Source organism: Paraburkholderia ginsengiterrae, assembly GCF_001645125.1.
Lineage (GTDB): Bacteria > Pseudomonadota > Gammaproteobacteria > Burkholderiales > Burkholderiaceae > Paraburkholderia > Paraburkholderia ginsengiterrae.
On record NZ_LXKA01000331.1, the window covers coordinates 1 to 57,671 of the forward strand.

General features: G+C 62.7%; 49 protein-coding genes and 1 pseudogene (1 of these 50 running past the window's edge). 25 read left to right on the plus strand and 25 right to left on the minus strand.

Features of this window, described 5'->3' with window-relative positions; genetic code table 11:
• The first annotated feature begins 613 nt into the window (after nucleotides 1-613).
• Nucleotides 614-1,402 (plus strand): DUF5677 domain-containing protein, encoded by a 789-nt coding sequence (locus tag A6V37_RS24790; RefSeq protein ID WP_064269332.1) that lies wholly within the window; start codon nucleotides 614-616, stop codon nucleotides 1,400-1,402.
• Nucleotides 1,403-1,938: 536 nt separating this feature from the next.
• Here A6V37_RS24790 and A6V37_RS24795 read toward each other — a convergent pair.
• Nucleotides 1,939-3,198 carry an MFS transporter gene (locus A6V37_RS24795; protein ID WP_064286429.1) on the minus strand — a complete coding sequence of 420 codons (1,260 nt, stop codon included), beginning with the start codon at nucleotides 3,196-3,198 and terminating at the stop codon, nucleotides 1,939-1,941.
• 98 nt (nucleotides 3,199-3,296) lie between these two features.
• On the opposite strand from A6V37_RS24795, the gene A6V37_RS24800 reads away from it, so the two are divergent.
• Nucleotides 3,297-4,223 carry a LysR family transcriptional regulator gene (locus A6V37_RS24800; protein WP_064269334.1) on the plus strand — a complete coding sequence of 309 codons (927 nt, stop codon included), beginning with the start codon at nucleotides 3,297-3,299 and terminating at the stop codon, nucleotides 4,221-4,223.
• A 78-nt stretch (nucleotides 4,224-4,301) separates the two neighbouring features.
• On the opposite strand, the gene A6V37_RS24805 is transcribed toward A6V37_RS24800, so the two are convergent.
• The 3 genes and pseudogenes from A6V37_RS24805 to A6V37_RS39460 all read right to left on the minus strand — a co-directional run.
• Entirely contained in the window at nucleotides 4,302-4,967 is a 666-nt protein-coding gene (locus A6V37_RS24805) for a hypothetical protein (RefSeq protein WP_064269335.1), read from the minus strand.
• A complete protein-coding gene (locus tag A6V37_RS24810; protein ID WP_064269336.1) occupies nucleotides 4,964-6,370 on the minus strand; it encodes a selenium-binding protein SBP56-related protein in 1,407 nt (468 codons plus the stop codon). Before A6V37_RS24810 ends, A6V37_RS24805 begins: the two co-directional genes overlap by 4 nt.
• Nucleotides 6,371-6,598: 228 nt before the next feature.
• Nucleotides 6,599-6,904, minus strand: a pseudogene (locus A6V37_RS39460) (hypothetical protein); the annotation flags it as partial.
• A 275-nt stretch (nucleotides 6,905-7,179) separates the two neighbouring features.
• Here A6V37_RS39460 and A6V37_RS24820 point away from each other — a divergent pair.
• The 3 genes from A6V37_RS24820 (at nucleotide 7,180) to A6V37_RS24830 (ending at nucleotide 12,976) form a co-directional block, all read left to right on the plus strand.
• Complete coding sequence (locus tag A6V37_RS24820; RefSeq protein WP_064269337.1) at nucleotides 7,180-8,685, plus strand: efflux transporter outer membrane subunit; 1,506 nt, start codon at nucleotides 7,180-7,182, stop codon at nucleotides 8,683-8,685.
• A 73-nt stretch (nucleotides 8,686-8,758) separates the two neighbouring features.
• Complete coding sequence (locus A6V37_RS24825; protein WP_064286436.1) at nucleotides 8,759-9,910, plus strand: efflux RND transporter periplasmic adaptor subunit; 1,152 nt, start codon at nucleotides 8,759-8,761, stop codon at nucleotides 9,908-9,910.
• A gap of 12 nt (nucleotides 9,911-9,922) precedes the next feature.
• A complete protein-coding gene (locus A6V37_RS24830; RefSeq protein WP_064269338.1) occupies nucleotides 9,923-12,976 on the plus strand; it encodes an efflux RND transporter permease subunit in 3,054 nt (1,017 codons plus the stop codon).
• A gap of 4 nt (nucleotides 12,977-12,980) precedes the next feature.
• Here the strand turns inward: A6V37_RS24830 and A6V37_RS24835 are convergent, their stop codons facing one another.
• Nucleotides 12,981-14,018: a LacI family DNA-binding transcriptional regulator gene (locus A6V37_RS24835; RefSeq protein WP_064269339.1), complete on the minus strand. Its 1,038-nt coding sequence runs from the start codon at nucleotides 14,016-14,018 to the stop codon at nucleotides 12,981-12,983.
• Between the two features lie 295 nt (nucleotides 14,019-14,313).
• On the opposite strand from A6V37_RS24835, the gene A6V37_RS24840 reads away from it, so the two are divergent.
• From A6V37_RS24840 to A6V37_RS24855, 4 genes are all read left to right on the plus strand, one after another.
• Nucleotides 14,314-15,690: a uracil-xanthine permease family protein gene (locus tag A6V37_RS24840; protein ID WP_064269340.1), complete on the plus strand. Its 1,377-nt coding sequence runs from the start codon at nucleotides 14,314-14,316 to the stop codon at nucleotides 15,688-15,690.
• A 69-nt stretch (nucleotides 15,691-15,759) separates the two neighbouring features.
• A complete protein-coding gene (locus A6V37_RS24845) occupies nucleotides 15,760-17,229 on the plus strand; it encodes an amidohydrolase family protein (RefSeq protein ID WP_082902756.1) in 1,470 nt (489 codons plus the stop codon).
• 60 nt (nucleotides 17,230-17,289) lie between these two features.
• On the plus strand, nucleotides 17,290-18,006 hold the full coding sequence (locus tag A6V37_RS24850; protein WP_064269341.1) for a sulfite exporter TauE/SafE family protein: 717 nt from the start codon (nucleotides 17,290-17,292) through the stop codon (nucleotides 18,004-18,006).
• 39 nt (nucleotides 18,007-18,045) lie between these two features.
• Nucleotides 18,046-19,134, plus strand: a complete 1,089-nt coding sequence (locus A6V37_RS24855; RefSeq protein ID WP_064269342.1) for a porin — start codon at nucleotides 18,046-18,048, stop codon at nucleotides 19,132-19,134.
• A gap of 146 nt (nucleotides 19,135-19,280) precedes the next feature.
• Here the strand turns inward: A6V37_RS24855 and A6V37_RS24860 are convergent, their stop codons facing one another.
• Nucleotides 19,281-21,080 (minus strand): tetratricopeptide repeat protein, encoded by a 1,800-nt coding sequence (locus tag A6V37_RS24860; protein WP_064269343.1) that lies wholly within the window; start codon nucleotides 21,078-21,080, stop codon nucleotides 19,281-19,283.
• An 83-nt stretch (nucleotides 21,081-21,163) separates the two neighbouring features.
• The gene (locus A6V37_RS24865) at nucleotides 21,164-23,293 is read right to left on the minus strand and encodes a S8 family serine peptidase (RefSeq protein WP_064269344.1); all 2,130 of its coding nucleotides are present in this window, start codon (nucleotides 23,291-23,293) and stop codon (nucleotides 21,164-21,166) included.
• Nucleotides 23,294-24,146: 853 nt separating this feature from the next.
• Between A6V37_RS24865 and A6V37_RS40940 the strand changes: the two genes are divergently transcribed.
• Both A6V37_RS40940 and A6V37_RS24870 read left to right on the plus strand, forming a co-directional pair.
• Nucleotides 24,147-24,401 (plus strand): hypothetical protein, encoded by a 255-nt coding sequence (locus tag A6V37_RS40940; RefSeq protein WP_131799894.1) that lies wholly within the window; start codon nucleotides 24,147-24,149, stop codon nucleotides 24,399-24,401.
• Nucleotides 24,402-24,652: 251 nt separating this feature from the next.
• Complete coding sequence (locus tag A6V37_RS24870; protein ID WP_242665838.1) at nucleotides 24,653-26,143, plus strand: tetratricopeptide repeat protein; 1,491 nt, start codon at nucleotides 24,653-24,655, stop codon at nucleotides 26,141-26,143.
• Between the two features lie 79 nt (nucleotides 26,144-26,222).
• On the opposite strand, the gene A6V37_RS24875 is transcribed toward A6V37_RS24870, so the two are convergent.
• On the minus strand, nucleotides 26,223-26,729 hold the full coding sequence (locus A6V37_RS24875) for a universal stress protein (protein ID WP_064269345.1): 507 nt from the start codon (nucleotides 26,727-26,729) through the stop codon (nucleotides 26,223-26,225).
• 417 nt (nucleotides 26,730-27,146) lie between these two features.
• On the opposite strand from A6V37_RS24875, the gene A6V37_RS24880 reads away from it, so the two are divergent.
• Both A6V37_RS24880 and A6V37_RS40945 read left to right on the plus strand, forming a co-directional pair.
• Nucleotides 27,147-27,596 carry a universal stress protein gene (locus tag A6V37_RS24880; RefSeq protein WP_064269346.1) on the plus strand — a complete coding sequence of 150 codons (450 nt, stop codon included), beginning with the start codon at nucleotides 27,147-27,149 and terminating at the stop codon, nucleotides 27,594-27,596.
• A 25-nt stretch (nucleotides 27,597-27,621) separates the two neighbouring features.
• The gene (locus tag A6V37_RS40945) at nucleotides 27,622-27,780 is read left to right on the plus strand and encodes a hypothetical protein (protein ID WP_157447901.1); all 159 of its coding nucleotides are present in this window, start codon (nucleotides 27,622-27,624) and stop codon (nucleotides 27,778-27,780) included.
• Between the two features lie 79 nt (nucleotides 27,781-27,859).
• Here A6V37_RS40945 and A6V37_RS24885 read toward each other — a convergent pair whose 3' ends face one another.
• On the minus strand, nucleotides 27,860-28,177 hold the full coding sequence (locus tag A6V37_RS24885) for a DUF1840 domain-containing protein (RefSeq protein ID WP_064269347.1): 318 nt from the start codon (nucleotides 28,175-28,177) through the stop codon (nucleotides 27,860-27,862).
• Nucleotides 28,178-28,530: 353 nt separating this feature from the next.
• Between A6V37_RS24885 and A6V37_RS24890 the strand changes: the two genes are divergently transcribed.
• The 3 genes from A6V37_RS24890 (at nucleotide 28,531) to A6V37_RS24900 (ending at nucleotide 32,008) form a co-directional block, all read left to right on the plus strand.
• Nucleotides 28,531-29,700, plus strand: coding sequence for an HPP family protein (locus A6V37_RS24890; RefSeq protein ID WP_064269348.1), 1,170 nt, complete (start codon nucleotides 28,531-28,533; stop codon nucleotides 29,698-29,700).
• Nucleotides 29,701-29,786: 86 nt separating this feature from the next.
• Nucleotides 29,787-30,203, plus strand: coding sequence for a MarR family winged helix-turn-helix transcriptional regulator (locus A6V37_RS24895; RefSeq protein WP_064269349.1), 417 nt, complete (start codon nucleotides 29,787-29,789; stop codon nucleotides 30,201-30,203).
• 2 nt (nucleotides 30,204-30,205) lie between these two features.
• Nucleotides 30,206-32,008: a chloride channel protein gene (locus A6V37_RS24900; RefSeq protein ID WP_064269350.1), complete on the plus strand. Its 1,803-nt coding sequence runs from the start codon at nucleotides 30,206-30,208 to the stop codon at nucleotides 32,006-32,008.
• Nucleotides 32,009-32,035: 27 nt separating this feature from the next.
• Here the strand turns inward: A6V37_RS24900 and A6V37_RS24905 are convergent, their stop codons facing one another.
• Entirely contained in the window at nucleotides 32,036-32,419 is a 384-nt protein-coding gene (locus A6V37_RS24905) for a DUF488 domain-containing protein (protein ID WP_064269351.1), read from the minus strand.
• A 265-nt stretch (nucleotides 32,420-32,684) separates the two neighbouring features.
• Here A6V37_RS24905 and A6V37_RS24910 point away from each other — a divergent pair, with 265 nt between their 5' ends.
• Both A6V37_RS24910 and A6V37_RS24915 read left to right on the plus strand, forming a co-directional pair.
• Nucleotides 32,685-33,128, plus strand: coding sequence for a hypothetical protein (locus tag A6V37_RS24910; protein WP_064269352.1), 444 nt, complete (start codon nucleotides 32,685-32,687; stop codon nucleotides 33,126-33,128).
• A gap of 105 nt (nucleotides 33,129-33,233) precedes the next feature.
• Nucleotides 33,234-33,620 carry a hypothetical protein gene (locus A6V37_RS24915; protein WP_064269353.1) on the plus strand — a complete coding sequence of 129 codons (387 nt, stop codon included), beginning with the start codon at nucleotides 33,234-33,236 and terminating at the stop codon, nucleotides 33,618-33,620.
• 35 nt (nucleotides 33,621-33,655) lie between these two features.
• Here A6V37_RS24915 and A6V37_RS24920 read toward each other — a convergent pair whose 3' ends face one another.
• The 7 genes from A6V37_RS24920 to A6V37_RS24950 all read right to left on the minus strand — a co-directional run bounded on the left by A6V37_RS24920 (nucleotide 33,656) and on the right by A6V37_RS24950 (nucleotide 42,681).
• Nucleotides 33,656-34,828: a glycosyltransferase family 9 protein gene (locus tag A6V37_RS24920; RefSeq protein WP_064269354.1), complete on the minus strand. Its 1,173-nt coding sequence runs from the start codon at nucleotides 34,826-34,828 to the stop codon at nucleotides 33,656-33,658.
• Nucleotides 34,829-35,046: 218 nt separating this feature from the next.
• Entirely contained in the window at nucleotides 35,047-36,114 is a 1,068-nt protein-coding gene (locus A6V37_RS24925; RefSeq protein WP_064269355.1) for a LacI family DNA-binding transcriptional regulator, read from the minus strand.
• Between the two features lie 55 nt (nucleotides 36,115-36,169).
• A complete protein-coding gene (locus tag A6V37_RS24930; RefSeq protein ID WP_157447902.1) occupies nucleotides 36,170-37,495 on the minus strand; it encodes an MFS transporter in 1,326 nt (441 codons plus the stop codon).
• Nucleotides 37,496-37,576: 81 nt separating this feature from the next.
• Nucleotides 37,577-38,311, minus strand: coding sequence for a ribonuclease activity regulator RraA (locus A6V37_RS24935; RefSeq protein WP_064286432.1), 735 nt, complete (start codon nucleotides 38,309-38,311; stop codon nucleotides 37,577-37,579).
• Between the two features lie 17 nt (nucleotides 38,312-38,328).
• Nucleotides 38,329-40,143 carry an L-arabinonate dehydratase gene (araD, locus tag A6V37_RS24940; protein ID WP_064269358.1) on the minus strand — a complete coding sequence of 605 codons (1,815 nt, stop codon included), beginning with the start codon at nucleotides 40,141-40,143 and terminating at the stop codon, nucleotides 38,329-38,331.
• A gap of 119 nt (nucleotides 40,144-40,262) precedes the next feature.
• On the minus strand, nucleotides 40,263-41,225 hold the full coding sequence (locus A6V37_RS24945; protein ID WP_064269359.1) for a substrate-binding domain-containing protein: 963 nt from the start codon (nucleotides 41,223-41,225) through the stop codon (nucleotides 40,263-40,265).
• Between the two features lie 124 nt (nucleotides 41,226-41,349).
• Entirely contained in the window at nucleotides 41,350-42,681 is a 1,332-nt protein-coding gene (locus tag A6V37_RS24950; protein WP_064269360.1) for a leucine-rich repeat-containing protein kinase family protein, read from the minus strand.
• Between the two features lie 82 nt (nucleotides 42,682-42,763).
• Here A6V37_RS24950 and A6V37_RS24955 point away from each other — a divergent pair, with 82 nt between their 5' ends.
• Nucleotides 42,764-43,396, plus strand: coding sequence for a methylated-DNA--[protein]-cysteine S-methyltransferase (locus tag A6V37_RS24955; RefSeq protein WP_064269361.1), 633 nt, complete (start codon nucleotides 42,764-42,766; stop codon nucleotides 43,394-43,396).
• Nucleotides 43,397-43,441: 45 nt separating this feature from the next.
• Here the strand turns inward: A6V37_RS24955 and A6V37_RS24960 are convergent, their stop codons facing one another.
• Together A6V37_RS24960 and A6V37_RS24965 are read right to left on the minus strand one after the other, a co-directional pair.
• Nucleotides 43,442-43,948, minus strand: coding sequence for a GNAT family N-acetyltransferase (locus tag A6V37_RS24960; protein ID WP_064269386.1), 507 nt, complete (start codon nucleotides 43,946-43,948; stop codon nucleotides 43,442-43,444).
• Nucleotides 43,949-44,033: 85 nt separating this feature from the next.
• Entirely contained in the window at nucleotides 44,034-44,891 is an 858-nt protein-coding gene (locus tag A6V37_RS24965) for a GNAT family N-acetyltransferase (RefSeq protein ID WP_064269387.1), read from the minus strand.
• Between the two features lie 218 nt (nucleotides 44,892-45,109).
• Between A6V37_RS24965 and A6V37_RS24970 the strand changes: the two genes are divergently transcribed.
• A complete protein-coding gene (locus A6V37_RS24970) occupies nucleotides 45,110-45,712 on the plus strand; it encodes a phosphatase PAP2 family protein (RefSeq protein WP_064269362.1) in 603 nt (200 codons plus the stop codon).
• 39 nt (nucleotides 45,713-45,751) lie between these two features.
• On the opposite strand, the gene A6V37_RS24975 is transcribed toward A6V37_RS24970, so the two are convergent.
• The gene (locus A6V37_RS24975) at nucleotides 45,752-47,338 is read right to left on the minus strand and encodes an alpha/beta hydrolase family protein (RefSeq protein WP_064286433.1); all 1,587 of its coding nucleotides are present in this window, start codon (nucleotides 47,336-47,338) and stop codon (nucleotides 45,752-45,754) included.
• 99 nt (nucleotides 47,339-47,437) lie between these two features.
• Entirely contained in the window at nucleotides 47,438-48,145 is a 708-nt protein-coding gene (locus A6V37_RS24980) for a dienelactone hydrolase family protein (protein ID WP_064269364.1), read from the minus strand.
• A gap of 239 nt (nucleotides 48,146-48,384) precedes the next feature.
• Between A6V37_RS24980 and A6V37_RS24985 the strand changes: the two genes are divergently transcribed.
• The gene (locus tag A6V37_RS24985; protein WP_064269365.1) at nucleotides 48,385-49,296 is read left to right on the plus strand and encodes a patatin-like phospholipase family protein; all 912 of its coding nucleotides are present in this window, start codon (nucleotides 48,385-48,387) and stop codon (nucleotides 49,294-49,296) included.
• A gap of 1 nt (nucleotide 49,297) precedes the next feature.
• Here the strand turns inward: A6V37_RS24985 and A6V37_RS24990 are convergent, their stop codons facing one another.
• Nucleotides 49,298-50,062, minus strand: coding sequence for a DUF899 domain-containing protein (locus A6V37_RS24990; RefSeq protein WP_064269366.1), 765 nt, complete (start codon nucleotides 50,060-50,062; stop codon nucleotides 49,298-49,300).
• Between the two features lie 131 nt (nucleotides 50,063-50,193).
• On the opposite strand from A6V37_RS24990, the gene A6V37_RS24995 reads away from it, so the two are divergent.
• Nucleotides 50,194-51,414 (plus strand): hypothetical protein, encoded by a 1,221-nt coding sequence (locus tag A6V37_RS24995; RefSeq protein ID WP_064269367.1) that lies wholly within the window; start codon nucleotides 50,194-50,196, stop codon nucleotides 51,412-51,414.
• A gap of 33 nt (nucleotides 51,415-51,447) precedes the next feature.
• The gene (locus tag A6V37_RS25000) at nucleotides 51,448-52,080 is read left to right on the plus strand and encodes a Vgb family protein (RefSeq protein ID WP_064269368.1); all 633 of its coding nucleotides are present in this window, start codon (nucleotides 51,448-51,450) and stop codon (nucleotides 52,078-52,080) included.
• 54 nt (nucleotides 52,081-52,134) lie between these two features.
• Here A6V37_RS25000 and A6V37_RS25005 read toward each other — a convergent pair whose 3' ends face one another.
• On the minus strand, nucleotides 52,135-53,025 hold the full coding sequence (locus A6V37_RS25005) for a LysR family transcriptional regulator (protein WP_064269369.1): 891 nt from the start codon (nucleotides 53,023-53,025) through the stop codon (nucleotides 52,135-52,137).
• Between the two features lie 119 nt (nucleotides 53,026-53,144).
• On the opposite strand from A6V37_RS25005, the gene A6V37_RS25010 reads away from it, so the two are divergent.
• Together A6V37_RS25010 and A6V37_RS25015 are read left to right on the plus strand one after the other, a co-directional pair.
• Entirely contained in the window at nucleotides 53,145-54,023 is an 879-nt protein-coding gene (locus A6V37_RS25010; protein WP_064269370.1) for an SDR family oxidoreductase, read from the plus strand.
• 261 nt (nucleotides 54,024-54,284) lie between these two features.
• A complete protein-coding gene (locus tag A6V37_RS25015; protein WP_064269371.1) occupies nucleotides 54,285-55,793 on the plus strand; it encodes an MFS transporter in 1,509 nt (502 codons plus the stop codon).
• 79 nt (nucleotides 55,794-55,872) lie between these two features.
• Here the strand turns inward: A6V37_RS25015 and kdgD are convergent, their stop codons facing one another.
• Together kdgD and gudD are read right to left on the minus strand one after the other, a co-directional pair.
• Nucleotides 55,873-56,790 carry a 5-dehydro-4-deoxyglucarate dehydratase gene (gene kdgD, locus A6V37_RS25020; RefSeq protein ID WP_064269372.1) on the minus strand — a complete coding sequence of 306 codons (918 nt, stop codon included), beginning with the start codon at nucleotides 56,788-56,790 and terminating at the stop codon, nucleotides 55,873-55,875.
• Nucleotides 56,791-56,859: 69 nt separating this feature from the next.
• On the minus strand, nucleotides 56,860-57,671 hold the 3' portion of the coding sequence (gudD, locus tag A6V37_RS25025) for a glucarate dehydratase (RefSeq protein WP_064286434.1). 538 nt of this gene lie beyond the right edge of the window; 812 of the gene's 1,350 nt are visible here — the last part of the coding sequence; its start codon lies off the right edge, out of view; the stop codon is at nucleotides 56,860-56,862.

Below are 57,671 nucleotides of genomic sequence, written 5' to 3' on the forward strand. Positions count from 1 at the left end.
GAGATGAAATACGTGTTTGCCCAGGTCAATTCCAATCAGTGTCACGTCGTGCATGATGGCCTCCTCGGAGGTGGGAAATTCCCCTAAGCGTAGATGCCCTGAGGACGGGGGCGACCATCTCATTAGTCACAGCGTTTCGGAAGTGAAAATGTTAGCGACCGAGCATGGTGCCCTGACAGGCATCCGATTCGCACTGACACGCGTAGCGTTTCTTGGGGTTGTCGTACTTTCCGTGCAAAAATCTGGTGCCTTGATCCTGAAAATCCATACCGATCAAGTACTTGCACAATCGCTGAATGTGCGAACGCCGCCGAACGGCCGAGCCTTGCTGCAAGCAGCTCTGCGCACGGCTACCGCCAGATACTGCATGGAAAGTACGACAACCCCGCGTCTGGCTCCCGTTTCTTCTTGCCTCAACAGCAGCGTTTCGTCCACGTGAGATTGCGTCGCGACACCGGATCGATGAAGCCCAGCGCGTCCAAGTGCGCCGTCAATCCAGTCGCCGGACATTTTGCGTGTCGGCAACTGTTGCTCGTCTCGAACGCATCGCTGGCCGGAGTTGCCCCCGCTCGCACTTCAGCCGAGTTGGCCAGTTGACAATGAGAGGTTGTGCATGTCTATAGACGAACTCGGATTTCTTTCCAACGATGTTACGCATTGGATCGGCAAACATCGGGCAGATAACGCGGCGTGGTTTTCATTCGCAGAAAGGCTGAATCGTCTAGGACAGAGTCTGCTGCATGGATTGAGTGTGACCACCGGCGAGGGCCAAGATAGCCGTCTTCTCGCAATGCTATTGTTTACAAGAACTCTTTCGAACTTCCAAGGCGCTATCCTGATGGCCGAGCGAGGCATGATTGTGGAAGCGCGAACACTCGCCAGAAGCTGTCTTGAAAGCACCTTCTGCCTCGCCGCAATGGAGTGTGGAAAGGAGGATTTTGCGAATGAGTTCCGACGCGCGACACTTCAAAGCAGGAAGGCGCGGGCTAATTTCATACTCAAAGTCCCCGATCGACTCCAGTATACCGACGTCGAATCGGCTGATCGATTGCGTGCGTATGCTGCGCGGCTAAACGAGTATCCTGAGGATCTTTCTAGTCTGAAATTTGAACAGCTTGCCGAGCGCGTTGGTCTTGCGGACATGTATTTGTTTTACCGACAGCTTTCCGCAGATTCTGCGCACCCGTCAATAGAGGCATTATGCCGATACATCGGTGATGCTGGTAACGTGAAATGGGGGCCGAATTGTGACTCAACCGAGATCGGAGATACCGTAAACATCGCATGTCATTTTCTTATTGGAGCTTGTGCCTATATCAATGACATCGCACAAAATGACGAATTCGCGAACTCGCTCGGCGCACATTTCACTGAATACAAGGAGCTCAACGGGGTGAAATAATCCCGCAGTCGCGCGGGGCACTGCGAGCGGCCGCTCAGGGTCGAAAGGGTGAATTTGCGGATCGAGAAGGCCGCCACTCGGATGCTCAAACCACCGCCGTCGGCAATCGGCCACATTGCTGACCTAGAGTTCAGCCGGCCCCAGTGGCGGCAATGGCCGAAAATCAGACGCCAAAGCCACTGGTCCTTTGCACACGTGCCGGCCTCGCGGTTCATATTCTACTTAACTCTCCGTCATGCAATATTTTAAGACGCGTTACCGTGACCGAGCGCTCAGGATCTGCTTTAACCCGTCAATTTACTCGCGGACCAATTAATTTAAAATCAAAGGCTTAGACATGAACTGCAAATTAATTCACTTTCTGACTAATTTCTGCAAAAAATTCTCAATTTCTGATTTAACGATTTGCGCGACCACCCAAGATCACCCCCTACTTACCATTCAACTTCTCCTTTAAATTTGTCCGCCTTTTGCTTTAATTGACAGGTGACGACTAATAACGCGGAAGCTGGAATTTCTTTTCAACTTCCGCTTTATTAGTCACCCTGACCCACCCCAACCAATCTGAGAACAAACGCAGCTCCGCTAAACACGAACCCTACGACACAAACACCCGTCCATCCGCCCACGGACCACGCCGCCCCCGACAACATCGCCCCCAACGCGCCGCCAACAAAAAACACACCGACAAACAACCCATTGAGCCGTCCGCGCGCAGCAGGGTTCATCAGGTTGATCGCGCGCCGGCCTAGCGTCTGGTCGGTGACCACACCGGCATCGAGCGCGGCCGCTCCCGCAACCAGCAGCGCAACCGCCAGTGCCGGATGATGGCTCGCCGAGAAACCACCCCAACCCGCCCCTGCCACGCCGATGACCACCATCGCGGCGAGCATGGTCAGATGACCTGAGATCAGCGCCGCGCGACCCGCCCCGCGGTCGCCCGCACGACCCGCAAGCGGCGTCACGATCGCGCCCGCCGCGCCCGCCAGTGCGAATAGCGCAATGCCGTTCAGACTGAAGCTGAACGGCGGCTGCACAAGCCGCAGGCCGATCGCGGTCCAGAACGCGCTGAACGCCCCCATGCCCAACGCAGCCGATGCAGCGTTTCGTTGCAACACCCGCTCGGTTCGCAGCATGGTCCACAACGAGCGCAACAGCGCCGGGTAACGCGTGGCGACTACCGGCAAGCGCACGGGCAGCTTGAAGTAGAGAACCACGGCGAGCACCGCGTCGATCAAAGCAGCGAGGCCATAGAAGGCACGCCAGCCGAGCGCGCCGGCGATCACGCTCGCAGCCGGGCGCGACAACAGGATGCCGAGCATCAGTCCGCTCATCACGTTGCCGACAGCCCGCCCGCGATGGCTTTCCGACGCCATCGCAGCCGCCATGGGCACGAGCATCTGAATCACGCTGGATGTCGCGCCGGCCAGAAATATGGCGAGCAGAAACACACCGCGCGAATCAGTAACCATCGCAACCGCGAGACAACCGGCGCAGCACGCAAGTGTCCGAACGATCAGACGGCGGTTCTCAAGCAAATCGCACAACGGCACCAGCAGCACCAAACCGAGCGCATAACCGAGTTGCGGAAGCATGGCGACAAGTCCCGTCAACTCAGGGGCAAGGTGCAGGCTGCGGCCGATCGAACCGGTCAGCGGCTGCGCGGCAAACAGATTCACGACGATCACGCCCACTGCCGTCCCAAAGAACAAAGTGAGCAGTGCCGTGAGTTGCTGTGGGGACTCGGCCTCCTGCGTCGCGACAACGCAGGCGGGATTTTCGACGGATGAGTTCATTGACCGGCGCTCTCAAGACAGAGTTGAAAAACTCATCCTAGTGATTCACTCAATATGCGACAATTGAAATATGTTGATAATGATTATGCGAATTAATTTTGAATACGCGCGATCTTGAGGCGTTCGTTGCCGTCGTCGAAAGCGGGTCGATGGTGCGCGCTGCGGAAAAACTTCATCTCACACAGCCTGGCCTGACACGGCGGGTGCAAAACCTTGAGAGCACGCTGGGCACCGAGCTGCTCGATCGCCAAAGCAAGCCGCTCAAACCAACCGCGGCGGGCAACGAGGTCTATGCGCTCGCGCGCACCGTGTTGCGCGCGGTGGACGATCTGTTGTCGGTTGCGTCGCCTGAAAGCGAGCCTGCCGGCGAGTTGAGAATTGGCATGCCGCCGTTTCTTGCCGAGGTCGCGCTGGAAAAACCCGTCGATCTGCTGCGTAGCGTCTTTCCGCGGCTGACGCTACGCGTTACGGCGGGTTGGTCACCGGGCCTCGTGCAGAGCCTTGAACGCGCATCGCTCGATGCGGCGATCGTGCTGATGCCGTCCGACTTTTCACCGCCCGAAACGTTGCACGCCACGCCGCTCGCGTTCGTGCCGACTGTGGTCGTCGCGGCGCACTCGCTGGGTCTGTCCAACAAGCCGACGACGCTGGCGGAGTTATCGAAACGCGAGTGGATCCTGAATCAGGATGGCTGTGGCATGCGTTCGGCACTGAGACGGGCGCTGGAGGCGGCTGGACTCCCCTTTAACGTCGCTGTCGAAGCGTTTGGCTCCGACTTGCAACTGTCGCTGGTTGCGCGCGGCATCGGCATTGGACTCGTCACACCAGATCTGCTCGAGCGCTCCGTCCATCGCTCGGCACTCAGGATCGTCGAGACCACGGACTTTCACGCGGGGATCGACGTCTGGTTCATTCATGGCTCGCTTCCCGGCCGGCTCATGCGCCCCGTCGATCTATTGCGGCAATCACTGAACGAGGTGCTGACCGCAAGCGGAATGGCGATGTACGAAGAGCGTGCACGATAGACAAACGACGAGAAAGCATGCCGACGTGCGAGCCAAAGCGCGCCAAACTGATCAAAGCCGAGGTGACGATGCGAAGCTTCACACCGCATTGAGCACCACTGAAAGCGCCCCCACCAGCACGAGACTCCACGCCCAGATCACGTCCAGATTGAACCAGCTTCGAGACACGAATTTGAGCCCCAGGTACCGGTAGACCAACCAGGCAAACAATCCGCCGACAGCCGCCATAGCAACGGCATGAACACCGGAGACAAGCAGCGCCATGCGCAGATTCGTTTCCATCAGAGCTTGCGCGGCCAGGTGCCCCGAACCCATGTCATCAGCGCGGCAAAGTCCGAGATAGACCGGTACGAGCATCAGCCCGGCACCGTGCGCGATGGCAACGGCAAAAGACCATAGAGCGAGCCGAGCCGGCGGGATTCGCGCAAGCACACGGGGATGGCGTCTGCGGATCAGCAAAAAGACGCCGAAGCCGATAACGAGCACGCTGGCGCCGAGCTGAATTTCGCGCTGCCAGGCAAGCACGATTGCAAGCAAGGCGAACGGCAACATCACCACGAACATCGCGAGCACGTGCCCGGCAGCGAGATAGATGAGCGCGTGGAACAGTGCTCGCGCGCGCCGCTGCATCAACCCGTTCGCAACGGCGAGTGGCCACCCCATCGCCGGGTTAATGCCGTGATAGAAGCCACTCGCCAGGACGGCTAGCCACAGCCCGGTTTGCGACCAGCCGTCCACGCTCAAACGCCCACCGACGGGTAGCAGAACGAATCTGTAGAGCAGTCTCCGCCTTCGAGCCGGATCTGGTGCGCCCGGTATCCATCGGGAAAATCCACCCAATAATCGTCGGCCAGAGCGAGGCCGCCGCCCGAATCGGCCCGCGCCATGACCTGTGCCGCGGGCACGCCGTCCGGGTAGAACTGATTGTCCCAAGTGGAATAGAGCGAGTTGGTCCAATAAACGCGCTTGCCGTCGCGGCTGATCTCGACCATCTGCGGACCACCCGCGAAAGTTTTACCGTTGGCATGCGGTGTGCGCCGCGCGATCCCGCCAATATGTACCGATCCGGTGAGCTTCGGCTTGCGGGGTTCCGTCACGTCGTACTGGCGCATCTCGCCCGTGCCCCAGCAGGCGACATAGAGGAATTTGTCGTCGATGGATAAATCGATATCCGTAACGAGCGGCGGCACCGCGCCGAAGCCTTGCAGCAATGGCGGCAGCAATTCCGCCGCAGCAGGCTCGGGCGGGATGGTCGCCGTCTTCTCGATGTGAAACTGTCCACCCTCGCGCCACCAGGTCCAGATCGACCCTTCCAGATTGGTCGTGTCGATCACCACGCCGATAAAGCCGTACTCGCGGCTAGGATCGTGAGCGGGCCGCACTTCGAGCGCCATCTGATGATTTGCGCCAAGATCGAGGGTCTGCACATTGCGCCTGCCGCGCAGATCCCAGAAGTGGATACGGTGTCCGTATTTGTTCGACAGCAGGTCTTCGGCAACGATGCCGTTTTCGAACTGCGGCGGCAAAGCCCACTCGCTCGACACCATATAGTCGCGCGGCAGATTCCACCAGAAGTCGTAGTGTTTCTCCTGCGGCCCGCGTTCGATTTCCCAGCGCCCAAGCACCTCGAATGTTTCGCAATCCATGATAAAAATACCCGGCGGCCCGTCGGTGCCGTCTTTCCCGCCGCCGCCGAGCGTGCTTACGTAAATGCCTTCGGGACCGCAATGGACCGTATGCGGACGCGAGTAGCCCGTCTTGCGGAAAATCTCTTCAGGTTCGATGATTTTGTGAATCCGCGCCTGGGTCGGATGCGGCTGGGTATCCACGATATAAATGCGGGACGAGCGCATGCCCGGAATAATCAGGTAGCGCCGCTCGAGGAACGCGTGGCCGGTTAATGGCGAGAGCGCCGAGGAACAGGCATTCCATCCGAAATGATGGAACTCGTCCCCCTTGTAAGGCACCGGCACCGTGTGAACGACCCGGCCGTATGTCGGCGAGCCGGGCTTCACATCAATGACAGCGAGTGCGTCGGGCTGCGAGAAATCAGGGCTGAGAAGCACTGTGTAAGCGTACTCTTCCGCCGGCGCATCCATCGCCAGTTTCGGCGAGGCGTGAAACGTAGGATCCGGGCGCATTCCCATGATGGCAGTCTCCTTGTCGTACGCCAACGAGGGCGTGGTCAGCCCAATTTACCGGCGCGCGGAGCGCACGACAAAGAAGCAAATTCCATACGTTTATCTGCTGAAGTAATAAACGCGACGCTCTAACGCGCCGGGCGAGTCGCACCCTTTTCGATTCGCGTGGACTCGACCCTCAATACTTCGTCGATGCGCTGGTTGATCACCCGCGCGGCGCCCGCCGCCGCGCCAGACGCGCGGCAGGTCGTCGATGCATTTTTCGACGTGGCCGTCAGGCACGTCCGTATCGATTCCGTCGTGTCCGTCGGTGTGCGTCACGACTTTGATTTTAGGTCCGAGAAAGCGCATTCCGCCGAGTGTAAACAGCGACCAGACGCCATTGCCTGCGTGGATCGCCTGGACGACTTGTTCCACCTCGACAACCTCGAGGGCGGACAGCCATTCATTGGTTTTTGGATTGACGTGGGCCCAGCGCAGGTGGGTAACGCGGTCGGTAACGGGGTCAATGCGTACGCCATCGATTGCAAACGTAGTCATGTCGAACTCCATCGTCCTTACCTCAGGAACTAATCGTAGCACTTCGTCGGTACGATTTTCATGTTGCTGCAAAACCCGCCGTACCGGCTCACTACGTGATCTCGTGCGCGGACGCCGCAACCGGCCGTGCTAGGCTAAGTGCGGAGATTGCGCCGGTGCAACAATGAAGCCGGTGTCAGGAAAAACATCGAAATTGTGCGTTGCATGAATATCCGCGTCCGCACCCTCGTTCAGGTTGAACGCAGGCGACATAAGGTGGACACAAGGGTGGATCGATGATCGACGTCAACCGGCGTTTTGTCTGGCGGTATCGGCGGTGCGCCGTGCTCTTCGGCTGCACCGCACTCGCCGGCTGCATGGTCGGTCCGGACTACCACTCTCCCCCGGCGCCCGCTACGGACGCGTACACCTCCACGCCTTTGCCCGACCAGACGGCCTCCGCGCCGGGGGCCGCCGGCTTGCCGCAGCGCTTCGCGCCCGGACAGGATATTCCGGCGGCCTGGTGGACGCTATTCCATTGCGAGCCGCTCGACACGCTGATTCGCGAAGCTTTCACCAACAGTCCGAACGTTGCGGCGGCGCAGGCCGCTTTGCGGCAAGCCCACGAAACTTACGTGGCGCAAGCCGGTGGCACGCTTTTGCCCAGCGTCGATGCGCAACTGGGTGCCACGCGCGAGAAGTTGAATGGGATCGCGTTTGGCCAGCCGGGATTGACTGAGGAATTCAATCTCTACAACGCGTCGGTCAATGTGTCGTACAAACTCGATGTATTCGGCGGAACACGGCGCGAACTCGAAGCATTGCACGCGCAAGTCGACTACCAGTCCTATCAGTTGCAGGCCGCCTATCTTGCGATGTCGGCCAATATCGTGACGGCGGCGGTCAAGGAAGCGTCGCTGCGAGCGCAGATCGACGCCACCGAGCGGATCGCCACAGAGGAAGACGAACAACTCGCAGTACTCAGCAAACAGTTCGATCTGGGCGGCGTCAGCCGCACTGCGGTGCTCGCGCAGCAAACGCTGGTCGCGCAAACCCGCGCGACGCTGCCGCCCCTCCTGCAACAGCTCGACCAGGCGCGCCACCAGCTCGCCGTGCTGGCCGGCAAGCTGCCGAGCGACGCCACCCTGCCCGAATTCAGGCTCGACATGTTTTCGTTGCCCGTGACGCTGCCGGTGAGCCTGCCGTCGGCTCTGGTGCGGCAGCGGCCCGACATCCTCGCCGCCGACGCCGTGCTGCATCAGGCGAGCGCGCAAGTCGGCGTGGCCACGGCCGCCATGTATCCGCAGATCACACTGTCCGCCAGCTATGGCGCCGAGGCGCTCACGCCCGCGCAGGTTTTCAGGGCCGGCAGCACGATCTGGAGCCTGGGCGGCAGCCTGCTGCAACCGCTCTTTCACGGCGGCCAGCTGAGCGCGCAAAAGCGCGCGGCCGAGGCGGCGTACGAGCAGGCCGATGCGCAGTACCGCGAAACGGTATTGCTGGCGTTCCAGAACGTGGCGGATTCGCTGCGCGCGCTCGATCACGACGCCACCGGCCTGAAGGCCCAGACCGACGCATGGCACGCCGCCAGCGACTCGCTCGACCTGACGCGCGGACAGTACCGGGTGGGCGGCGTGAGCTACCTGTCGCTGCTCGACGCTCAACGCCAGTACCAGCAAACGGTGGTGAGCCTCGCACAGGCGCAGGCGTCGCGTTACGCCGATACCGCGGCGCTGTTTCAGGCGCTCGGCGGCGGCTGGTGGAACGCCTCGAGCGCGCCCGGCGCTCCCGCAACGCAATGACTCACGAGAACAGCGCACCCGCACGATCACTTCCGCGCCGGCGCGTCGCCCGTTGCCGAAGAAGGACATGACGATGACTGAAAAACCCCGGATGACGAAGCGCATGACGATCATGCTGATCTGCGTCGGGCTGCTGCTGGCGCTGCTCGTCGGCTTCAACCAGTTCAGGTCGTACATGTTCGCGAAGTTCATGGCCAGCAATGCCGCGCCGCCCGCCACGGTATCGGCGGTCGTCGCCGGCTACCAGACTTGGCAGCCGCAGCTCGCCGCGGTCGGCAGCCTGCGCGCGGTGCGCGGCGTCGATGTGACCACCGAGATAGCAGGACTCGTGCGCGAAATCGCGTTCAGTTCGGGCCAGGAAGCGAAAGCCGGACAGATTCTCGTCCGCCTGAACGACGACACCGACGTGGCCTTGCTTCATTCGCTGCAGGCCACGGCGGAGCTGGCGCAAACCGTCTACCAGCGCGATCAGGCGCAGTACGACATCAAGGCAATTGCCAAGGCACAACTCGACGCGGATGCCGCGGATCTGAAAAGCAAAAAGGCGCAGGTTGCGCAACAGGCCGCACTCGTGGAAAAGAAAACCATCCGCGCGCCGTTTGCCGGGCGTCTCGGCATCACCACGGTCAATCCGGGGCAGTACCTCAATCCGGGGGACCCAATCGTCACGCTGCAAGCCATCGACCCGATCTACGCCGACTTCTACCTCCCACAGCAACAACTCGGCCAGCTCGCGATCGGCCAGACCATCGTGGTCGATACCAATGCCTTCGGCGGGCAAACGTTCACCGGCAAGATCCAGTCGCTCAATCCGAAGATCGACAGCACCACGCGCAACGTGCAGATCGAAGCAACGGTGGACGACCGCGAGCGCAAGCTGCTGCCCGGCATGTACGCGAACGTGAAAATCGATGCCGGCGCCGCGCAGCGCTACCTGACCTTGCCGCAGACGGCCATCACCTACAACCCGTACGGCGCGACCGTATTCATCGTCAAACCGGGCACGCAGCCGAACGCACAAGGCAAGACGCTGCCCGTCGCGCAGCAGGTATTCGTCACGCCGGGCCCGACGCGCGGTGATCAGGTAGCGATCCTGAAAGGTGTCGCCGAGGGCACGCAGGTCGTAACGAGCGGCCAGCTCAAGCTCAAGAACGGCGTGCCGCTCGTGATCAATAACAGCGTGCAGCCGGCGGACAATCCGAACCCGGCGCCTCAGGAACAATAACAGGGCCATGCGATGAATTTCACCGACCTGTTCATCCGGCGGCCCGTGCTGGCCTCCGTCGTGAGCCTGCTGATCCTCGTCCTCGGACTGCGCTCACTCGCGGCCCTGAAGGTCAGCCAGTATCCGCGGACCGAAAACGCAGTCGTAACGATCAGTACGGCCTACTATGGCGCCAACGCCGATACTATCGCCGGCTTCATCACGCAGCCGCTCGAAGCGGCGATTGCCCAGGCGCAAGGCATCGACTACCTGTCGTCCACGAGCAGCACCGGCGTGTCGACCATTACCGCGACGCTGCGCCTGAACTACGACTCGAATCGCGCGCTGACCGAGATCAACACGCAGATCCAGTCGGTGCGCAACCAGCTGCCGCCGCAAGCGCAACAGCCGGTGCTGACAGTCGAGGTCGGGCAAACCACCGACGCGATGTACATGGGCTTTTACAGCAGCGTGCTGCCGAGCAACAACGTCACCGACTATCTGCTGCGCGTGGTCAAACCCAAGCTCGATTCGGTCGAAGGCGTGCAGACGGCCGAGGTGCTCGGCGGCCGGCAGTTCGCCTTGCGCGCGTGGCTCGATTCGACCCGGCTCGCCGCGCACGGCGTGACAGCGGCCGACGTCTTTACGGCGCTCGGCAACAACAACTACCTCGCAACACTCGGCACGACCAAGGGCCAAATGGTCAGCGTCGACCTGAACGCGGGCACGGATCTGCATACCGTCGACGACTTCAAGCAACTCGTCGTCAAGCAGAAAAACGGTGCGATCGTGCGTCTCGAAGACGTCGCGAACGTCGTGCTCGGCGCCGACAGCTACGACTTCAATGTGGCCTTCAGCGGCAAGCGTTCGGTGTTCATCGGCATCAAGGTCGCGCCGGACGCGAACATACTCGACGTGGCCAAGCGTGTCCGCGCAGTCTTCCCGTCGCTGCAGGCGCAGTTCCCGGTCGGCATGACCGGCGACATCGTTTATGACGCGACTGATTTCGTCAATACGGCGATCGTCGAAGTGATCAAGACGCTGGTCGAGGCGCTCATCATCGTCACCGCGGTCATCTTCCTGTTTCTCGGCAGTTTTCGCGCGGTCATCGTGCCATTGATCGCCATGCCGCTGTCGCTGATCGGCACGTTCTTCGTGATGCAGTTGCTTGGTTATTCGATCAACCTGTTGACGCTGCTCGCGCTCGTGCTCGCGATCGGACTCGTGGTGGACGACGCGATCATCGTCGTTGAAAACGTGGATCGCCACATGAAGGAAGAAGGCAAGGCGCCCTTCGACGCCGCGCTGATCGCCGCGCGCGAACTCGGCGGGCCGATCCTTGCGATGACCGTCGTGCTGGTCGCCGTGTATCTGCCGATCGGTTTCCAGGGCGGCCTCACGGGCGCGCTCTTCACCGAATTCGCGTTCTCGCTCGCCGGCGCGGTGACCGTCTCCGGCGTGATCGCGCTGACCCTGTCGCCGATGATGTGCTCGCGCTTCTTCCGCGCGGACCAGGAGTCCGGACGCTTCGCGCGCTTCGTCGACCGCCAGTTCGAACGCGTGCATCACGGCTACGCCCGGCTGTTGCATGCAACGCTCGACACCTGGCCGGTCTTCACCGTCATGGGCGCGCTGCTGCTCGGCGGAGCGGTCTACCTGTTCATGACATCCAAATCGGAACTCGCACCGCAGGAAGATCAGGGCATCGTGCTATCGCAGATCCAGGGGCCGCCGAACGCGACGATCCAGCAGATGCAGATGTACGCGGACCAGGTGTTCGACATCTCCAGACAGCTTCCCGAATATGCACAGATGTTCCAGCTCACGGGCGCGCCGACGCTCAATCAGGGGATCGGCGGCGTGCTGTTCAAGACATGGGACAAGCGCAGCAAGGGCGCGACCGAGTTGCAGCAGGAACTGCAGCAGAAATGGAATCAGATTGCCGGCGCGCGCGTCGCCGCCTTCCAGTTTCCGCCGCTGCCGGGCTCGCAGGGGTTGCCGGTGCAGTTCGTGATCAGCACAACCGAGCCTTTCGCGAATCTCAACGAGGTATCGCAGGCCGTGCTGCAAAAAGCCCGCGAAAGCGGCATGTTCTTCTTTGTCGACAGCGATCTCAAGCTCGACAAGCCGGAGGCCACGCTGGTCGTCGATCGCGACAAGGTGGCCTCGCTCGGGCTCTCGCAGAGCGACGTCGGGCAGGCGCTCGGCTCGGCGCTCGGCGGCGGTTACGTCAACTACTTTTCGATTGCCGGACGCTCGTACAAGGTCATTCCGCAAGTGTTGCAAACGGACCGCCTGAATCCGTCGCAGGTGCTCGATTACTATCTGCGCACACCGGATGGCAGCGTCATGCCGGCCTCGACGATCGCTCACATCGAACACAACGTCGTGCCGGAATCGATCAATCACTTCCAGCAGCTCAACTCGGCGACGATCTCCGGCGTGATCGTGCCAGGCGTGTCGCAAGGCGAAGTGCTCGATTTCCTGCGCAAGGCGACCGCGCAAGCCGCACCGGCAGGCTATTCGGCGGACTACTCAGGCCTGTCGCGGCAGTTCGTGCAGGAATCCGGAGGTTTCGTCATCACGCTGCTGTTCGCAACGATCATCGTGTTCCTCGCCCTGGCGGCGCAGTTCGAGAGTTTCCGCGATCCGGTCGTGATCCTGGTCTCAGTGCCGATGGCGCTCTTCGGCGCGCTCATCTTCATCAACGTCGGCCTGAGCACGCTGAACATCTACACGCAGGTCGGGCTCGTCACGCTGATGGGGCTCGTCAGCAAGCATGGAATTCTGATCGTGCAATTCGCCAACGAATTGCAGCGTGCGGGCAGATCCAAGCGCGAAGCCCTGGAAGAAGCGGCGAGCGTGCGGCTGCGCCCGATCCTGATGACGACCGCCGCGATGGTGCTCGGCGTCGTGCCGCTCGTGATCGCCTCGGGCGCGGGCGCCGCGGGCCGCAATGCGATGGGGCTGGTGATCTTCACAGGGTTGTCGATCGGCACCCTCTTTACGTTGTTCGTGGTGCCCGCGATGTATATGTTCCTCGCCGCGGATCACCATCACGAAGCGCGGGCGTCGCACGCGGGTTAGCGCGTCAGGAAGCGGGCGCGGCCGACGATTCGCGAATCACCAGATCCGGCGCCGGCGGCACCACGCAATGGCGGACGTCCTTGTTGCCCCCCAGGTGGTCGAACAGCAGTGCAACCGCCTGGGTGGCCATGTCGTCCAGGTGGAGATCGACCGCGGTCAGAGGCGGACGGCAGCTTCGCGCACGCGTGCCGTCATAGCGCGTTACGACCCGCACGTTGTCCGGCACCCGCCGCCCCGCCTCGAGCAGCGCCTGCACCGAGCCGACGGCAAACGCATCGACGAGCGCACACAGTCCGTCGATCTGGGGATGTTCCCGCAGCAGCGTGCCGCATGCGTCCCGTCCCGCCGCCTCGCCGCCCGACTCGTCCGCCTCCGCGATGATGGGCTCCATGCCATGCTCGGCACAGAACGCCTGGTAGCACGCCCTGGACTCGATGTATGAATTGCGCTGCTGGGCGCCGATCAACAGCGCGATGTGCCGGCTGCCCTGGTCCTTCAGATGGCGCAACAGCAGCGCCGTGGTCGCCGATGAATGAATGTCCACGTACGGCACCGTCTCGTTGGCCGGCTGGCGTCCAAGACACACGACCGGCAGGCCGCGGTCCTGAAGGTGGGCCACGTTCGGGTCGTCCGCGGTGGGTTCGATCACGATCGCGCCGTCGATATCGAGTTGCTCGAGTGGCAAGCGGCCGGCCATCAGCGGCGGCACCAGCACGAGCGCGAGGCCGCGAGTCAGCGCGGTCGCCGCGGCCACGGCGGCCACCTCCATCAGGAACCCGAGACGTGAGGCGCCGCCAGCAATTTCGAACGGCATCGAGGAAATCAGCGCGATCGTCCGGGCTTCCCCCGTGCGCAGCCGTTGCGCTCTGACACTGGGACGGTAACCGAGCGCACGGGCAGCCTCTTTCACGCGCTCACGCGTTTGCGCGTCCACGTAGCCCTTGCCGTTCAGCGCGTGCGACACCGTGGTGGGGGAGACCCCGGCTGCGCGGGCGACATCGGCGATGGTCGCCCGCTGCTTCGTCTGCGCCGGATTGTGCATAGTGCTCCTCTCGTCCTCTCGAATTGATACCCGGACCTTGTTGCCCGCACCTATCGGGTTCATCAAATCAATAAATTATTCAACTTGACAGGTCCATTTCTGCGCACCATTCTACGATAGCAAATCGATTTGGGAAGGCGCCATTTTTTTTGAACCCACCCCAAATCGATTTGCGATTATTTTTAAGCCGATCCCAAATCGATTTGGGATCGGCAACCCCCATCGCATCCGGATACCGGAGCAACCCCAGCCGGGCGCAGCGCGGCCACTGCCGGGAAACAGGAGACACGTCGCCATGAAGAACACCCAGCCGGCTCATGCTGTCGATGAGCGCTTACCGTTGCTCAAACTCGCCCTGTTCGGACTGCAGCACGTCCTGGTGGTGGCCGCATCGCCGATCACTGCCGTCTTCCTGGTCGCCAAGGCGCTTGGGCTGCCGTCCGCGCTGACCGTGGAGCTCATCAGCGCCACCTTTCTCGTTTGCGGTCTTGGCACGCTGCTGCAATCGTTCGGTCCGCTGAAATTCGGCGCGCGGCTGCCGTTCATCATGGTGCCCGGCGGCGCTCCCGTCGTGCTGTTCGTCCTCATTGCGCAACAGACCAATCTGCAGACGGCAAGTGGCGCGGTGATCCTGACCGGCCTGTTCTATTTCCTGCTGCTACCCGTCTTTGCGCGCTGCCTGCGATTCTTTCCGCGCATTGTGATCGGCACGATGCTGATTCTCGTGGCCGCGAACCTGATCAAGATCTACGGCGTCGTGATCGTCGGCCGGCCGGGTACGACCGAATTCGCGAGTCCGTTGACGATCGGACTGGCACTCGCGACCGTCGCTTTCACTGTCCTGTTTGCCAGGATTTTCAAGGGCATGCTCGGACAGCTCGCGGTGCTGCTCGGCCTTCTGGCCGGCTCCGCGCTGGCAGCCGCCCTGGGGGTGATGAACTTCACCGGGGTCTGGTCCGGCGCCGTCGTCACGATTCCCTCGCCGCTGCCTTTCGGCATGCCCCATTTCGACGTGCTCGCGGCACTTCCCTTGCTGATTTTCAGCGTGATCTCGATGGCGGAAGCCACAGGCCAGACCGTGGCGATTGCCGAGATCGTGGGCAAGGAAATCGACCCCAGCGTCACGGTCCCTAAGACCATCCGCGGGGACGCGTTGATGTCCGTTCTGGGCGGCCTGTTCGGCACCTCGCTGATCATTACCAGCAGCGAAAACATCGGCATCGTTCAGGCGACCGGCATCCGTTCGCGCTTCGTGACGGCGGCGGCCGGCGTGATCCTGATCGTCATCGCGCTGCTTGCGCCGCTGAGCCGTCTTGCCAACGCGGTTCCCACGGCGGTGGTGGGCGGCACCGCGCTGATCGTGTTTTCGATCATCGGCGTGATGGGGATCAACCTGCTCCGCCAGGTCGACCTGCGCTCGCGCGCCAACATGTACACCCTCGCCGCGGCGCTGACGATGGGGTTCCTGCCGATCGTCGTGCCGGGTGTCTACAGCCGGTTTCCCGCCTCGCTTCAGATCGTGCTGGGCAACGGGCTCGCCATGGGCGCACTGACGGCGGTCATCGTCAACATCGTCTTCGAACATCTGCACCTGAACTGGCGTGTGCGCGACGCCGCGAACCCGGCCCGGCATCTCGAAGCCGCGGTCAATGAAAACCATTCCTGCCATTAACCACACCCGACCACACTCGGCCACGCTCGCCCCCATTCGAGCACGCCCCCCCTCTTTCTGGAACCACACATGACCATCCATCCCACCGACAGGCACACGCCGCAGGGCCCGACAAGCACCGACCTTTCCGCCGACGAACTGCTGTTGTTGCCGGAGTACCTGCTGCTTGCCGACGGGCCGGTACGCGAGCACGGTGCCGTCATCGCCAACGGACAGTTTGCCGACGTCGACCGTGCCGAAGCCCTGATCGAACGCTATCCGCACCTGACTCCGGTCAGACTGCCTGGCAAACTGATCATGCCCGGCTTCATCGACGCACACCATCACCTCACGCAATCGTTCGGCAAAGCGCTCGCGTTCGGCGAACCATCGGAGATCTATCGCCGTATCTGGGTACCGTTGGAGAACTGCCTCGACGAAAACCTGCTGTACCTGTCGACCAAGCTGGCGGCACTGGAAGCGTTGCGCGGCGGCTTTACGACGGTCTGCGATGCCGGGACGCGCGCGAGCGGCGACGCCACGACCATCGCGGAGGCGACCCAGGAGGTTGGCATTCGCTGTGTGCTCGGCCTGATCTGCAATGATCTGGCCGACGACATCGACGCCCGCGAGCGCGCAGCCATCGTCGAGCGGGCACGCGCGCACCTTGCGCGCTGGGCGGGTCAGCCGCTCGTTCATCCGTCGCTGGCAGTGTCCGTGCCCGAAGCCGGATCGGACGGCATGCTGCAGACGGCCGCCGCGCTCTGCGCGGATGCCGGCGCGATCTTCCAGACACATGCCAACGAACATCTGGCAGCGGTCGAGCGATCCATCGTCCGACGCAAGATGCGCCCGATCGAGCATCTTCATTACGCCGGCGCACTCGGTCCGCAAACCCTGATCGCGCACGCGACGCTGGTGACACCCACGGAATTGAATCTGTTGCGCGACACCGGAACGGCGGTCAGCTACAACCCGGTCGCGAGCTCGTGGAAAGGCAACGCCGTGGCCCCCGCGATGCAAATGGCCGCGCTCGGCATCCGCTTCGGACTGGGTACCGATGGCACGCGCAGCGACGCCTTCAGAATGCTCGACGCTGCCGAAACGGCCCAGCGTCTCGCGTTCGGCCTCACGACAGGCGACTCGTCGTGCGGCGCGGGCGAGTTGTGGCTCGACCACGCCCTGCGCGGCGGCGCAGACGCGCTGCACCTGAATGCGCTGACGGGCGACATCACGGTCGGCAAAGCCGCCGACTTTTTGCTGATCGACATCGACGTGCCGGAAATGCGGCCGTCGTGGAACCTGCAGTGGGAACTGGTCCGGCTGGCTAACCGCAGTCAGATCGACGCCGTGTTCGTCGCGGGCCGCTTGCGCCTTTGGCAGGGCTGGCCCGTCGATTGGGATGCGCGCGCGTTGCTGAGGGAAGTCGACGAAGCGGCTGCAGCCGTCGTGGCATGTGCTCCGATCCAACGGGTTCATTCCGCGGCGCAATTTGTTGCCATTACACCGCGAGTGGATCATGCCGCGCCGCAATCCGCAAACCTCGCTGTGGATCGATAGCGGGCATTTCAACCCGGCCAAATCCGAATTCGTATTTAACATTCCTAACTGAGAATTTCTGTGAACCTCACGATATTTGCCATCCTCGCCGTCACGGTGGTCATCGCTTCGTTCGTTCAGGGCGCGGTGGGTGTCGGTTTCGCGCTCATCGCCGCACCGGTGATCGGGCTCGTGGATCCCGGTCTGCTGCCAGTGTCGCTGCTTATCCTGATGCTGCCTTTGAACGTCTATCTCGCGTGGCGTGAGCGTCCCTCGCTCGACTCGAATGGCGCCCTGTGGATCACACTTGGGCGAACCGTCGGCGCGGTGGGTGGCGTGCTGATCATTTCGCGCATCTCGGCGCACGACCTCAATCTGTTCATCGGCGCGTCGACCATCGCCGCGGCGGTCGCGACGCTGTGCGCACCCACCTTCGCGCCCGGCCGCAACGCCTTCATGGCCGCCGGCGCTGTGACCGGCATTACGGAGACTGCAACCGGCATCGGCGGCCCCGCGCTTGCGATGGTGTTTCAACACTACCGGGCCCCGGCGCTGCGCTCGACCATCGCGCTCTGTTTCGCGATCGGCGAGATGGTCTCGCTGGCGATGCTGAGCGTTACCGGCCAGATCACGCCCGACAAGTTCGTGTCGGCGCTGCTGCTCGTGCCACCGGTCATTGTCGGGGCATTCATCAGCCATCACATCCACCATCGCTTCAACGGCAAGACGCTGCGCATCAGTGTGATGGCGTTCGCGATCGTTTCGGGCGCGGCGATCCTGTACCAGACCTTGATGTAATTCAGGCAGCGGCCATTTCATTAGACGCAGAGGAGACCTATGAAAAAGCAGATTTGTTCGATTGCCTTGCCGCTACTGGGCGTTGCCGCCGGCGCGCAGGCACAGAGCAGCGTGACGCTCTATGGCAGCCTGGACGCGGGGGTCGGTTACGTTAGCAACCTGCATGGCGGCCGCACGTTTATCGCCGAACAGGGCACCTTCCAGGCTGACCGCTGGGGCCTCACGGGAACCGAGGATCTCGGCGGCGGGCTGAAAACGGTATTCAAGCTCGAGTCCGGCTTCTCGACGATCAGTGGCGCGATGTCCAGCCCAGGCACGCTGTTCAATCGCCAGGCCTATGTCGGGCTATCTGATGACCGGTTCGGCACGTTCACGCTGGGCCGCCAGACCGACTTCCATTTCGAAATGCTCGGTCCGCTGTCCACCGCGCAGTCGCTGGGCGACTTTTCCGCATTTCACCCCGGCAACGTCGACGGATTGGGTAACACCGTGCCGGTCGAATGGTCGAATGCGCTCAAGTTCCGCAGTCAGAATTTTGCGGGCGTGACGTTCGGGGCCATGTATGGTTTCACCAATACGACCAGCAGCACGGCGGGGCGCAGCATCAGCTTCGGCGCGACCTATGCGAACGGACCGGTCAAGCTCGCAGCCGCTTACTCGGAGTATCACGATCGCACGCTGAACCTCGCGAGTGGTCTTGGGCTGACCAGTTTCGAAGGCGTCAATCTGACCGGCGGGACGCCATTCGTGGCCGACAGCGTGCGCAACGCAGGCGTTGGCGGCAGTTATCAGTTGGGACGCTTCCTGCTGCACGCGCTGGTGACACAGGTGCGTATCGAGCGGCACGGCCAGACGGAGAACTACCGCACGGCCGACGGCGGCGTCAACTTTCAGCTCGCGCCGGATTATCAGATCGACGCGGGAGCGTGGACCACCACCCTAGCGGGCAAACGGTGGACGCAGCTGACCGTCGCGAACGTCTACTCGTTGTCGAAACGGACACAGCTTTACGCCGACTTGATGGTCGAACAGGCCTCGTCGGGCGCCATCGCCAATACGATTGGAATTGGCGCATCGTCGTCGAACCGGCAGACCGTTGTACTCGCCGGTATACATCACCTGTTTTGAGCCTGCGCGGAAACGCACGTCACTCAACGCTCGACCTTTCGTCTCCAGTGCTCACCTCCTCCTGTCAGAGCACTGTTCAGCCCTCCGTTGTGAGGGCTTTTTTTTTGCGTGCATGGATCGCGACTACAGGACGCAAGGTGCGACCGCTACGCGGTCGTCTCACCGCACCATTCGATCAGGGCATTCCGCACTTCAGCGATGACAGGTGCCCACTCGCCTAGCTCGCGCTGACGGAACAGACGCATGGATGGATACCAGGGGCTGTCCGATCTCTTCTTCATCCATCTCCAATCGTTGCAGACAGAGATAAGCGTCCATACTGGCTTACCCGCTGCACCGGCGAGATGCGCCACTGATGTATCAACTGAAATAAGTAGGTCAAGGCTCTGGAGTATCGCGAGGGTGTCATCAAAGTCCTCAATGGCGGGACCTAACGTATACAGATCGAATTCAGCTTCCATCGCTTCGCTTGCTTGCTCGTCCTCGCCTTTTTGAAGCGAAAACCAAGTAAACCCAGGTAGTGCGAACATGGACCTAAACGCATCAAGCTGAATTGATCGGTTACGATCATTGGGGTGTATGGAACTACCGGCCCACACGAGCCCGATACGTCGGCTCGTTTGTCGAAGGCCGTCAACCATCATCGCGTCAATGCGAGACTGCCAGCGGCAAACCTTCTCCGGCAATGCGACGAGATAGTTTGTCGCGATGGGGAGCATATTCAAATCGAGTTCCATGCGTTCTGGCATTCTTAGCATGTGGCACCAGTAGTCGTAGGGGCCACGCGGCACCGTTACGAACACAGATCTCACACCCGGCACACGAGCTAGTAGCGCAGCCACAGGTTCACTTACGAGGAGATCAACGATTGCGCCCCCGTTATGCAACCACGCTGCGAACCGAACGCACTGGATTTCGTCACCGCGCCCCTGTTCGCCAACAAGTAAAAAGTGACTTCCGGCGACCTGTTCACCTTGCCATTCGGGGAAGTCGGGGTGGGGCGGATTGACGTCGGGCATTTCATAGAGCCACTTGTATTGTTTCCACCCTTGTTCAAAGTTGCCCAATGCAAGCTGTACCGTAGCCAGACGAAATTGAACAGGCGGACTTTCCGGCAGGAGTCGCGCCGCCTCTTCGCAATGTGTAAGGCTTTCGCTGACCCTTCCCAGCATGCATAGTGCATGCGCTGCGTTGTAGTGTAGGGAACCATGTTCGGGAGCAATTGCAAGCCCCTCTTTTGCCACAATAAGAGCGTCGGCGTAACGGTCGTTTCTGTTTAGGACTGTTGCTAACGATTGCAGTCCCTCCGCATCACGTGTAAGTCGCTCGCGGATCTGTCGAAGGATTTGCCGCAGTTCTTTGTCGCGACCAGCTTCCGCCAATGCTGAAACTACTGCCAGTCCGTCTTGTAGACTGGACCAGCCGAGTGCCCAAGCATGTAACCAATATCCCGCAGCCTTCTGAACTTCCGCGAGTTCTTTGCTTAGGCATGCAGCAGATCGAACCGCGTGATACAACGTGGGTTCAATCCTGATTGCCTGGTCGTAGTGGTACAGAGCCTCAGTCGGACGACCGGCCAACCTTAGACAGTCACCAAGGTTCCTGTGAAGGCTGGCTGTACTCCCGGATAACCTAATCGCGCGATAATAGAAAGCCAATGCCGATTCGTGGTTGCCCTTCAATGCCGCGAGTATGCCCGCGTGCTCCCACAACTCAGCTCGGGCAGGAGCCAACTGAAGCGCCTGCTCAATGTAGTCGCGTGCCCGGTCTAGGTCGTCCAGATGGACACTGACTAAGCCCATCCGGTGAAGTGCGTAAGCGTCACGGGGCTGGAAGGCTATAACCTGCCGGTAGCACGCTGCGGCGTCGATCATGCGTCGCGCCGCAAAATGTGCATCCGCGCGCTTCACAAGAGCATCAAGATCAGCTTCATTTTCAATTGCCATTCAGTAGATCCGCTCAATGTCTCTTCGGGTCACTACGCCCAATGTTCCTTGTTTGCGGCATGGGCGCAATCGGAGGCGACCGTTTAGTTCAAAACGTAACTTATCTGAGCATTGTAGATATCGGAGGTAGCCCCCGTCGCTGCGTACCAGGTTCCTGCCTTCGGATTAGAGATAGTGCACGTCGCAGGTAGGTTGCCCGACATACCCGATTGGCAAACCACATTTAACACGCTCGGGGAATCTGCTCTGAGGTACAACCAGGCGGAGTCGGTGGGTCGTCCCGGCTTTAGCGTAAACGTCAGGCTTTTTGTACCCGTAGGAACGGTTACTGAGTAATATTCCATGCCACCGTTGACATCATCCAGCCTTGCCGGATTTCCGCTGCCTCTATAGTCAAGTTCCGTAATCGGCGGAGGTGCGACATTAAAGGCACGTTTCAGCGTGCTCATGGCACCGTTCGAATCGATGACTTTCAAGGTCAGCGTATAGGTGCCGGGATATTCAAAGCTGAAAACTGGATTCCCCGACTGCAACTGTCCGAAGTTCGCGGTGGTGCCCCAGTTCCAGACCCATTCGGTGATGATCGCCCCGCGAGATGTCGATCGATCGAAGCACTGCACTTGCATCAGATTCCTGTTTTCCTGACACCAAAAATCCGCGGCCATCGGGATCGTTCCAGAGTAGGCGCTAATGAGAGCCGCGCCCGCGTCCAGAATACCCGGTCCCAGCGGCTGATCGGGTTGGCCACTTGGAAAGGGTTGCGTGCTCTTCTGAAGCAGATTGCGCATCTCTGCAGTGGTCAGTGACCTAGCCGCGATGGCCTGAACAAGTGCCGCAACGCCAGAAACCATCGGTGCGGCCATCGAGGTGCCATCCATGTACGCATAGCCCTCCGTGCCGGGCGTCCTGACCCCGTTGTTATACGTGGACCAGATGCTTGACCCGGGGGCAGCAATATCGACTGTCGTCCCGAAGTTGGAATTCACCCATTTCGAACCGTTTGCGTTTGTCGCGCCTACATTGATTACGTTGAAGCAGTTGGCAGGGGAGAAGTTAGCTGCGTCATTGGCATTGTTGCCTGCCGCTGTGATGACAATCGCACCTTGGCTGACTGCAGAATTAATTGCACTCTGTAGTATCGCGTCACATGCACCTGCACCGCCCAAGCTTACGTTGATGATCTTCGCAGGGTTGGCATTCGCAGGGGCGCCTGGATCGTACCCTCCTGCCGCCCATACGATACCATCGGCAATGTCAGAAGTTAGGCCCAAACCACACGCGTTCAAGACCCTCACGGGGACCATCTTCGCGCCCGGAGCGATCCCGGCAATGCCGCTGCCATTGTTTGCTAGCGCGCCCATGATCCCCGCGACGTGCGTACCGTGCCATACGGCGGAGGAGCACCACGTCTCCGTCGTGATACCCGGATCGCTACCATTGCCGCCCCGGTTCGGAGAGACAAAATTATATCCAGCCAACATATTGGCATTCAGGTCACTGTGACTGGTCACTCCAGTATCCACCACCGCCATTACTACGCCATATCCAAAGGCAAGGTTCCAAGCAGTCTCAGCACGTATACCGTAAGTTCTGTAGGGCGAGGCTAAATTCGATGCCAAACCCCACTGCTTGCTATATTCCGGATCATTCGGGGTGAATTGTGCCGACATGACCCGGTCCGGTTCAACATATTCAACGTTGGGGTCTTTCGCAATGGCGTCCATAAACGATCGCGCCTGCTTGGCGGTCAGCTTGTACTCTGTCGTAACAATGTCTGCCCCACCACCCATGCGGCACAAATGGCGAGCCCGAGGTAGTCGGCTCTCCAGGCGGTCGAGTTTTGCCTGCACGGCAGTGGAAGAGCGCCCCTCGCTGGAGTTCGACTTGTACTTTACGATAAAGCGATCGTTGGGGGCTTCCGCTTCCTGATCGCTCGCATTTGCGTGCGCCACTGACAGTGACGAGACGCCGGCCGAACTAGCGGCACCGGCGGCTACAACTTCCGCCTTGTCGTTCGCTCCCGGCGTTACGTCCGAAGTATTGGCGCTCCCGTTGCTTCCACCGCACGCGGCCAACACCACCGCCAGTGTCACGCCTGCGATACCTCTGCCAACCAAACGTGTGGAGATTTCTGACCAGGTATCTACCGTTTTTATGATCGCGTGTTGAAAACCGAATAGTGCGCTTTTCGGTCCTTCATCTTTCATCGTCATATCGTCTCTGATTTAGTTTGATTGTTCTCTGTTACGAACGAAGCCGTGCCAATACGCTGCAACGATTCGCAATGAACAGCGTAATCACACGGCAACGCTGACGATAGTAGACGCGTCAGCTTTAGTTGAAAGACGATTTACCCAGGCTGTAGGGCGTTAGGTATGCGTCATTGATTGGTTACAGAAATGAGCGCGGGAAAATTCCGACAGCCCTGCCTATCAGGCGTTACGACGCTACGCTACGGGATGGGACTTATATATGCTGCGTGCGTGGCTGAGCTACTTTTCAGAGTAGTCCTAGCGGGATTGCATTCAGGTTTTGTGGGGCAGTTCACAGCGAGGACTTTTTTTTCTACTGCATATCGTCGTTCAATTGAACGTTGTATCGGCTCAATAACATCGGTTGCAGGGACAGACCATCACCGCGACACCCCGCAGCAATGCACCGCTGCGCGTGTCCCCCGCTCGACATCGTCGCTGCATCTTTGTCTGATATTTCCGTTTGCACTGGTCTATAACTCTATGAGCAACGCGATCTTCGTGCCGTTGCGGACTCACAAAGTCACGACGCGCAGACTTCCGTGCGCCTCTTCCGCACCTGTCTGCCAGCGCTGATCCGACAGATCGGCAGCTAGCTGTGTAGCAGCCTCTTCAAAAGCCCGGACCCGTCGCCCCAGTTTCGCGGCGGTTCACCGGTGACATTGCTCCGGTTCCCCGAACGACGACCGATATCGCCGCTCGCTTCCCGTCTATCGATGATGAGGAGCGCCGCGCTGTTCGGGCCAGGTGACGTGTGACCGCAAATTCCCCAGGACGGTCGCCCGGGAATTTGCTCATCGATCAAGGTGCCTAAATGAAAGTACTAAAGATAGTATCGGCAAGTGCACTCTGCCTGTTGACGTCGGCCGGTACCGCATTTGCCCAGGATGCCCAGCCCAACCAAATGAACCAACAGGCGGCGCAGCAGAGCGCAATGCCAGGCGGCGACCAAATGCGTGATACGTCGATGGGCGGCGTGCCCGGGCAGAAAACGCAAACGGGCACCCGAATACTTTACGGGGCGCCTTGTACTGGAGGATCGTTCTGCGATATTTACCACGGCAACTAACCAGGCCACGTAGTCTCCTCTCCGCTTTGGCGCTCGCCATTCTATCGAGTGGATGCTTTGCAGCGAGCACGCCGGATTCGTGCTCGCCTGCGCTCTCCGAAGTCGATGTCATAAGCGGCTTCAAGATCCGGGCGGACTGCGGGTTCCCCATCCAGACCCTGACCCACCTCACTACCGGGCTGAACCGCGTGGCCAGGGAGGTTGGACTCTCCGCTGCCCAGAGGGTCTCGCTGGCAAGAGCCACCAATGTGATGTCAACCGCTGTCGTTGCGCAATCGCGTCGCGCGAGCGCCAGCGCTGATGTCGCGTTCGGTCACATCGAACCACTCCTCGAGAACTTGGCGCAGGAAATCAAGGCACGGCCCGACACCGACCCGGTAGCTGAAGCCCGGAAATGGAACGCGCGCTACGGCAATCTGTTGCGACGATCGACGATTGCCCGGAGTTCCGACCCTCTCGAATCGCAGATCGCCGCGGCGCTCGATCGCTTCGATCTAGACGCGGCATCGCGGCTTCTAACAACACTGCTTGCCGGAAAACAGGACGCCACACAGGCGTTCGCCGAGCACTGCTACGACGCCGCAGTGATCGAGCTTCTGCGCTTCAGCCCGGCTCGCGCATTGCCCTGCCTGGAAAAGGCCTACGCGCTGCAACCGGACGATCCCGACATCGCGTCCGACTTGGCCGACACCCTGCAGGCACAATCCGAACTCGAGCGTGCACAAGCGGTTGACGAGGCGCTATTGCGGCGCTACCGCACGCTTGCGCAGGAGAAGCCTGCAACATATCAACCCCTTGTCGCGCGAACGCTCGACCAATTGGGCAGCCTCTACATCGGGCTGCAACGGCCAACGGAGGCAGAGGCGGCCTACCTGCACGCGCTGGAGATCGACTGGGCACTCGCGCGAGAAAACCCCGCGGCCTACGGGCCTCACGTGGCGGAAGCCTTAGACCACCTCGGCGCTCTGTATCGCGATACACAACGCCTCAAAGATGCCACGGATGCCTACCGCGAAGCCTTGGACATCGATCGTGCCCTGGCTCAGCGGGACAGCGCAGCCTACACGCCTGATGTGGCAACCACGCTGGACGACCTCGGCATCCTTTACAGCGCAACACAACGCACAGGCGATGCCGAACAGGTCTATCGTAAGGCGCTGGAGATCCAGCGTGCTCTCGTACGCGACAATCCCGCCCGCTGGCGTCCGACACTTGCACAGACGCTCAACAATCTTGGGAACCTCTATAGCGCGACGCAGCGGTACCCGGACGCGGAACACGTTTACCGCGAAGCGCTCACCATCCGCCGACAACTCGCCCACGAGAGCCCCGCACTCTACGAGCCCGATATGGCACGCACGCTCGGCAACCTCGGCGTGCTCTATCGCGCCACGCAACGGCCCGGCGAAGCGCAGCGGGCTGACCAGCAAGCGCTGCGGATCTATCGTCAGCTTGCGCGGACGAATCCCGCCGCGTGGCAAGCCGACGAAGCGAGGACGTTGAACAATCTGGGGGTTCTGTTCAGTCGCACACGGCGGCCAGGCGAGGCGGAGGTTGCCTATCGTGAGGCGCTGGGCCTCTACCGCTCGCTGTCGCGCGAGAATCCCAACGCGTATCGTCAGGACGAGGCGAGGACACTCGGCAATCTGGGAGAGCTTCTCAGTCAGACCCAGCGGCCACGCGAGGCGATGGAGGCCAAACGCGAAGCGGCCCGGCTTCTTGGAGCAACGGATACGCCATAGCAACGCACGGGTGACATCCGGCTCGCTCTTGAACGGCGTTAAAAATCGAATTCAGTCCAGCAGGACAATCAGGGCCACACTAGCCATGTTCGACTGGGGGCGTTGTCTCGTCGACGCCCGACGTTCCAGCGACCGCGGGTTGCGCCTCGGTCTCCGGCCCCATGGTCACCAGCACGCTGCAACTGACGCGGTCCAGCAACAAGCCATCGTTCTTGCCGCTCCACCAGCGCGCCAGCCGGCTGGTGCGACGGTGCCCAACAACTACCAGATCGACTTTCAAGTCGTTCGCGAAGAACGAAATCTGATCCAGAGGGTCACCGACGGCGAAATGCCCGGTCGCCCGGATTCCGCGCGCAGCGAGCTTTTGCAAACCTTCTTCGAGCACGCTTTTGGCCGAGTCGTTAATGAATTCGACCGGAACCGCCGAGATAATGTCCGCCCCTTGAACCCAGGCGGAATTACTCAGGACGGCGAGCACGTGCACTTCCGCTTCAAGCTCCTGGGCGAGACACGCGCCGTCTTTCAACGCGTGACGCCCTTCGAGCGTTCCGTCGTAACAGAGAAGAATGCGGTTAAAAGTCGGCATGTTCTGTCTCCCTGCGCTTTCGCGGCAACGCAACAATCCGCCGCGCAAAATAACGAAACGCCGAGATCAGGGACAACCGCAGCGGGGCTGCCGAGCCGGCATGTTACAGATCCATTGTATATCACCTCATGATATACATGCCGGTGGCATCCGAGCTGCGTTCGAAACTTCGACAATCAGGCCTGCAGCGATTTTCCTGGCTCTTTGGCGTGTGCCGCCACTTCCATCTTGTAGAAGCGTGCACTGACACCGGCTGCTCTGTTCAGGGCTGATCGCCATCAGCGAAAACGCGGCCTCTGCCCCGCCACGCTCACTGGACTACGGAGTTCCCATCGCCCATATAGATCACAGCGTGATATATACTGGACAATGTGCGATCGCGGCAATCGCCTGCCGCGCGCAATCGCGGAGGAACCGATGCTAGCCCCGTTTTCACGCATTCTATTGTGCTATGACGGCACACCCGAAGGACAAAGAGCGCTACGCTGCGGCGCGATGCTTGCGCGGCAGCTGCAAGCTGAAACACACCTTCTGTCGATCATGGACACGACGTGCTGGTCGAACGGATTTGGCGTGTTGGCTTCGGCGAGTTTCGAAATGGATGAACGGGACGCGAGGAAAACGCTCGAGGAAGGCATTGTCAGGTTGCACGCGTGGGGCGTCTCTGCGCAGGGTCATTTCGAGGTAGGTAGCGCGGTCGAGCACATCGCACGATTAGCTCACGCCATACATGCCGATCTAATCGTTCTCGGCCACCAGCCGCAAGGCGTTTTTGCGCGCTGGTGGACCGGCGAGAACCATGCTGGCCTGCTCGACCGGGTGCCGTGCCGTGTTCTATTCGAGGTCGCGGATTCACTCGTTGATTAGTACGTGAGCGTGCAGGAGACCGATCATGATGGATTTTCTGGTGCAATTCGCAGTCGCCGGCGTGGTGCTTGGTCTGGTGATTCTTCTGGTCGTTACCCAGGACCGCCGTGCCACCCTGCGGGAACGGATTCTTCATGCCAGCACGCGCCGCCATTGGTGGAATCGACCGCGCAATGGGCATTAATCGCGGCAACGCGGCCCGCCCACCACGCCATGGCCATGGCTTGCGCAGCGGTGCGGCAATTCAAGCGAAACGAAGATACCTACAGCCCCCAGATAATGTCCGCATCCGTCTTGTGTGCCTCGCGCATCATGTCCAGAAACGGCCACGCACGCTGCGAGAGCCGGTTGCGCGAGTCACGTTGATTGCCGGCTGAGCGGTGCAATGGTTCGAGCGTTGCTTCCGCCGTGGCGTCGTCCGAAATCGCGGCTTCGAGCCGGCCAATCGCACCCGGTAGTTCATCGTGCATGATGACACCGCGGTCATCGAGGCGCTTGCCTATCAAACCCAGCAAGTATTGAGCAAGGTCCCGGAGCATCACGACATCCGGCGATGCAGGTGATTGAAAAGTGATTAGCATGACGGCCTCCTTTTGAAGTGCATGCGGCAACCGCTGCGTCGATCGGATTCCCGCGAGGATTGCCCGGCGATATGAAGTACGCCTCGCCATTCTGCCGCTATTCGCCTTCGATCGCCGCCTTATATCACAACATGATAAAACTGAATGGCGAACACGTCCATCCGCCGCAGCCTCGCACCTCCAGCCCCGCCGATCAACGGAGATTGGCCCGCCCTGCCGTACCGCGCTGCAACACGCCGGCGCTGCGTTTTATATCATATTGAAATATAATCATGGCCAGAATGTATTCGCGTTGCCTGGGTTTCCCCGGTAATGTCTGCCCCGGCATAATCGACTACGTCCCCCTTTATATCTTGTCCCGTTCTCCTGCCCTGCGCTGGCTTTCCAGCTTTATTCCGGCCCCCGTTACCGTCAAGTGGCAGGAGCGCGCGCGTTCGTGCCTCGGCGCGCTAATCGGCATCGCCTTTACGGGCGGCTCCATGTACCTGCTGCTGGGGCCGGCGGCCAGCATCCCGCTGCTCGTCGCACCAATGGGCGCCTCCGCCGTGTTGTTGTTCGCCGTGCCCGCGAGCCCGCTGGCGCAGCCGTGGTCCATCATCGGCGGCAATCTCGTCTCCGCGACCATTGGCGTGACCTGCGCCAGCATGATTGCCGATCCGACCCTCGCGGCCGCACTGGCAGTCGCACTGTCGATCTGCGGCATGTTCGCGCTGCGCTGCGTGCACCCGCCTTCAGGCGCGGTCGCATTGACGGCGGTGCTGGGCGGCCCCGTCATTCATGCGCTGGGGTACCGGTTCGTGCTCGAGCCGATTGCACTCCAGTCTGCCGCACTGCTTGCCGCGGCGCTGGCCTATCACGCCGCCACCGGCCACCGCTACCCGCACGCGGCCGGGCGGCCGGACCGCGCCGCGAGCGGCAACGCGGCGCAAGACGCGGCACGCGCCGGTTTTACTCGCGCGGACATCGAAGCCGTTCTGAAGCGCCGCAGCGAAATGCTTGACATCGACGTGGACGACCTCGAGTCGCTCCTGCGCGAAACGCAGCTTCAGGCCTTCTCGCGCAGCTTCAACGAACTGACCTGCGGCGACATCATGTCCCGCCACGTCGTGTCGGTGTCGGCGGCCACGCGCGCCGCCGTCGCCTGGGGCCTGCTAAGACGCAACAACGTGAAGGCACTGCCTGTTACCGATACGGACCAGAACCTGATCGGCATCGTGACGCGCGCCGACCTGATCGACAAAAGGCTGCTCGCCAAATTCTCGCCGTTCGTTGCCTATTTCGACGGGTGGCTACGTGGCGATGCGCTCCGTACTCCGAACGTCGGCAGTGTGATGAGTACCGAAGTGGTCACCATCAAGGCATCGGCGCCGATTACCGACCTCGTGCCGATGTTCGCGAACTACGGCCATCACCATATCCCGGTGGTTGATGCCGCAGGGCATGCGGTCGGCATGATCACGCAGGTCGACCTGATCTCCGGCCTCTATCGGCAAACCATGGAGCGGGCCCGGCAGACCGCATAACGGCAACGCGGCCGCATTAGCGGCAGTCCGTCCAAATACATCATTATGTGATATATTTCCGGTTTATTTGCCTTGGTGGGTACCAGATGAAAGTGCGGGTTCGCAGTCTGAAGAAAACCGATTTTGAGCAGCTATCGGAGTTTCGCTACCAGATGCGGCGCTTCGAACGTTTCTCGGAGCAGGCCGCCCAGAGCGAGGGCATTACGCCGCTTCAATATCTGCTTCTGCTGCATATCAAGGGATACCCGGATCGCGACTGGGCGACCGTCGGCGAGTTGGCTGAGCGGCTTCAGGCCCAGCATCATGGCGTCGTCGCGCTGGTATCGCGTTGCGAAGCCCTCAATCTGGTGCGTCGTCAGGTGAGCGAAACAGATCGCCGTCAGGTTGAAGTTCACCTTGAGAAAGCGGGCGAGCGGGTACTCGAGCGGCTGGCGGAATTGCACCGTGCCGAATTGAAATCGCTCGAGGGCGCTTTCCAGATTCCACAGATCGACTTTGACTAATCATGAGCCTTGATTCCCACAAGCGTGACTTTTCTGCTAACTCGCGGCTGCCAGGCATATTTGCCCTTGCTGCGTGTATCGGCATGGTCAGCACGCTGGCCGCCTACGTCCTGCTGAATCTGATTCATCTGTTCACCAATCTGTTCTTCTTCGGCACGCTGTCGTTCGCCGAACGTTCGCCCGCCACCAACACACTCGGCTTCTGGGTCGTGGGCGTACCGGTTGTCGGCGGTCTGATCGTCGGCCTGATGGCGCGTTACGGCTCCGAAAAGATTCGCGGCCACGGCATTCCCGAAGCGATCGAAGCCATCCTGTTCGGCAAGAGCAAGATGTCGCCGAAGGTCGCCGTGCTCAAGCCGCTGTCGTCGGGCATCGTGATCGGGAGCGGCGGCCCGTTCGGCGCGGAAGGGCCGATCATCATGACCGGTGGCGCGCTCGGGTCGCTAATCGCGCAATGCGTGAAGCTCACTTCGGCGGAGCGCAAAACGCTGCTGGTGGCCGGCGCCGCCGCTGGCATGACCGCGGTGTTCGGCACGCCGGTGGCGGCCGTGCTGCTCGCGGTCGAACTGCTGCTGTTCGAATGGCGGCCGCGCAGCTTCCTGCCGGTTGCAATGGCCTGCGCGGTCGCCGGTTTCGCGCGCGCCATATTCTTCGGAACAGGTCCGCTCTTCCCGCTCGAAACCGCCGCACCGGACGGCTGGTCGCTGATTTCCTGCGTGATTGCCGGTCTGTTGTCCGGCGCGCTGGCCTCGGGATTGTCGGCGGCCCTGTACAAGGTCGAAGATCTGTTCGGCAAACTGCCGATCCACTGGATGTGGTGGCCCGCGCTCGGGGGCCTCGTGGTCGGCATTGGCGGGTGGCTCGAACCGCGTGCGCTCGGTGTGGGTTACGACGTGATCGGCGACCTGCTGCATCAGCATATCGCGCTGCAGATTGCGCTCCTGCTGCTGGCCGTGAAGGCCATCATGTGGGTCGTTGCACTGGGGTCCGGCACCTCCGGCGGCGTGCTCGCCCCGTTGCTGATGCTCGGCGCGGGACTCGGCACCGTGCTCTCGCACTGGCTGCCGGGCAACCAGCCGGCTTTGTGGCCGCTCGTTTGCATGGCCGCCACGCTTGGTGCAACGCTGGGCGCGCCGCTCACGGCAATCGTGTTCGCGTTCGGTCTGACCCACGACGGCAACGCGCTGCTGCCGCTTCTGACGGCCACGTTGATCGCTCACGGGTTGTCGACGGTGATGATGCGCCGCTCGATCATGACGGAGAAAATCGCACGCCGCGGCTATCACATCTATCGCGAGTATGGCGTCGACCCGCTGGAGCGTCACTACGTCGACGAAGTGATGACTGCCTCGGTCGAATCACTCGGCGCCGCCATGACGGTCAGTGAGACGCTGGCAAAGTATTTTGGCGCCGCACAGGTGCGCCGGGCCTATCCTGTTGTGCGCGGCGATGCGGTCATCGGCGTGGCCGACCGGCAGCTTCTCGAAGATTTCTACCGCGAAAAGCCCGAGCTCAATGGCGGCCTGAGTCTCGCCGACGCATTCAAACAGCGGTCGCCGGCCTATGCGCTTCCGAACGAAACCTGCCGGCTCGTCGCAACGAGGCTGGTCGTTCATCATCTCGAGCGTTTGCCCGTGGTTGCCGACCCGAAGACGATGCGTCTCGTTGGCATCGTGTCACGTAGCGACCTTCTCAAGCCGTCGCTCGCCCACTTCGAAGAAGAACATAAACGTGAGCGTTTCCGGCGTCTGACGCCCGTGCTCGGCAAGCGTCGGCGCTTTGCTCCGGTTCGCAAGTCAAGCTAAACGGCACCGGTGCCCCGCCGCATGCCGTCAGGAACGCCGCCCGTCCCGCGAACGCAGCGCTCGCAGAATGTAGTCGCGTAACACGACGGCGTTGTTGTGTTCCGGGTCGTGAGCGGCAAACAGCAATGTGACCGGCCCCCGTGAAGCGGCGTCAAGCAATGGTTTCCATGCGGCCGGATTGGCATCCAGTTCGGCTTCATAGCGATGCTGGAATTCGTCCCATCGCTGCGGATCGTGGCCGAACCAGGTGCGCAATGCGCTGCTCGGCGCAACGTCTTTCAGCCATCCATCCACGCGCAACGCATCTTTCTTCACGCCGCGCGGCCACAGCCGGTCGACGAGAAAGCGCGCTCCTCCCTCATCGGCCGGAAGTCCGTAAACGCGGCATATGTCGATGGCAGGTTTCTTCATTCTGTTTCCGCAATGACAGGCGCACGCCGGGCAGGCGCGCCTGATTCAGAATCAGCCGGTGCGCGCGCAGCGTCAATGCGAACAACTACGGATGTATGATGTGGCGTCCAGGACTGGCCGTCAGGCGACCGTTCCACCTGACCTGGTCCGGGATACGTGCAGCCCTCATCGTTCGCTGACGCACGTACGCTGCCCATGACGAAGTGAGAGACTGAACGCAAGCGTGCGTTCGTCTGCCGACGCCCGCAGTTCAGACACGTTAGCCATGGCCTCCCGTTCTGTTAGAGCACTCGCCGCACTACTTGCCTCAGGCGCAGGTTTCTGCCCGCTTGCGTCGCACGCGTACGCGCTCGACGCGCAATTCGACTGCCAGGCGCATCCTCACGCGTTTATCGAGAATCTGATCGATAACAACTACATCGAGTCCGCCCCAATGCGGGTCGACAAGAACTCCGTCAACGCGTTCCGTCCCGTGCACGGCAGCGACATGACGGCATTCGGCTTTCGCGTGTACGCCGTGCTCGGCTACGAGCCGGATGACGGCATGTTCAGGAAAGGCCACGGCCAGGCGCTCGCGAGCCCGCTATACGGCGCGGTGCTGTCCGCGCCGAGCGACTCGGTGGAATTGCGCGTGCGGGCGGCCGGCAGCACCGCCACGGTGCACGCGGTCATCCCGATGCTGCTGACCGCGGTGATCTGCTCGCGTTGACGGACGGCGAACCGGCGCCGCGGTGCTATGCTTTTCGCTCGTCGTCGCTCGTCTTCGCTCGTCTTCGCTCGTCTTCGTTCACTCACCGCCAAGGACCGCTCGCCTATGCCCTCGTCTGTCCGCAACTCGCTCGTCTGGATTTTCGACGCATTCGAGCGCGATTCGACCTACATCGCCAAGCGGATGTTCGGCGCGGACGCGGCCTATCTCGACGGACTCCTGTGCTTGGTGGCGAGCGCTCGCGACGAGCCGTGGAATGGTCTGCTGGTGTGCACGTCGGTAGAGCGTCACGCCGCGCTCATGGATGAATTGCCGGCGTTGCGGCCGCATCCGGTGCTTGGAAAATGGCTTTATATATCGCAGGAAGATCCGGCCTTTGAAACCGTCGCCGAACAATTGACGGCACTCGCGCTCGCACGCGATGAGCGGCTGGGTGTCGAACCCAAACCGCGCAAAAGCCGCAGCAAGAAGTCCGCACTGCCCAAGGCATAGCGCCTCACTGCCTCACGACTGAATGCCTGAATGCGTCAGGCCGCCGCGCCGACGCAGGTCCGCTTCATGTCCACCTGCTCCAGAACAGCCTGCACAACCCGCTCGACGCTCGGCCAGTTCTGCGCGTGCTGCCCCGGCACATACTGCTCGGGCGACACGCTGCGATACGGCGGCGCATAGCCCCAGATGGCATCGTGCCGTTCGGGCCTCGTCACGCTCCCGCCGAGCACGGCCACCGTGGGGCGATGAAACGCCGCCGCGACGTGCATCAGCATCGACGAGTTCGTCAGCACGACATGCGCCGCTTCGGTGAGGGCGAACACGACACGCATGGGCACCTCGCCCGCCAGCGAGCGGACCGGCACGCCCGGACCCGCCGCGGCGATCGCCTCCGCCGCGCGCGTCCGGTCCGCCGCGTTGCCGACAATCACGATATCGCACGCGTCGCCGGCTTTTTCCACTGCCTGGGCGATCTGGGCGAGCGCCGCGCCAGCCAGGCGTGCATCCCACGCCTTGGTCGGCACGCCGGCCCCGACACCGGCAATCAGGCGCACCGCGCCGCGTCCCGGCACAGCGCCCGCGCGCCAGATTCGCGCGGCGCGAGCCCGTTCTTCGGCGCTCAGGAACAATTGCGGACGCACGTCCGGCAGCGCTGTCGCGCCAAGCAGCTCCCCTTGCGCAAGCGCGGCGCGTCCGCATTGCCGGGCGGAGAAGTCGATGTGCGCCTGACATCCGCTCCAGCCGCCTCGATAACCGCGCACGCCGATGCGATAGCGCACGCCCGCGCGCATCATCAGCAACGCGCCCATGTAGCTGCCGAGCACGTCGATGCCGATATCAAAGCCGCCGCGCGCGCGCAATGCGGCAATCTGCGGGGACTGCCGCAAAAAACGCAGCACATTGCGATGCGAGCGATCCTCGACCAGCTTGTTGTTCCAAGGCGCGTCAATCTCGACGATTTCGTCGATGAACGGATTGTTCTCGAGTATCGGCACGCCCCAGCTGCCCACACCGGCGACAAGACGCGTCGCCGGAAAGCGCTTGCGCAGCGCCTCGAACAGTGGGGTCGTGGTGAGCAGCTCGCCGAAATCGTTCGGCCTCAGCACGAGAATCTCGCGGGGCGTCTCGCGGTGGGGATCGAACCGTGGACGGTAGAACCGGCCGATCACCCAGACCGGCGTTTCGATCAACAGGTCTTTCAGGCCCATTGTGTCTCCCATGCGGCAAGTGAGCGCAGCCGCCGTGCATCGGTGTCGCGCAGGCATGCCGCCCGCTTGTCACTCCAATAATCGCTCCGATTGTGCATGGGCGCCGTCCGGCGATCTGTGCCCGGCCGTACAGAGTCGCGGAGGTCGAACGGGGCGAACGGGCCGAACGAACCCGCGCTCGCGTGGCTCGCCTGAAGGGCCGGACGTTGATGGAAGCGTCAAGTCGTCTCGCGCTCGACGATATGAAAACCGACGTCGGTCACCTTGTCCCGGTCGGTACCGGCGAGCCGGTCCAGCAGGCAACGCGCGGCGGTGAGTCCGATGCGTGTGCCGTCCACGCGCACGGTGGTGAGTTGCGGCGTGGTTTCGGTAGCGAATTCGAGGTCGCCGAAACCGCAGATCGACAGCTGCGACGGCACCTTCAAACCGAGCTTTCTGGCCGCGCCCAATGCCCCGATAGCCAGCAGATCGGAGCCGCAAAACACCGCATCGAGTTTCGGCGCCTGTTCGATCAGACGAGGCAGTGCGGCTTTGCCGAGCGCCACCGAACTCGGCGGCGGCACGAGCACTTCCGCGACCTCGCGAATGCCCGCCTGCGCGAGCCGCTCGCGAAACCCGTCGCGGCGCGCGAGCGCGCGGTCGTCGTTCGCCGATACAAGGCCCGGCGCGCGCACCTTCCGTTGCAGAAAATGCTCGGCCACGGCAACGCCGATCTGGTAATGCGAGAAACCGACCAGCATGTCGATAGGCGTGGCGGTCATATCCCACGTCTCGACAATCGGTATGCCGACGTTGCTCAAGCGTTCACGCAACGAGTCGGCGTGCGCGACGCCGGTCAGCAGCACACCTTCCGGGCGCCTGCTCAGCACCGCGTCGAGCAAGGCCTCTTCGCTCGAATCGCTGTAGCCGCTCAGCGCGAGCAACACCTGATACCCCGCGCGCGACATCGTCTCGCTGAACACCTGGACCGTTTCGGAAAACAGCGAATGCGCGATGGTCGGCACGATCGCTGCGATCAGCCGCGAACGCGAGGACGACAAACCACCAGCGAGACGATTGGGCACATAACCAAGCTTCTGCACGACCTGCCGCACGCGCTCCAACGTTTCGGGCGCCACTGTCTCGGGACTGTTGAACACGCGCGACACCGTCATGGGCGCGACACCGGCCTGCGCGGCGACATCCGCGATACGCAGGCCTTTGGGGCCGCCGCGCACGCGTTTGACGGGCGCAGCCGCTTCCGGGACATCGGGGCGGGCAGCGGCGGTCGGCTTGTGATTCGGCATGGTGACGGGGTGGGAATAAGGTATCGCGGCTATTTTAGACTGCGGCAGGCACGCGCTACTCGGTCGCGGGCACCGGGTTGTGTGCTACGCGCGCGCCCTTGTCTCGGCGCAGGATCAGCACGGTGACCGCCGCGAACACCAGCAGGCAGGCCGCCGGGATCAGCATCGGCGCCTTCACGCTGCCGGTGGTTTGACGCACCCACGGCACGAGATTCTGTGCAATGAAGCCGCCAATATTGCCGAGCGAATTGATCGCCGCAATGCCGGCCGCGGCCCGCGCACCGAACAGGAATTTCGGCGGCAGCGTCCAGAAACACGGGATCAGCAGATACATGCACGGCGCGCCGAAACAGAGCGCGGCAAAGCGCAGCGCGTTGGTGGGCAGGAACACCGCGCCCAGAAAGCACACGACACCGAGCAGCGCCGCGGTCAGCATCGCGAAGATCGTGCGATTGCCGGCACGCAGTTTCGAGGGCAGCCAGGCCAGCATGATGGTCGCCAGCAGCCACGGAATGATGTTCACCAGACCGTTGGTCGTGTTGCTCACACCGAAGCCCTTCACCAGCGTGGGCAGCCAGTAGCTCACGCCGTAGACGGAGATCGACAGCATCATGTAGTAGAGCGCCATGCCGATCACGCGCGGCGCCGTCAGCACGCTCAGCAGCGAAGCATGCGCGACGCTGTTCGCCTTGATCTGCTCGCGTTCGGTGTCGAGCGTATCGGTCAGCCATTGCTTCTCATCGGCGGACAGGAACCTGGCCTGTTTCGGCGAGGCAGGCAGCAGGTACAGCACCACCACCGTCAGCAGAATCGACGGCAGGCCGGTAACGATGAACACCAGTTGCCAGCCCTGCAGCCCCGCGAAGCCGCTCTTGTCGAGCAGCCAGCCGCAGATCGGCGCACCCACCATGTTGCCCAGACTGCTGCCCACGGTGAAATAGCCGAGCATGCGCACCCGGTGACGGGCTGGAAACCATAGCGTCAGGTAATAGATCACGCCGGGATAGAGGCCTGCTTCCGAAGCGCCGAGCAGGAAACGCAGGATGTAGAACATCGTCGCGTTACGTGTGAACGCAAGCAGCAGCGTGACGACGCCCCACGTGAACATGATGCGCGCCATCCAGCGCGGCGCACCGTATTTATGCAGCAGAACGTTACTCGGCACTTCGAAAATCAGATAGCCGATAAAGAACAGCGACGCGCCAAGCCCATACGCAACCTCGGAAAGCCCGAGACTGCCGAGCATCTGCAGCTTGGCGAAGCTGATATTGGAGCGGTCGATGTAGGCCACCAGATAGAGCAGCCCCAATAGCGGCATCAATCGCAGTGCAAGGCGGTTGATCAGACGCGATTCGTCGATGGCCGATGTCGTGATTTTCACAGCGTCTCCTGCGCTCGCGTCTAACGCGCGAGCCTGTGTCCTGACGTGGATTCTGGTGTGGATCGAAGCAGCCCGCGCGCCTTAGGGTTGTTGTGCGCGCCATTGCGCGTAAGCCGCGAGCGTTTCCTCGTTCGGCGGATACGTGCCGCGCAACGGCCGGCCTTCCGCAATACGCTGCGTGATGAACACTTCGAGCTGTTCCTGCTCGGCGGCATCGCGCGCGACGTCGGCGGCCATTTCGCGCGGCACGATCACCACGCCGTCCACGTCGGCCACGACGATATCGCCCGGATACACGGGCACGCCGCCACAAGCGATCGGCACGTTCATATCGACCGCGTGGTGTTTCGCGAGATTCAGCGGCGCGCTGGCGCCGGCGCACCAGATCGGCAAGCCCAGCTCGGCGATGGTGCCGCTGTCGCGCACCGGACCGTCCGACACCATGCCCGCCACGCCGCGCTTCGCAAGCCGCAACGCGAGAATCGAGCCGACCGACGCGACCGCGCGCTCGCCGCGGCAGTCCTGCACCAGCACGCTGCCGGGCGGCGCCGTTTCGACCGCCTTGCGCTGCGGATGATCGGGGTCCTGAAACACGCCGACGTGGTCGAGGTCTTCACGCGCCGGGATGTTGCGCAGCGTGAACGCGGGGCCGACCACGTTCGGTGCGCCAGGCGCCGGTTTGACGAGCGGCGCGACGCCTTGCAGAAACACGTTGCGCAAGCCGCGCTTGAAGAGCTGCGTGGTCAGCGTGGCCGTGCTGACGTGGCGCAGTTGCTCGAGGGTCGCTTCGCTGACGGTGATATCGGTTGCGGTCATGGCGGGCTCTGAATGAATTAATGGATTTCGGGTTCGGTGCTTGCGGCGGCGGGCGCGCCGTGCGAGGGCGGCCCGCTCTGCCCGGCTTGCGCGGGGCGCGGCGCCACGGATTGTTTCAGCGGCTCTTCAAGGAAGTCGAAATCGCAGCCCTTGTTTGCCTGTGTCACGTGCAGCTGATGCATCACGCCGAAGCCGCGCTTGAACGGCACCGTGGGCGGTTGCCACGCCGCCTTGCGCGCGGCGAGTTCGGCATCGCTCACGTGAAGATGCAAACGGCGCGCGGCAACGTCCAGTTCGATCGTGTCGCCGTCCTTCACCAGCGCGAGCGGACCGCCGACGAACGATTCGGGCGCCACGTGCAGCACGCACGCGCCGTAGCTGGTGCCGCTCATGCGCGCGTCGGAAATGCGCACCATGTCGCGCACGCCCTGTTTCAGCAGCTTTTGCGGAATCGGCAGTTGGCCCCACTCCGGCATGCCGGGTGCCCCGACCGGGCCGGCGTGCTGCAGGACGATCACCGAATCGGCGCTGACCTCCAGTTCCTCACTGTCGATGCGCGCGGCCATGTCCGCGTAGTCCTTGAAGACGACGGCAGCGCCGCGGTGCTTCAGCAGATGCGCTTCCATCGCCGCCGGCTTGATCACGGCGCCGTCCGGCGCGAGGTTGCCGGTCAGCACCGCGAGGCCGTCGCTGGCAACGACCGGATTGCTGCGCCGGCGAATCACATCGTCGTTATAGATTTCGGCGCCGGCGATGTTCTCGCCGAGCGTCGCGCCGTTGACCGTCATCTGCGAGCCGTCGATCAACTCGCCGAGTTCGACCAGCAGCGCACGCAATCCGCCCGCGTAGAAAAAATCTTCCATCAGATACTGGCCCGCCGGGCGCAGATTGCCGATCACCGGCGTGATGCGCGACAGTTCGTCGAAGCGCGCGGTCGTCAGATCGATGCCGGCGCGGCGCGCCACCGCGACGAGGTGGACGATGGCGTTCGTCGAGCCGGACATGGCCAGCACCGTGGTGACGGCGTTGTCGAAAGATTGAGCAGTGAGAATGTCCGACGGTTTCAGGTCGGTCCACACCATCTCGACAATGCGCTGGCCGGTCAGCGACGCGAACTGCGCATGCCGCGAGTCGACCGCCGGAATCGACGAAAAACCCGGCAACGTCAGGCCAAGCGCTTCCGCCGCGCTGGTCATGGTCGACGCGGTGCCCATCGTCATGCAATGGCCGGGCGAGCGGGCAATGCCGCTCTCGATGCCCTTCCACTCGTCCTCCGTGATCTTGCCGGCGCGCAACTCCGCCCAGTATTTCCACGTGTCCGAACCGCTGCCGAGCGTGCGGCCGTTCCAGTTGCCGCGCAGCATCGGCCCGGCGGGCAGATAGATCGACGGCAGGTTCATGCTGATCGCGCCCATCAGCAGGCCGGGGGTGGTCTTGTCGCAGCCGCCCATCAGCACGCAGCCGTCGAACGGATAGGACTTCAGCAGCTCCTCGGTTTCCATCGCGAGGAAGTTGCGGTAGAGCATCGTGGTCGGCTTCTGGAACGGCTCGGCAAGCGTCATCACCGGCATCTCGACCGGAAAGCCGCCGGCCTGCCAGATGCCACGCTTCACTTCTTCCACGCGCTGCTTGAAGTGCGTATGGCACGAGTTGATCTCGCTCCACGTGTTCACCACCGCGATCACGGGCTTGCCCATGTAATCCGACGCGTGATAGCCCATTTGCGCAGTACGCGAGCGGTGGCCGAACGAGCGCAGGTCGTTCACGCCATACCAGCGATAGCTGCGAAGCTGTTCAGGTGTTTTGCGGTTCGATGACACGGAGCTCTCCATGGTAGCGTTACCATCACACTATGCGGTTGACCGTCAGCACGGCTTCTTAATGAGTGCGATGGTAGCGATACCATTTCAGCGTGTCGCTCAGGGATATCACCAGGAAAAAGCTGGATGGGTCAGCGATTCGCGGCCGTGACGAGTTGCAGCGGGGTTTCGATAGTCCTCGACAACTCGCTCTGTTTCTTCTGCTCGGTGATGGCCTTCAACGCCACGTCGACGCCGAAAACCGCTTGCCTGGCGGCGAACTGATCGATGGTGGCGAGCACGCGGCCGTCGGCGATCAACGGCTTGATGGCGTCGATATCGTTGTATCCGGTGATATACACGCCGCCGGTGCGGCCCGCGTCGCGAACGGCGTCGACCGCGCCCATCGCCATATTGTCGTTGCCGCACAGGAGCCCGCGAATCTGCGGATGCTCGTTCAGCATCTTCGAGGCGACGTCGCGGCCCTTCCCATACTCCCAGTCGCCCGTCTGGATCGCGACGATCTTCAGGCCCGCCGCGTCCATCGCGTCCTTGCAACCGTCCGTGCGCTGCCGTGCGTTGCGATCCTCCGTACTGCCCTCGATGATGCCGACCTGATCGCCGGCCTTGAGGCGCCCGGCCAGATAGTTGCCGACTTGCAGCGCGCCCTTGCGATTGTTCGGGCCGACGAACGGCACGGAAATACCGGCCTCGTCCTGGGACACCTCGTCGAGCGGGTTGTCGATCGTGACCATGATGATGCCGGCCTTGATGCCGCGCGCGACAACCGGAGTCAGCGCCTTCGAGTCGGTCGGCGCAACCACAATCGCGTTCACGCGCGCCCTGATCATCTCCTCCACCATGCGGATCTGCCCGGCCGTGTCGCTCTCCGTCGGCGTGCCGCGCAGCGTCAGACCGAACTGCGACGCGAAATGCTGCTGGTAATTGCGCGCGGCATTCACCATCGCCACCGTGAACGGATCGGTCAGCGCCTTCAGCACGAGCGCGATCTTCGGCTGGCCGCCCTGCGCGGTCGCGTCATTCGCCGTACCGGCGAGGCCGGCCGCCGCGAGCGCGCCGGCCAGCAACACGCGGCGGCGCATGTTCTGCGTCATTGAATCTCTCCTTCTGGGCCAGCCTGACGAAGGGCCGTCATGCGAGTGGCCGTCATGCATGCGGATGAATGCCGGCCGGCATGGCACGGCATCAATAGGGCAACGATCGGGAATCGATCCGGTATCAATTGCCCTTGAACGCCAGCAAGCGCCTGGCGATTTCATCGAATGACGGCCGGCTGTCGATATCTTCGCTCAGGCAATTGTCCTTCAACTCGATCAGCTTCGCCGCGATGTCCGACTGCGTATCCATCTCGTCGCAACGGTCGAGCAATTCTTCGAGCAGGCAACCCCACGCCCGCACTTCGAGGCGCTCGAGCGCAAGACTCATACTCCGATCGCCCGCATCATAGAAAGACGCCGCGCCGAAGTCGCCCAGCAATGCGCGCCCCTCGCCGCCATGCAGAATATTGTGCGCGTACAGGTCGCCATGCATGATGCCTTGCCGATGCAAGTGACACGCCGCCGACGCCATACCGTATGCCATGTTGATGACAGAGGCCATGTCGAAGCGCGTATCGGCGCTGTAAATATCGCGCGTGCACGACTCGAAGTTCGGGGGACCGGCGAGATTTCGGAAATGCGGATCGATCAGTTCCATCACGAGGCCGTGCGTGCCCGCCGGATGATCCTTCACTTTCCCGGCCACGGGAATCAGGTTCGCATGATCGCCTGCGCGAATGCAGGCCGCCATCTCGCAGTCCGGCAAACCGTCGCTCGTGACCGCGCCCTTGAACAGCTTGACGGCGACATGCCGCGACGCGCCGCCGCTCGCGAGGTCCGCACGATAGATGACCCCGGAAGCGCCCTCGCCCAGCGGCCGTTCGAGCTTCAACGCATGCCACGGAATATCGGCGACCGGCGTATCGATCAGCGCCGCCGCTTCGAGCGCTTCGCTGAACGGATTGCCCGCGTACGCCAGCCAGGAAAGCCGTGGCAGGCGCAACACCCAGGCGGGCAATGCGTCGAGTTCGTTCGCCGCCAGACGCAGCAGTTCGAGCCGCGAGCAAGCGGCCAGTTCCTCGGGCAGCGCACGCAGACGGTTGCCGGCCAGCATCAGCTTCTGCAGTTGCGTACAGCGGCCGATTTCGGCGGGTAGCGCGTCGATCTCGTTGTCGGTGAGAATCAGCCAGCGCAAGGTTGGCGCAAGCGCCTTGCCGGAAACTTCGCGAATACGGCTTGCCTTGAAGCCAACCATGCTAAGTTGCGAACATTGCCCCAACACCTCCGGCAACTCGGTGAACGGGTTGTTGGAAGCGAAGAAAATGCGCAACTTGCCGAGCCGCGGGAGATCGTCGGGCAGCGTCGTGAGCGCGTTGCCCGACAGGTCGAGAACTTCGAGTGTCTCGGCCAGGTCGAAAATCTCACGCGGGAATTCGGTGAGCCCGCAAGCCAGTTTGAGGTGGCGCGTACCTGCGAGCTTTCCGGCCCGCAGTTGTTCAAGTGTCGTCGTCACAATCGTAGAAAAGATATCCGGTGGTCGGTGCGCATGGCACCGAAGGGTTCAATTCTACTGAGACCAGTCAGGAGCAAGCAAAGTGGCCTACGTCTATAAGCTGATGGATTCCCCCGTCGGCCAATTGAAACTCGTTGCAAACGGCGAGCACCTCGCCGCGATTCTGTGGGAACACGACAAGCCGAACCGGGTCCGTCTTGGGGAACTGGTCGAGGCGAATGACCGTCCTGTGCTGATCGAGACGGAGCGCCAGTTGAACGAATATTTCGCCGGCAACCGGAGCTCATTCGACCTCCCGCTCGCCTTTCAAGGCACGGACTTTCAGAAGCAAGTCTGGGCGGCGCTGCTGACGATCCCGTTCGGCCAGACGCGCAGCTACTCGGAAATCGCGCAGCAAATCGGCAATGTCAACGCGGTGCGAGCGGTCGGCGCGGCGAACGGCAAAAATCCGATTTCCATCGTGGCGCCGTGTCATCGCGTGATTGGCGCGTCCGGAGATCTGACGGGATTTGCCGGTGGATTGGCCAACAAGATGTTTTTGCTGTCGCTCGAGGCCGGGCAGACTTCGCTCGAAGAAGACGCTGAGCGGCAAATCGACCTGTTCGCGTCTGACGACGAGGCAAAGGGCAAGACCGCACACAAGGCCGAAGATGAGGCGAAACCCGCGCGCCACCCACCGAGCCGCGGCACGCAAGCCTCGCTGTTCGGGAATTGATCGCGCCGCTGGTCAGATGGCGTGCGGCAAGCAACTCTGTCTAGCTTACGGCGTCGCGTTGAACGCCTCGTGATAGGTCACATCGCCCTCGGGCCAGACACCGTTGAGTAGCAGCGCCTGAAAGTACTCGGCGGGGATGCCCGGCAGCACCAGCCGGGGCGTAGCCATGAAACCGAAGCGCCGGTAGTAAGCCGGGTCGCCGAGCACCACGCAACCGCCGGCGCCACGATGCTTCAGCTCCGCAAGCGCAGCGTCGATCAGTTGCGCGCCGATCCCGCGACGCTGGTATTGGGGCGACACCGAGACCGGCCCCAATCCAAACCAGCCCGCCGTGCCGTCGGAGATGGTGACCGGCGAGATCGCCACGTGGCCGACGACATCCTCGCCCTCTTGCGCGACGAGCGACAGCGTCAGTTGCCCCGCGCTTCTCAGCGCGTTGACGATGGCCTGTTCCGCGCCGTTCGTGTGCGGCGCTTCTGTGAATGCGGCGATGGTGAGTGATTCGATTGCCGATGCATCGGCGGGCAGTTCATTGCGGATTTTCAGTGACATGAGGTGCGAATCTTTTTGCATGGTCAAACGTGTATCGCGGGCAATCATACCGCGGGAAATCGAAAAAAGCGCCGCCACGCTACGGTCAGCCCAGCTCGAATGACGTCACGCCGAACACGCGTTCCATGGACATGAGCGGCGGCTCGCGCGTGTACATTCGCGCGGTTTCGAACACGCTCGTCATGCTGTGCCGTTCGGCCAATGCAACGGCAGCCGCGTGAGTCTCCGGCACGTCGAAGAAAAATACTTCGCCCGGAATGCTCGACGTCAGGTCGGCAAACAGTTGACCGGCAATTTCGTCGCTATCGGCAAAGAGCGGGCCGATCTTGTGCCCGGTCAGGCAGCGGCGCAACACGCCGTAGCCTGCAACCTGCCCTTCGCGCACGGCGACTCGCGCTATCGCGTCGCGCTGCGCAAGCCATGCCCTGAGAAAACGATCACGCGATGCGGGAAAACAGCGCCGGTCGTAATCGCGCAGTGGCTCGAACGGCACCGCGGACGCATCCAGCAGATCCGCGTGCGGCACATCTCCAGCGCGTTGAGGCGCCACACCCTGATAGCGGATGTTGCGATACGCAAGCTGAAATGCGGACTTCGCGTAGTTCGCCTGCTGAGCGAGCACGCCATCCAACCCGATGCAGCGGTTTTGCAGATACGCCATGCCGTGCTGCCAGACGCGCATGCCGAAACCGTTGCCGCGCCATTCCGGCTTCACGATATATAAGCCGATAAAGCCAAAATCATCGCCGTAGGCCACCGCGGAAATGCACGCTGCCGGCTTACCACGCCACTCGCCGATGAAAAATCCGCCCGGGTCGGCCATGCGAAAACAGTCGGCGTCGTGCAGACCGGGGTTCCATCCTTCCTGCGCGGCCCATTCGACCGCCAGTGCCACATCCGCTGCCAACATCGTGCGTATGTGGAAATCGCCCTTCTCGTCCATATTCATCATGACCGCCTCGCTCATGGGTCCTGAAGCGTTACCTCCGCTGCCGTGGCCCAATCGGCAGCCCTGCTGCATAGGCAGATTACACGGCCTAAGCGTGCGCTAAGGTTGACCCGCTACCATGGCACAAAGCAATTGCGACAATTCCAGTCGCACATATCGATAAAATCCGGCGTTTGACGACACGGCATCGGCGCCCATCAAAGAACTACGGCATGAATACACTCGAAGCGTTCAATCAGGCGCTCTTTCTGATCATCAACGCCACCCCCTCGACACCAACGTGGCAAATCGACCTGGCACGCTGGATCGCGGACTACGTGGTCTATCTCATCCCGCTGACCCTGATCGCGATGTGGCTCTTCGGCGACGAACGTCAGCGTGAAACCGGCCTGCGTGCCGCGTGCGTGACCTTTCTAGCGCTCGGCATCAATCAGCTTATCGGCCTGGCATGGCCTCATCCGCGGCCATTCGTCATGGGCATCGGCCATACGTTTCTGGACCACGCCCCGGACCCGTCGTTCCCCAGCGATCACGGGACGATCTTCGCGAGCATCGCATTGACATTGCTGGCCGGCGGCGTGAAACGGTATGGGCTGGCCATACTGCTGGCCGGTTTCGCGGTGGCCTGGGCGCGTATTTTTATCGGCGTGCACTTTCCGCTCGACATGGCGGGCGCCGTCATCGTGGCGGCCGTGACGTTCATGCTGATCGCGCCGTTGTGGCGCCTCGCCGGTTCGAGCGTGACGCGCGGACTGGTCCTGGTCTACCGCAAGCTCATGGCGTGGCCGATCGGGCGTGGCTGGGTGGCCCGTTAGTGACCGACAGATAGTCGGTCACGTGAGCGGCGCGCAGCCTTAGAAATTGCCGAAGAAAGCCCGCGCGGCCAGCATGCAGAACGACGCCACCAGTTCGCCGTGATAAGCCTGCAACACGGCGGACGCGCCACCGTCGGTCGCGCCCCCGGCCACCGCTTGATTGGCAAGCTGCGCCTTCGCACTCGCGAAACCCTGCTTGATAGGCGCATACGGATCATCGGGTCCGGCGACGGGGGAATCGACATCCAGCACGGAGGTGAGCCCCTTGGGCACTTTGGCGTTCTGCCAATACGCCTGCTCGATGCGCGCGTTGAAGAAAAACACCGTGGGATCCGAATTGCCGCCGCACATCAGAACGGGCGCCCGCGGCAGCCAGTCGCGCAAGTCGTTACGCTTGAAGGCCTGGCGCAACGGTTGCTGCGGATTCGCCGCCGGCTTCAGCGCGGCTGTCGTGTCAGGGAATGCGCCATCGGGATTGACGGCGGCGTCTTCGAGAAGCGCTAACCGATAGGTGTTGCGCACCAGATTGGCGTTGCCAAAACCCGTCGCGAACAACGGCGTCAACGCGGGCGGCGCCAAAGGCGGCGAGGTGGGCGGCGTCATCGAGGCGAACTGCGGCGCGGGCGGCACGCTGCTGAAGAGTTGCGTCGACGGCAATTTTCCCTTCGCAAACAGCGTATCGAGCGGTTGCACGCTCGGCAGCAGCGTCTCGATTCCGGGCGCGTAGGCCGCTTCATAGAACTCGCCCGGCTTGCGATAGATGTTCCCGTACGCATGCTGGTAGCCCGTCACAATCAGCGTGGTGAAGAGCGTCGACCCCAGGTTGACTTCGCCTTCGATGAGCGCGTCCGCGGTGGCGGCCAGCGCATACGGACCCGAGCCCGGCGCGGACGCGGTCACCTTGATGCCGGCTGCCTGCAGCGCGCGGTGCGTCGCCATGGCGACAAACCCGCCTTGCGAATAGCCGGTGACGAACAGCTTGCCGTTCTCGCGCGTTTTTCTTTCCGGCTTCACCTCAATGAGCGCAAGACGCCCCGCGCGCAGCGAGTCGACCACATCGGCGGATTGCTGGTCGGCGTTCAGATAGGGGTGGTACGGAAGATCGGAGCCCGCGTAGCCCGCATAGTTGGTCGCCACCACGATATAGCCCTGCGCGGCATACATGGCGGCCACGCTGATGCCGTCGCCGGCGCCGTCGCCATTGCCGGGGTCCGTCTGCGTGATGTCAGCGAGGTTGTAGTTGCGGTACGCGGTGGTGCCGTGCGCGTAGATCATCAGCGGACGCGGCCCGCTGCAGGCGGCCGAACGCCCGGTCGGGATCATCAGCGCGGCGCTCGCGTTGGTGGGCTCGCCCGCGCCGCCGATGGTGCGGTAGCGGTAGGTGACGATTTCGATGCCGCACACCGGCGCCCCGGCGATCTGTGCAAGCTGCTGGCCGCCCGCGTTCGACGCCAGCACCTTGGAAAACGCCGCGGCGCCAAGCCGTAGCGTGACCCGATGATCGAGAAGCTGGCCCCGGGCGTTGCACCCTGCCTCGCATCCTGAGCCGGCATACGCCGAAACCCCGGCGCCCAACGTGAAACAGGTGAACAGCCCGAGGGCTGCGTTTCGCATTGCTACAGGCATGTGAGGCTCCGTCTTGTTGGTATGACGACGAGTGGGTGGCCTTACAGAGTGAGACGAGTATAGGTTAACGGATCGGCGCGGCGCCAGCCTGTTTGCCGCTTACTTCCAAAGCGTGCGGCCGAAAAAGGTCAGTGTGCGGTCCCAGGCGCGCTGCGACCAGACCGGATCGAACTGCGTCCCGGCGATGCGGCCCGGCCCCACCGCGGTTTCGTTCGCGAAAGCATGGTGCGCGAGATAGCGATGAAACTCGAAGTCGACATTCGCGCCCTTCAGCTTGCTCTCCAGCGCGTCGACGGTCTCGGCCGCAAAGAACTGGTCCTGCGTTCCCCAGTGGCCGATCACCGGCACCTTGATTTTCGAGGCGTCGATGTACTCCAACGGCGGGAAGCCGTACCACACCACGCCGGCCGACACCTCGGGAATATTGCAGAGTGCGAGCCAGGTCAGCGCGCCGCCCATGCAATAGCCGGTCACTGCCACCTTCGCCGCGTGCTGCTTGAGATACTGGACCGCGCCGCGCAAATCCTGCGTGGCGGCATCGCCGAAATCGAGGCCGCTCATCAGGTGGTGCGCCTCTTCCTCTTCCACGGTCGTCTTGCCGCGATAGAGATCCGGGACCAGCGCAAGATAGCCCGCCTGCGCGAGCCGGTCCGCCACGCCGCGAATCTGGTCATTCACGCCCCACCATTCCTGAATCACGACGACGGCGGGAGCGCCTTCCAGCTTCTGCGGCTTGGCCAGATAACCTTGCACTGGCTGGCCGTCGGGGCGGTTAAAAGTAATCGTCGAACCTGCTGCCTGTTTCATCGGTTGCTCCTCGAGGTGGGCGGAACCGATAGCATAGCCGCAGTGTGGCAAGTCCCGCTGGCAACCCCGCTTGCCGGTTCGGCGGCCGCCATTGCATACTGTCTACATCGCCCCGAGATGGGCGCACCGTTCCCGGGCGTGGGGTACCTGCCCGGCATGCCGGCCCCGACGTCACCGGTACGTTTGCCGGGCCGCGCCTGCTGTGCGGGTAAAGCGCTCGACATGAAGCGGAGGCCGGCATGTCTTCGATAGAGTCCTCGCTGCCCGATTCAGCGGCGCAGCCGCGCCGCACGCAGTCAACCGCGTTCGTGTTTGCGGGCGGCGGCAGTCTGGGCGCGATCGAAGTCGGCATGCTGCGGGAGCTGATTCATCACGGCGAATACCCTACGTGCGTCGTCGGCTCGTCGGCGGGCGCCATCAACGCCGCTTATTTCGCGGGCAGCCCGAACAGCGAGGGAATCGCAAAACTCGAAGCACTGTGGCGCCAGATACGCCGGCAGGACATCATGCCGTTTTCCATGCACGGGTTGTTCGACCTGGTGTTCCGGCACCGCCCGCATCTCGTGGAAGCAACGGCATTGCGCGCGCTGCTGGAAAAGAATTTCCCGTTCACCCGTATCGAGCAGGCAGCCATTCCGTTGCACGTCGTCGCGACGGAAGTGCTGTCGGGCAACGAGGTCGTCCTTTCGTCCGGCGCGGTGGTGGACGCGATTCTCGCCAGCACGGCGATACCTGGCGTGTTTCCGCCTGTGCGGATCGGCAACATGGATCTGGTCGACGGCGGGGTCGCCGACAACACGCCCATTTCCGTTGCGATCCGGCTCGGCGCCACACGCATCGTCGTGCTGTCGGCCGGGTTCGCTTGCTCGCTGCAAGCGCCGCCGGCCAGCGCGGTCGCGCAGGCCTTGCACGCACTCACACTGGTGATTGCGCGCCAGCTCGTGCGCGATCTGGAGTTTTACGCAACGCGCGCGGACATCTTCGTGGTGCCGCCGCTGTGCCCGCTCCACATTTCCCCGTACGACTACACGCAATGCGGCAGCCTGATCGACCAGGCCGCCGCGACCACGCGCGACTGGCTGGAGAGCGGCGGCCTCGAACACGCGTTCGTCCCGAACGAATTGCAGCAGTATTCGCCCGAGCCCGGTTGAATCACGCCGGGTACTCGTCGTGGCGGTGCCACCAGACGCCGGTTTCGTTACGCCCTCTCGGCGCGCGGTCGAGCCACTGATACATGCCCCATAGACTGTCCAGGCCACGCGCATAGGTGGAATACGTGTGGTACACCACGCCGTCCTCCAGCACAAATGCGCTCATGCCTGGCCGGTCGCGGGTATAGGTCGCCGCGTCGGTGCCGCAAGACGCCGCGAACTCGACCACGGGCGCGGGGGCCGGTGCCACGTCCATCGCATGACCGCCGGGCCGGTAGTTGTATTCGACGCTGCCTTCGCGCTGCTGTGCTTCAGTAAACGACACGTTGACGTCGAAATTGAAGTCGCTGCCGGCCGAGGACGCCCACGGAAACGTCCACCCCATGCGCCGTTTGTAAGCCTGCAGCTTCGCGAGCGGCGCACGCGACACCGCGGTCAGCGTGACGTCATGATTCGCCAGATGCACGGCAAACCCGTCGAATCCATCGGCGATCGAAGAGCACGACGGACATCCCGCCTTGTAGTCAGGGCCGAACATGAAGTGGTAGACGAGCAACTGCGAGCGTCCTCCGAAAAGGTCGGCCAGCGAGGTAGTTCCTTCGTCGGTTTCGAACCGGTACGCCTTGTCGATTCGAACCCAGGGCAGCGCCTGGCGCTGCCGGGCCAGTTCATCGCCCTGCCGCGTGAACGCCTTCTCCGCTTCGAGCAACTCAAGCCGCGCGGTCAGCCATTGTTCCCGCGTCCCTGTGATGTGTTCCGTCGTCATCATTGCCTCCTGGGTTCGTGATCCGAAATGCTGCGAATCGGTCTTTGAATCGGTCTTTGAGTCGGTCGTGCTAGATTAGTCCCGGGCATTCGACGGCGGGAGTGACAAGTGTGGCGGGATTCGCGTAGACCATGGATTCGCTAGTCACGGCGGCGGCGCGCGCGCTCGCGGCGGGCGATCCGCTTGGCGCGCTGAACCGGGTCGCCTTGCGCGACGACGCGCCCTCGCTCGCGTTGCGCGGCATTGCGATGGCGCAGCTCGGCGAGTTCGTGCGCGCGAAGGCGCTCGTGCGCAGCGCCGCACGCGCGTTTGGTCCGAGAGAGCCGGTGGCCCGCGCGCGATGTATCGTCGCCGAGGCCGAGGTCGCGTTCGTGTCGCGCGATCTGAGTTGGCCCATGAAAACGCTGGACGCGGCGCGAGCCACACTCGAAGCACACGGCGACCGGGTCAACGCCGCTCATGCGCGCTATCTCGCGGTGCGGCGCCTGCTGCTGATCGGACGCCTCGACGAGGCCGAGCGTGCGCTGGCGGAGCTCGACCCCGCGCCCTTGCCGCCCGCCTTGAGCGCGGCTCACGAACTGGTCGTGGCGGGCGTCGCGCTGCGCCGTCTGCAGACCCAGGCAGCACGCGCGGCACTCGCACGCGCCGGGCTCGCCGCGCAGCGCGCCGGCATTCCCGCATTGACCGCCGAAGTCCACAACGCGTCCCTCGTTCTGACTACGCCCGCAGCGCGCCTGATCGCGCGTGACGAGGCACGCACTCTCCTGCTCGACGAAGTGGAGACGTTGTTCGCGTCGAAGGCGTTGATCGTGGACGCGTGCCGTCACGTCGTGCGCGACGCCGGCACCGTGATCCCGCTCACCACTCGCCCCGTGTTGTTCGTGCTGGCCCGCGCGCTGGCCGAGGCGTGGCCGAACGATGTGCCAAGAGACACGCTCATCGCGCGCGCCTTTCGCGCGAAACACGCCGATGAATCGCACCGCGTGCGGTTGCGCGTCGAACTCGGTCGGCTGCGCTCGGTGCTTCGCAACGTAGCCGGCGTGAGCGCGACGCAGCGGGGATTCGCGCTGACGCCGCGACACGGGCAAGAGGTCGTCGTGCTGGCGCGGCCCGTCGAAGACAAACATGCGCCGGTGCTCGCGTTGCTCGCCGACGGCGAATCCTGGTCAAGCTCGGCGCTGGCGCTCGCGCTTGGCGCGAGCCAGCGCACCGTGCAGCGAACGCTCGATACGCTGGCCGACGCGGGCAAAGTGCAGTCGCTTGGCCGCGGCCGGGCACGCCGCTGGATGACCCCGCCCATGCCGGGATTCACGACGACCTTGTTACTCCCGGCTCCGCTGCCGATTGATTAGGATGACCACATTCCAACTCATAAGGGTAACGCCATGAAACACTCCGCCGCCGAGATCATCAACGAGTACGGTCCCTTTCCGGGCGTCGACCATGTGCATGGTGTGAGCTACGACGGCCAGCACGTCTGGTTCGCGGCCGGCGACACGCTGAACGCGATCGATCCCGCAAACGGCAAGACGCTGCGCAAGCTCGAGGTCGCCGCGCATGCGGGCACCGCCTTCGACGGCCGGCATCTGTTTCAGATCGCCGAGAGCCGCATCCAGAAAATCGATCCGCAAACCGGCGAGGTGCTCGGCACGATCCCGGCGCCCGGCGGCGGCGGTGACTCGGGACTGGCGTGGGCGGAAGGGACGCTCTGGGTGGGGCAGTATCGCGAGCGCAAGATCCATCAGGTCGATCCGCAGACGGGCGCGATTCTGCGCACCATCGAGTCCAACCGCTTCGTGACCGGTGTCACGTGGGTCGACGGCGAACTCTGGCATGGCACGTGGGAAGGCGACGAAAGCGACTTGCGGCGCGTCGACCCGCGCACCGGCGAAGTTCAGGAGCGGCTCGATATGCCGCAGGGAGTCGGCGTGTCGGGACTCGAGTCCGACGGCGGCGAACGGTTTTTCTGCGGCGGTGGAAGCAGCGGCAAGATACGCGCGGTGCGCCGGCCCAAGTAAGACCGGCGCCGCGCGCCTCGCGGCCACGCACGCGAACCGCAACCGGCACGCCAGTCAACCTGCCTCGCGCTCGCGTCCCGGCAAATCCTGCAACAGATTCATGAACGCTCGCACCTTCGCGCTCAACAAACGGCGCGAGTTGTAGAGCGCCCAGACTTCAACGGGCGGCCCGTCCTCCACGCCCCAGCAGACGAGCCGCCCCGCCGCCACATCCGGCCCGACCAGCAGCCTGGGCAGAAGTGCCGCGCCCACTCCATCGAGCACCGCGTCGCGCACCATCAGCAGCGATGACAGCCGCAGCACCGGCATCGGCGCGAGCGTCCTTACGCCGGCGTTCGTGTGCATCGTCCAGCGCGCGCTCGGCGACGCTCTCGTCATCACCACGGCGGGCACCGGCAATGCGTCGGCGCTGCCCGAACGCGCGGACGGTATCGACAACGTCGGCGCGGCGACCACGAGCCGTTCATCGGCGAAAATGCGCCGTCCCGCCAATTGCTCGTCACGTGACGGATCGACGCGGATAACGAGGTCGTAGCCGTCCTCCACCGGATCGACGACGCGGTCTTCCGCCACGAGCTCGAGTTCGACCTGCGGATAAGCCAGCGCGAAGCGCGTCGCGATCCGGCCCAGCACGACGTGTGCGAATACGACCGGTGCGCTGATGCGCAGCCGTCCGCGCGGAACCGGCGCGCGCGATGCCACGGCTTCGCCCGCCTCCTGAATCTCCGCCATCAAGCCTCGCGTGCGCTCGTGCAGAACGACGCCTTCTTCGGTCAGCCGCAGCCGGCGTGACCCCCGCTCGATCAACCGCACGCCCAGCGTTTCCTCCAGTTCCGCCACACGCCGCGACAGCGTCGCCTTGGGGCGGTCCAGCGCCCGGCTGGCCGGACCAAATCCGCCGTGCAGGGCAACCGCGTTGAAGTCGGCAAGCGAGGTCAAATCCATGACTGTTCCAAAAATGAGACGAGGCGTCTGAATTTTCGCTCTTTCTCGACCTTAATGGAACATCTATCGTGTGTCTGACGGGCTGACATCCAGTCCATTCCAACTTCAAGGAGCAAGTCATGGCAATCCTCGTCACCGGCAGCACGGGCACGATCGGCAAACAGGTTCTCGACCATCTGGCCGGCAGCGGCGCACAGGTGCGCGCGCTGACCCGCGCACCGGAAAAAGCGCAATTCCCGCAAGACGTCACCGCCGTTCAGGGCGCCCTGTCTGATGTGGACGGACTCAGGCGCGTGATGCACGGGGTCAGCACGCTGTTCCTGCTCGCGCCGAATGCCGCCGATGAACTGACCCAGGCATTGCAGGCTCTGAGCGTGGCGCGCGAAGCCGGCGTGAAGGGTGTGGTGTATCTGTCGGTGTTCAAGGGCACTGAATACACGGACGTGCCGCACTTCACCAGCAAGCACGCGGTCGAACGCATGATCGAGCAATTCGACCTGCCGGCCACCGTGCTGCGCCCCGCCTATTTCATCCAGAACGACGTCCGCCAGAAAGAGCCACTGCTGGCTCACGGTGTGTACGGCATGCCGATCGGCGCCAAAGGCATTTCCATGGTCGACGTTCGCGATATCGGCGAGGCGGCCGCCCGCGAACTGTTGCGCCGCGAACGTGCCGCCAACCCGCTGCCGCGCGAGACGTATGAACTGGCCGGGCCTGACGCGATCACGTCGGAAGCCGTGGTGTCGATCTGGGCCGAAGCGCTCGGACGCACGGTGCGCTACGGTGGCGACGATCTCGACGTGCTTGAACAGCGTTTGAAGGCGGTCGCACCCGGTTGGCTGGCTTACGACATGCGCCTGATGATGAGCCGTTACCAGCAGGACGGCGCCGTCGCGTCGCCTGCGGAAATCGGCCGACTCGCGACGCTGCTCGGCCGGCAGCCTCGGTCCTATCGGGACTTCGCGATGGAAATGGCCACCGCTTGGGCACAAGGCTAGCCAGTCGTCGTATATCAACTCCCCCGACTCACTATGCCGCGCCACTGTGCGCGGCGTTTTTTTGCCCAAACGTAGCTAAGAAAGGCCTTCGATAGGGAAAACCCGTATAATCAACCACTCAGAGGTCAGACAACTAGATGACGCCCGTCGTCATCGCACTGACCCGCGCCGGCCGCGCGGCGCCCACCTTCACAAGCCTTCTCTCCCAGATCCGTGAACCCGACCGCCACTGCCTTGCCCTTCCGGAACGCCTTGTTCGCCATGCTCGGCATCGGCCTCGTCAACATGCTGGTCGCCCTCGACCAGACGGTCGTCAGCACCGCGCTGCCTTCGATCGTCGCCGAGCTGCACGGCTTCGAGTACTACGCGTGGATTGCCAGTGCCTACCTGCTGGCTTCTGTGGTGACGGTGCCGGTGTTCGGGCGGCTGGGCGACTACTTTGGCCGCAAGCGCTTCGTGATCGCCGCGGTCATCACGTTCACGGTAGCGTCGGTGCTCTGCGGCGTCGCCAACGACATGCTGTTTCTCGTCATTGCGCGCGGCTTGCAAGGCGTGGGCGGCGGGATGATGGTCGGCACCGCATTCGCGTCGATCCCGGATCTCTTTCCCGATCCGCGGGCGCGCGTGCGCTGGCAAGTGGTGATGGCCGCCGCGTATGGCATCGGCACCGCGGCGGGGCCGTCGCTCGGCGGCTGGATGAGCGAACACTGGGGCTGGCGCTCCACCTTCCTGATCAACCTGCCGGTCGGCGCGGCCGCGCTCTATTTCGTGTGGGCGCATCTGCCGAGCTTCCGCCGCCCGCATGAAGGCGAAGTGCGGATCGACTGGCTCGGCGCGGCGCTGGTCGCCGCCGTGCTGGGTGGACTGCAGGCGTTGATCGAAGCAGTGCCGAAACACGGCTTGACCACCGGCAATCTCATCCTGGCGGGCTGCGTGATCGTGGGCGCGGCTGCGTTGCTGGTGTGCGAGAAGCGCGCCACGCATCCGATCATTCCGCTCGATCTGTTCAAGGACGCGCAGCTTGTCACGCTCTTCACGCTCGGCATGCTGTCCGGCTTCGTGATGTTCTCGCTGATCTTCTTCGCGCCGCTGCTGCTGCAAGGCGGTTTCGGCCTGTCGCCGCAACAGGCCGGCCTGCTCGCCACGCCGATCGCGGCCTGCATCGCGCTCGGCAGTCTGTTGAATACGCGCATCGTCATTCACATGAAGAAGCCGACGCGGATCCTGTCGATTGGTTTCGCGCTGCTGTTGTTCGCGTCCATCGCGCTGGCGTTTGCGAATCCGGACACGCCGCACGTAGGGATCGAATTGCCGATGGCCGCGGTCGGCATCGGCCTTGGGTTCATCCTCAACAACCTGAACGTGTTCGGCCAGGAAATCGCCGGGCGCGAGCGCTTCGGCATCACCACCGCGCTGCTGCAGTCCACGCGCATGGTGGGCGGGATGCTGGGCACGAGCATTGTCGCGACCGTGGTCTCGCATCATTACCGCAACGTGATCACACGCACGATGAGCGTGCTGGGCGAGCCGGCCGCGTCGCAATGGCAGCCGCGTTTCGTCGATCTGCGCATTCTGATCGATGAGGCATTGCGCCTGAAACTGATCGCGGATATGAAGCCGTCAGGGCTCAATACGCTGGCGTTGATCGACACGGCACGCGATGCGCTGGTGCAATCGATTCATATCGGCGTGTGGCTGACCGCTGTCGCGGCGCTGGCCGCCGCGTTGCTGGTGCAGCGCATCTCGCATGTGGTGTTCCGGCGGAGCTGAACACAACGGCCCGCCACCAGCATGACGAACGCCGGACGGTCCGTCACGGCGTTCGATTCAAGACGATCCGGCGCTTTGGTTACTGCGCGCCGAGCTTTTTGATCAGCGCATCGAGCTGGCTCATTTCTTCTTCCGTCAGATCGGTCAGGGGCGCGCGCACCGGACCGGCACTGCGGCCCACCAGCTTCGCGCCCGCTTTCACGATACTCACCGCGTAGCCCGCACGGCGGTTGCGAATCGCCAGGTACGGCAGGAAGAATTCGTCGATCAGCTTGCCCGTCGTCGCGTAGTCGTCCGCGGCAATGGCGCGGTAGAAGTCCATCGCGGTCTTCGGAATGAAGTTGAATACCGCCGACGAATACACCGGCACGCCCAGCGCCTTATAGGCCGCGGCATAGACTTCCGCGGTCGGCAGGCCGCCGAGATACGAGAATCGGTCGCCGAGACGGCGGCGGATCGACACCATGTTCTCGATCTCACCCACGCCGTCCTTGAAGCCGATCAGGTTCGGGCAGCGGTCCGCCAGACGTTCGAGCATGTCCGCATTCAGCTTCGAATTGGCGCGGTTGTAGACGATCACGCCCATGTTCGGCACGGCTTTGCAGACCTGCTCCACATGCGTCGCAATGCCGTCCTGGCAGGCTTCGGTCAGATAGTGCGGCATCAGCAGAATGCCGCTCGCGCCGAGGCGCGCGGCTTCCCGTGCATACTCGATCGCGACGCGCGTCGGGCCGCCCGCGCCGGCCAGGATCGGCACCTTGCCCCGGCAGGTTTCGGTTGCCGTGCGGATCACATTGGTGTAGTCGCTTTGGGTCAGCGAGAAGAATTCGCCGGTGCCGCCTGCCGCGAACAACGCCGTCGCGCCGTAGGGCGCGAGCCACTCGAGGCGCTCGGCGTAGGTGTCGGCACGGAAATCGCCGTGCGCGTCGAAGTCGGTGACGGGGAAGGACAGCAGGCCTTCGGAAACGATGGCTTTGAGTTCTTGTGGTGAGGTCATAGCTTCAATTGCGTCATGTTGAGGAGCAGCGGCCGGGCAGGCCGCGCCGCCGCTCGCGTCGTCGTTGTTTTAGCGCACGAGGCACGGGCGCTTGTTGTCGAACTTCCAGTTCGGAATCAGGTATTGCATGGCCACGCCGTCGTCGCGCGCGCCGAGACCATGCTGCTGATACAGCGCATGCGCCTTCTCGATCTCGTCCATGTCCAGCTCGATGCCGAGGCCCGCGGCCTGAGGCACCTTCACCTTGCCGCCGACGATCTGCAGCGGCTCACGCGTCAGACGCTGGCCGTCCTGCCAGATCCAGTGCGTGTCGATTGCCGTGATCTTGCCGGGCGCGGCGGCCGCCACGTGCGTGAACATGGCAAGCGAAATATCGAAGTGATTGTTCGAATGCGAGCCCCATGTGAGGCCCCAGTCGTTGCACATCTGCGCGACGCGCACCGAGCCCTGCATGGTCCAGAAGTGCGGATCGGCGAGTGGAATATCCACCGACTGCAACTGGATCGCGTGACCCATCTGGCGCCAGTCGGTGGCAATCATGTTGGTCGCCGTCGGCAAGCCGGTCGCGCGGCGGAATTCCGCCATCACTTCACGGCCCGAATAACCGTTCTCCGCGCCGCACGGATCTTCCGCGTAGGCGAGCACGTCGTGTTGGTCGCGGCACAGGCGCACCGCTTCCGCGAGCGACCAGGCGCCGTTCGGGTCGAGTGTCACGCGAGCCTTGGGGAAGCGTTCCGCGAGCGCAGTGACCGCCTCGATTTCGGCGTCGCCGGCCAGCACGCCACCCTTGAGCTTGAAGTCGTTGAAACCGTAGCGAGCCTGCGCGGCTTCGGCCAGCCGCACCACGGCTTCAGGCGTCATGGCTTCTTCGGTGCGCACGC

Coding starts and splice junctions, on each gene's coding strand:
- A6V37_RS24790 (WP_064269332.1), top strand. CDS start 614: ATGTCTATAGACGAACTCGGATTTCTTTCCAACGATGTTACGCATTGG.
- A6V37_RS24795 (WP_064286429.1), bottom strand. CDS start 3,198: ATGAACTCATCCGTCGAAAATCCCGCCTGCGTTGTCGCGACGCAGGAG.
- A6V37_RS24810 (WP_064269336.1), bottom strand. CDS start 6,370: ATGGGAATGCGCCCGGATCCTACGTTTCACGCCTCGCCGAAACTGGCG.
- A6V37_RS24820 (WP_064269337.1), top strand. CDS start 7,180: ATGATCGACGTCAACCGGCGTTTTGTCTGGCGGTATCGGCGGTGCGCC.
- A6V37_RS24825 (WP_064286436.1), top strand. CDS start 8,759: ATGACTGAAAAACCCCGGATGACGAAGCGCATGACGATCATGCTGATC.
- A6V37_RS24830 (WP_064269338.1), top strand. CDS start 9,923: ATGAATTTCACCGACCTGTTCATCCGGCGGCCCGTGCTGGCCTCCGTC.
- A6V37_RS24835 (WP_064269339.1), bottom strand. CDS start 14,018: ATGCACAATCCGGCGCAGACGAAGCAGCGGGCGACCATCGCCGATGTC.
- A6V37_RS24840 (WP_064269340.1), top strand. CDS start 14,314: ATGAAGAACACCCAGCCGGCTCATGCTGTCGATGAGCGCTTACCGTTG.
- A6V37_RS24845 (WP_082902756.1), top strand. CDS start 15,760: ATGACCATCCATCCCACCGACAGGCACACGCCGCAGGGCCCGACAAGC.
- A6V37_RS24855 (WP_064269342.1), top strand. CDS start 18,046: ATGAAAAAGCAGATTTGTTCGATTGCCTTGCCGCTACTGGGCGTTGCC.
- A6V37_RS24860 (WP_064269343.1), bottom strand. CDS start 21,080: ATGGCAATTGAAAATGAAGCTGATCTTGATGCTCTTGTGAAGCGCGCG.
- A6V37_RS24865 (WP_064269344.1), bottom strand. CDS start 23,293: ATGACGATGAAAGATGAAGGACCGAAAAGCGCACTATTCGGTTTTCAA.
- A6V37_RS40940 (WP_131799894.1), top strand. CDS start 24,147: ATGAAAGTACTAAAGATAGTATCGGCAAGTGCACTCTGCCTGTTGACG.
- A6V37_RS24870 (WP_242665838.1), top strand. CDS start 24,653: ATGTCAACCGCTGTCGTTGCGCAATCGCGTCGCGCGAGCGCCAGCGCT.
- A6V37_RS24875 (WP_064269345.1), bottom strand. CDS start 26,729: ATGCCGACTTTTAACCGCATTCTTCTCTGTTACGACGGAACGCTCGAA.
- A6V37_RS24880 (WP_064269346.1), top strand. CDS start 27,147: ATGCTAGCCCCGTTTTCACGCATTCTATTGTGCTATGACGGCACACCC.
- A6V37_RS40945 (WP_157447901.1), top strand. CDS start 27,622: ATGATGGATTTTCTGGTGCAATTCGCAGTCGCCGGCGTGGTGCTTGGT.
- A6V37_RS24885 (WP_064269347.1), bottom strand. CDS start 28,177: ATGCTAATCACTTTTCAATCACCTGCATCGCCGGATGTCGTGATGCTC.
- A6V37_RS24895 (WP_064269349.1), top strand. CDS start 29,787: ATGAAAGTGCGGGTTCGCAGTCTGAAGAAAACCGATTTTGAGCAGCTA.
- A6V37_RS24900 (WP_064269350.1), top strand. CDS start 30,206: ATGAGCCTTGATTCCCACAAGCGTGACTTTTCTGCTAACTCGCGGCTG.
- A6V37_RS24905 (WP_064269351.1), bottom strand. CDS start 32,419: ATGAAGAAACCTGCCATCGACATATGCCGCGTTTACGGACTTCCGGCC.
- A6V37_RS24910 (WP_064269352.1), top strand. CDS start 32,685: ATGGCCTCCCGTTCTGTTAGAGCACTCGCCGCACTACTTGCCTCAGGC.
- A6V37_RS24915 (WP_064269353.1), top strand. CDS start 33,234: ATGCCCTCGTCTGTCCGCAACTCGCTCGTCTGGATTTTCGACGCATTC.
- A6V37_RS24920 (WP_064269354.1), bottom strand. CDS start 34,828: ATGGGCCTGAAAGACCTGTTGATCGAAACGCCGGTCTGGGTGATCGGC.
- A6V37_RS24925 (WP_064269355.1), bottom strand. CDS start 36,114: ATGCCGAATCACAAGCCGACCGCCGCTGCCCGCCCCGATGTCCCGGAA.
- A6V37_RS24935 (WP_064286432.1), bottom strand. CDS start 38,311: ATGACCGCAACCGATATCACCGTCAGCGAAGCGACCCTCGAGCAACTG.
- araD (WP_064269358.1), bottom strand. CDS start 40,143: ATGGAGAGCTCCGTGTCATCGAACCGCAAAACACCTGAACAGCTTCGC.
- A6V37_RS24945 (WP_064269359.1), bottom strand. CDS start 41,225: ATGACGCAGAACATGCGCCGCCGCGTGTTGCTGGCCGGCGCGCTCGCG.
- A6V37_RS24960 (WP_064269386.1), bottom strand. CDS start 43,948: ATGTCACTGAAAATCCGCAATGAACTGCCCGCCGATGCATCGGCAATC.
- A6V37_RS24965 (WP_064269387.1), bottom strand. CDS start 44,891: ATGGACGAGAAGGGCGATTTCCACATACGCACGATGTTGGCAGCGGAT.
- A6V37_RS24970 (WP_064269362.1), top strand. CDS start 45,110: ATGAATACACTCGAAGCGTTCAATCAGGCGCTCTTTCTGATCATCAAC.
- A6V37_RS24975 (WP_064286433.1), bottom strand. CDS start 47,338: ATGCCTGTAGCAATGCGAAACGCAGCCCTCGGGCTGTTCACCTGTTTC.
- A6V37_RS24980 (WP_064269364.1), bottom strand. CDS start 48,145: ATGAAACAGGCAGCAGGTTCGACGATTACTTTTAACCGCCCCGACGGC.
- A6V37_RS24985 (WP_064269365.1), top strand. CDS start 48,385: ATGTCTTCGATAGAGTCCTCGCTGCCCGATTCAGCGGCGCAGCCGCGC.
- A6V37_RS24990 (WP_064269366.1), bottom strand. CDS start 50,062: ATGACGACGGAACACATCACAGGGACGCGGGAACAATGGCTGACCGCG.
- A6V37_RS24995 (WP_064269367.1), top strand. CDS start 50,194: ATGGATTCGCTAGTCACGGCGGCGGCGCGCGCGCTCGCGGCGGGCGAT.
- A6V37_RS25000 (WP_064269368.1), top strand. CDS start 51,448: ATGAAACACTCCGCCGCCGAGATCATCAACGAGTACGGTCCCTTTCCG.
- A6V37_RS25005 (WP_064269369.1), bottom strand. CDS start 53,025: ATGGATTTGACCTCGCTTGCCGACTTCAACGCGGTTGCCCTGCACGGC.
- A6V37_RS25010 (WP_064269370.1), top strand. CDS start 53,145: ATGGCAATCCTCGTCACCGGCAGCACGGGCACGATCGGCAAACAGGTT.
- A6V37_RS25015 (WP_064269371.1), top strand. CDS start 54,285: ATGCTCGGCATCGGCCTCGTCAACATGCTGGTCGCCCTCGACCAGACG.
- kdgD (WP_064269372.1), bottom strand. CDS start 56,790: ATGACCTCACCACAAGAACTCAAAGCCATCGTTTCCGAAGGCCTGCTG.